51 protein-coding genes, 1 pseudogene and 1 riboswitch (2 of these 53 cut by a window edge) are annotated in these 57,101 nt (G+C 69.7%); of the genes and pseudogenes, 30 read left to right on the forward strand and 22 right to left on the reverse strand.

The genetic code is table 11. The annotated features are described in order from the left end of the window. Positions 1 to 608 carry the 3' portion of an alpha/beta hydrolase gene (locus ACPW96_RS06895; RefSeq protein ID WP_425882454.1) on the forward strand. 217 nt of this gene lie to the left of the window's left edge, so the window shows 608 of its 825 coding nt (coding positions 218–825); the start codon falls outside the window, past its left edge; the stop codon is at positions 606 to 608. Positions 609 to 708: 100 nt separating this feature from the next. Here ACPW96_RS06895 and ACPW96_RS06900 read toward each other — a convergent pair whose 3' ends face one another. From ACPW96_RS06900 to ACPW96_RS06935, 8 genes and pseudogenes are all read right to left on the reverse strand, one after another. Further along, positions 709 to 1,824 carry an adenosine deaminase gene (locus ACPW96_RS06900; protein ID WP_425817038.1) on the reverse strand — a complete coding sequence of 372 codons (1,116 nt, stop codon included), beginning with the start codon at positions 1,822 to 1,824 and terminating at the stop codon, positions 709 to 711. Between the two features lie 62 nt (positions 1,825 to 1,886). After that, positions 1,887 to 3,179 carry a thymidine phosphorylase gene (locus tag ACPW96_RS06905; protein WP_425882600.1) on the reverse strand — a complete coding sequence of 431 codons (1,293 nt, stop codon included), beginning with the start codon at positions 3,177 to 3,179 and terminating at the stop codon, positions 1,887 to 1,889. A 50-nt stretch (positions 3,180 to 3,229) separates the two neighbouring features. Beyond that, positions 3,230 to 3,616: pseudogene (locus ACPW96_RS06910) on the reverse strand (cytidine deaminase); the annotation flags it as partial. Between the two features lie 66 nt (positions 3,617 to 3,682). Then, positions 3,683 to 4,981, reverse strand: coding sequence for an ABC transporter permease (locus ACPW96_RS06915; protein ID WP_425817034.1), 1,299 nt, complete (start codon positions 4,979 to 4,981; stop codon positions 3,683 to 3,685). Continuing rightward, entirely contained in the window at positions 4,978 to 6,351 is a 1,374-nt protein-coding gene (locus ACPW96_RS06920) for an ABC transporter permease (protein ID WP_425882455.1), read from the reverse strand. Before ACPW96_RS06920 ends, ACPW96_RS06915 begins: the two co-directional genes overlap by 4 nt. After that, complete coding sequence (locus ACPW96_RS06925; RefSeq protein ID WP_425882456.1) at positions 6,348 to 7,868, reverse strand: ABC transporter ATP-binding protein; 1,521 nt, start codon at positions 7,866 to 7,868, stop codon at positions 6,348 to 6,350. Before ACPW96_RS06925 ends, ACPW96_RS06920 begins: the two co-directional genes overlap by 4 nt. 98 nt (positions 7,869 to 7,966) lie before the next feature. Then, positions 7,967 to 9,121 carry a BMP family lipoprotein gene (locus ACPW96_RS06930; protein WP_425882457.1) on the reverse strand — a complete coding sequence of 385 codons (1,155 nt, stop codon included), beginning with the start codon at positions 9,119 to 9,121 and terminating at the stop codon, positions 7,967 to 7,969. Between the two features lie 159 nt (positions 9,122 to 9,280). Next, complete coding sequence (locus tag ACPW96_RS06935; protein WP_425817027.1) at positions 9,281 to 10,396, reverse strand: mannose-1-phosphate guanylyltransferase; 1,116 nt, start codon at positions 10,394 to 10,396, stop codon at positions 9,281 to 9,283. A gap of 202 nt (positions 10,397 to 10,598) precedes the next feature. Between ACPW96_RS06935 and sdhC the strand changes: the two genes are divergently transcribed. From sdhC to trpS, 8 genes are read left to right on the forward strand one after another with little or no spacing between them, the layout of a single operon-like run. Further along, a complete protein-coding gene (gene sdhC, locus ACPW96_RS06940) occupies positions 10,599 to 11,009 on the forward strand; it encodes a succinate dehydrogenase, cytochrome b556 subunit (RefSeq protein WP_425882458.1) in 411 nt (136 codons plus the stop codon). Beyond that, positions 11,009 to 11,470, forward strand: coding sequence for a succinate dehydrogenase hydrophobic membrane anchor subunit (locus tag ACPW96_RS06945; RefSeq protein WP_425882459.1), 462 nt, complete (start codon positions 11,009 to 11,011; stop codon positions 11,468 to 11,470). Before sdhC ends, ACPW96_RS06945 begins: the two co-directional genes overlap by 1 nt. A gap of 34 nt (positions 11,471 to 11,504) precedes the next feature. Further along, on the forward strand, positions 11,505 to 13,307 hold the full coding sequence (sdhA, locus tag ACPW96_RS06950) for a succinate dehydrogenase flavoprotein subunit (protein WP_425817021.1): 1,803 nt from the start codon (positions 11,505 to 11,507) through the stop codon (positions 13,305 to 13,307). A 2-nt stretch (positions 13,308 to 13,309) separates the two neighbouring features. Then, on the forward strand, positions 13,310 to 14,107 hold the full coding sequence (locus tag ACPW96_RS06955; RefSeq protein ID WP_425817019.1) for a succinate dehydrogenase iron-sulfur subunit: 798 nt from the start codon (positions 13,310 to 13,312) through the stop codon (positions 14,105 to 14,107). Between the two features lie 57 nt (positions 14,108 to 14,164). Then, positions 14,165 to 15,364, forward strand: coding sequence for an MFS transporter (locus ACPW96_RS06960; protein WP_425882460.1), 1,200 nt, complete (start codon positions 14,165 to 14,167; stop codon positions 15,362 to 15,364). Positions 15,365 to 15,373: 9 nt separating this feature from the next. After that, complete coding sequence (locus ACPW96_RS06965; RefSeq protein ID WP_425882461.1) at positions 15,374 to 16,606, forward strand: YihY/virulence factor BrkB family protein; 1,233 nt, start codon at positions 15,374 to 15,376, stop codon at positions 16,604 to 16,606. Between the two features lie 36 nt (positions 16,607 to 16,642). Then, the gene (locus tag ACPW96_RS06970; RefSeq protein ID WP_425817013.1) at positions 16,643 to 17,491 is read left to right on the forward strand and encodes an exodeoxyribonuclease III; all 849 of its coding nucleotides are present in this window, start codon (positions 16,643 to 16,645) and stop codon (positions 17,489 to 17,491) included. A 55-nt stretch (positions 17,492 to 17,546) separates the two neighbouring features. Then, positions 17,547 to 18,551: a tryptophan--tRNA ligase gene (gene trpS / locus ACPW96_RS06975; RefSeq protein ID WP_425882462.1), complete on the forward strand. Its 1,005-nt coding sequence runs from the start codon at positions 17,547 to 17,549 to the stop codon at positions 18,549 to 18,551. Positions 18,552 to 18,776: 225 nt separating this feature from the next. On the opposite strand, the gene ACPW96_RS06980 is transcribed toward trpS, so the two are convergent. After that, on the reverse strand, positions 18,777 to 19,613 hold the full coding sequence (locus ACPW96_RS06980) for a DUF559 domain-containing protein (protein WP_425882463.1): 837 nt from the start codon (positions 19,611 to 19,613) through the stop codon (positions 18,777 to 18,779). Positions 19,614 to 20,166: 553 nt separating this feature from the next. Here ACPW96_RS06980 and ACPW96_RS06985 point away from each other — a divergent pair. Next, entirely contained in the window at positions 20,167 to 20,727 is a 561-nt protein-coding gene (locus ACPW96_RS06985; protein WP_425882464.1) for a GNAT family N-acetyltransferase, read from the forward strand. Between the two features lie 33 nt (positions 20,728 to 20,760). After that, on the forward strand, positions 20,761 to 21,633 hold the full coding sequence (locus ACPW96_RS06990; RefSeq protein WP_425882465.1) for an Fpg/Nei family DNA glycosylase: 873 nt from the start codon (positions 20,761 to 20,763) through the stop codon (positions 21,631 to 21,633). 176 nt (positions 21,634 to 21,809) lie between these two features. On the opposite strand, the gene glpK is transcribed toward ACPW96_RS06990, so the two are convergent. Next, on the reverse strand, positions 21,810 to 23,336 hold the full coding sequence (gene glpK, locus ACPW96_RS06995; RefSeq protein WP_425882466.1) for a glycerol kinase GlpK: 1,527 nt from the start codon (positions 23,334 to 23,336) through the stop codon (positions 21,810 to 21,812). A gap of 72 nt (positions 23,337 to 23,408) precedes the next feature. After that, positions 23,409 to 25,169 carry a glycerol-3-phosphate dehydrogenase/oxidase gene (locus ACPW96_RS07000; protein WP_425882467.1) on the reverse strand — a complete coding sequence of 587 codons (1,761 nt, stop codon included), beginning with the start codon at positions 25,167 to 25,169 and terminating at the stop codon, positions 23,409 to 23,411. Between the two features lie 123 nt (positions 25,170 to 25,292). Beyond that, positions 25,293 to 25,452, forward strand: a riboswitch (FMN riboswitch). 56 nt (positions 25,453 to 25,508) lie between these two features. On the opposite strand from ACPW96_RS07000, the gene ribD reads away from it, so the two are divergent. The 6 genes from ribD (at position 25,509) to ACPW96_RS07030 (ending at position 31,337) form a co-directional block, all read left to right on the forward strand. Continuing rightward, a complete protein-coding gene (gene ribD / locus ACPW96_RS07005; RefSeq protein WP_425882468.1) occupies positions 25,509 to 26,588 on the forward strand; it encodes a bifunctional diaminohydroxyphosphoribosylaminopyrimidine deaminase/5-amino-6-(5-phosphoribosylamino)uracil reductase RibD in 1,080 nt (359 codons plus the stop codon). A 1-nt stretch (position 26,589) separates the two neighbouring features. Then, entirely contained in the window at positions 26,590 to 27,246 is a 657-nt protein-coding gene (locus ACPW96_RS07010; protein ID WP_425882469.1) for a riboflavin synthase, read from the forward strand. Next, on the forward strand, positions 27,243 to 28,508 hold the full coding sequence (gene ribA / locus ACPW96_RS07015) for a GTP cyclohydrolase II (protein WP_425816995.1): 1,266 nt from the start codon (positions 27,243 to 27,245) through the stop codon (positions 28,506 to 28,508). The genes ACPW96_RS07010 and ribA overlap by 4 nt, the downstream gene beginning before the upstream one ends. After that, on the forward strand, positions 28,505 to 28,978 hold the full coding sequence (gene ribH, locus ACPW96_RS07020) for a 6,7-dimethyl-8-ribityllumazine synthase (protein ID WP_425882470.1): 474 nt from the start codon (positions 28,505 to 28,507) through the stop codon (positions 28,976 to 28,978). Before ribA ends, ribH begins: the two co-directional genes overlap by 4 nt. Positions 28,979 to 29,284: 306 nt before the next feature. Continuing rightward, positions 29,285 to 29,638, forward strand: a complete 354-nt coding sequence (locus tag ACPW96_RS07025; RefSeq protein ID WP_425882471.1) for a hypothetical protein — start codon at positions 29,285 to 29,287, stop codon at positions 29,636 to 29,638. A gap of 223 nt (positions 29,639 to 29,861) precedes the next feature. Then, positions 29,862 to 31,337: an MFS transporter gene (locus ACPW96_RS07030; protein WP_425882472.1), complete on the forward strand. Its 1,476-nt coding sequence runs from the start codon at positions 29,862 to 29,864 to the stop codon at positions 31,335 to 31,337. Positions 31,338 to 31,473: 136 nt separating this feature from the next. Here the strand turns inward: ACPW96_RS07030 and ACPW96_RS07035 are convergent, their stop codons facing one another. The 3 genes from ACPW96_RS07035 to ACPW96_RS07045 are packed head-to-tail and all read right to left on the reverse strand — an operon-like array spanning position 31,474 to position 34,126. Further along, positions 31,474 to 32,331, reverse strand: a complete 858-nt coding sequence (locus tag ACPW96_RS07035) for an ABC transporter permease (protein ID WP_425816987.1) — start codon at positions 32,329 to 32,331, stop codon at positions 31,474 to 31,476. Further along, positions 32,328 to 33,188: an ABC transporter permease gene (locus ACPW96_RS07040; RefSeq protein ID WP_425882473.1), complete on the reverse strand. Its 861-nt coding sequence runs from the start codon at positions 33,186 to 33,188 to the stop codon at positions 32,328 to 32,330. Before ACPW96_RS07040 ends, ACPW96_RS07035 begins: the two co-directional genes overlap by 4 nt. Beyond that, positions 33,185 to 34,126: an ABC transporter ATP-binding protein gene (locus ACPW96_RS07045; protein WP_425816983.1), complete on the reverse strand. Its 942-nt coding sequence runs from the start codon at positions 34,124 to 34,126 to the stop codon at positions 33,185 to 33,187. Before ACPW96_RS07045 ends, ACPW96_RS07040 begins: the two co-directional genes overlap by 4 nt. 104 nt (positions 34,127 to 34,230) lie before the next feature. Between ACPW96_RS07045 and ACPW96_RS07050 the strand changes: the two genes are divergently transcribed. Next, the gene (locus tag ACPW96_RS07050; RefSeq protein ID WP_425882474.1) at positions 34,231 to 35,346 is read left to right on the forward strand and encodes a 5-methyltetrahydropteroyltriglutamate--homocysteine S-methyltransferase; all 1,116 of its coding nucleotides are present in this window, start codon (positions 34,231 to 34,233) and stop codon (positions 35,344 to 35,346) included. Positions 35,347 to 35,869: 523 nt separating this feature from the next. Here the strand turns inward: ACPW96_RS07050 and ACPW96_RS07055 are convergent. The 4 genes from ACPW96_RS07055 to ACPW96_RS07070 form a co-directional block, all read right to left on the reverse strand. Further along, positions 35,870 to 36,835: a VOC family protein gene (locus tag ACPW96_RS07055; protein WP_425882475.1), complete on the reverse strand. Its 966-nt coding sequence runs from the start codon at positions 36,833 to 36,835 to the stop codon at positions 35,870 to 35,872. A 36-nt stretch (positions 36,836 to 36,871) separates the two neighbouring features. Continuing rightward, a complete protein-coding gene (locus ACPW96_RS07060) occupies positions 36,872 to 37,951 on the reverse strand; it encodes a 4-oxalomesaconate tautomerase (RefSeq protein ID WP_425882476.1) in 1,080 nt (359 codons plus the stop codon). After that, positions 37,938 to 38,648, reverse strand: coding sequence for a 4-carboxy-4-hydroxy-2-oxoadipate aldolase/oxaloacetate decarboxylase (locus ACPW96_RS07065; RefSeq protein ID WP_425816975.1), 711 nt, complete (start codon positions 38,646 to 38,648; stop codon positions 37,938 to 37,940). The genes ACPW96_RS07060 and ACPW96_RS07065 overlap by 14 nt, the downstream gene beginning before the upstream one ends. A 70-nt stretch (positions 38,649 to 38,718) precedes the next feature. Next, entirely contained in the window at positions 38,719 to 39,474 is a 756-nt protein-coding gene (locus ACPW96_RS07070) for a PIG-L deacetylase family protein (RefSeq protein WP_425882477.1), read from the reverse strand. A gap of 195 nt (positions 39,475 to 39,669) precedes the next feature. Between ACPW96_RS07070 and ACPW96_RS07075 the strand changes: the two genes are divergently transcribed. Next, entirely contained in the window at positions 39,670 to 41,082 is a 1,413-nt protein-coding gene (locus ACPW96_RS07075) for an aminomethyl transferase family protein (protein ID WP_425882478.1), read from the forward strand. Between the two features lie 45 nt (positions 41,083 to 41,127). Next, entirely contained in the window at positions 41,128 to 42,528 is a 1,401-nt protein-coding gene (gene ligM / locus ACPW96_RS07080) for a vanillate/3-O-methylgallate O-demethylase (RefSeq protein ID WP_425816969.1), read from the forward strand. 80 nt (positions 42,529 to 42,608) lie between these two features. Here ligM and ACPW96_RS07085 read toward each other — a convergent pair whose 3' ends face one another. Together ACPW96_RS07085 and ACPW96_RS07090 are read right to left on the reverse strand one after the other, a co-directional pair. Further along, on the reverse strand, positions 42,609 to 43,388 hold the full coding sequence (locus tag ACPW96_RS07085; RefSeq protein ID WP_425882479.1) for a DUF1932 domain-containing protein: 780 nt from the start codon (positions 43,386 to 43,388) through the stop codon (positions 42,609 to 42,611). A gap of 13 nt (positions 43,389 to 43,401) precedes the next feature. Then, on the reverse strand, positions 43,402 to 44,268 hold the full coding sequence (locus ACPW96_RS07090; RefSeq protein ID WP_425882480.1) for an IclR family transcriptional regulator: 867 nt from the start codon (positions 44,266 to 44,268) through the stop codon (positions 43,402 to 43,404). A 121-nt stretch (positions 44,269 to 44,389) separates the two neighbouring features. On the opposite strand from ACPW96_RS07090, the gene ACPW96_RS07095 reads away from it, so the two are divergent. From ACPW96_RS07095 to ACPW96_RS07125, 7 genes are all read left to right on the forward strand, one after another. Then, the gene (locus ACPW96_RS07095; RefSeq protein ID WP_425882481.1) at positions 44,390 to 45,373 is read left to right on the forward strand and encodes a PDR/VanB family oxidoreductase; all 984 of its coding nucleotides are present in this window, start codon (positions 44,390 to 44,392) and stop codon (positions 45,371 to 45,373) included. 24 nt (positions 45,374 to 45,397) lie between these two features. Beyond that, positions 45,398 to 46,606, forward strand: a complete 1,209-nt coding sequence (locus ACPW96_RS07100; RefSeq protein WP_425882482.1) for a cytochrome P450 — start codon at positions 45,398 to 45,400, stop codon at positions 46,604 to 46,606. Between the two features lie 159 nt (positions 46,607 to 46,765). Further along, a complete protein-coding gene (locus ACPW96_RS07105; RefSeq protein WP_425882483.1) occupies positions 46,766 to 47,548 on the forward strand; it encodes an ABC transporter ATP-binding protein in 783 nt (260 codons plus the stop codon). After that, entirely contained in the window at positions 47,535 to 48,242 is a 708-nt protein-coding gene (locus ACPW96_RS07110) for an ABC transporter ATP-binding protein (RefSeq protein ID WP_425816957.1), read from the forward strand. The genes ACPW96_RS07105 and ACPW96_RS07110 overlap by 14 nt, the downstream gene beginning before the upstream one ends. 2 nt (positions 48,243 to 48,244) lie before the next feature. Then, entirely contained in the window at positions 48,245 to 49,126 is an 882-nt protein-coding gene (locus ACPW96_RS07115) for a branched-chain amino acid ABC transporter permease (protein WP_425882484.1), read from the forward strand. After that, complete coding sequence (locus ACPW96_RS07120) at positions 49,126 to 50,226, forward strand: branched-chain amino acid ABC transporter permease (RefSeq protein ID WP_425882485.1); 1,101 nt, start codon at positions 49,126 to 49,128, stop codon at positions 50,224 to 50,226. Before ACPW96_RS07115 ends, ACPW96_RS07120 begins: the two co-directional genes overlap by 1 nt. Positions 50,227 to 50,228: 2 nt before the next feature. Beyond that, on the forward strand, positions 50,229 to 51,506 hold the full coding sequence (locus tag ACPW96_RS07125) for an ABC transporter substrate-binding protein (RefSeq protein WP_425882486.1): 1,278 nt from the start codon (positions 50,229 to 50,231) through the stop codon (positions 51,504 to 51,506). 67 nt (positions 51,507 to 51,573) lie between these two features. Here the strand turns inward: ACPW96_RS07125 and ACPW96_RS07130 are convergent, their stop codons facing one another. Then, positions 51,574 to 52,233: a GntR family transcriptional regulator gene (locus tag ACPW96_RS07130; protein ID WP_425816949.1), complete on the reverse strand. Its 660-nt coding sequence runs from the start codon at positions 52,231 to 52,233 to the stop codon at positions 51,574 to 51,576. 196 nt (positions 52,234 to 52,429) lie between these two features. Between ACPW96_RS07130 and ACPW96_RS07135 the strand changes: the two genes are divergently transcribed. From ACPW96_RS07135 to ACPW96_RS07145, 3 genes are all read left to right on the forward strand, one after another. Further along, positions 52,430 to 53,923, forward strand: a complete 1,494-nt coding sequence (locus ACPW96_RS07135) for an aldehyde dehydrogenase family protein (RefSeq protein ID WP_425816947.1) — start codon at positions 52,430 to 52,432, stop codon at positions 53,921 to 53,923. A gap of 145 nt (positions 53,924 to 54,068) precedes the next feature. Beyond that, positions 54,069 to 54,284: a hypothetical protein gene (locus tag ACPW96_RS07140; RefSeq protein WP_425882487.1), complete on the forward strand. Its 216-nt coding sequence runs from the start codon at positions 54,069 to 54,071 to the stop codon at positions 54,282 to 54,284. 26 nt (positions 54,285 to 54,310) lie between these two features. Further along, complete coding sequence (locus ACPW96_RS07145) at positions 54,311 to 56,260, forward strand: ABC transporter ATP-binding protein (RefSeq protein ID WP_425882488.1); 1,950 nt, start codon at positions 54,311 to 54,313, stop codon at positions 56,258 to 56,260. Positions 56,261 to 56,466: 206 nt separating this feature from the next. Here the strand turns inward: ACPW96_RS07145 and ACPW96_RS07150 are convergent, their stop codons facing one another. Continuing rightward, positions 56,467 to 57,101, reverse strand: the final stretch of a protein-coding gene (locus tag ACPW96_RS07150; RefSeq protein ID WP_425882601.1) for a phosphoenolpyruvate carboxykinase (GTP). It continues 1,150 nt past the right edge of the window; 635 of the gene's 1,785 nt are visible here — the last part of the coding sequence; its start codon lies off the right edge, out of view; the stop codon is at positions 56,467 to 56,469.

A 57,101-nucleotide genomic window follows, 5' to 3' on the forward strand; every position in this document is an offset into this window, starting at 1 on the left:
GAGAGGTGCAGGAGAACCCGGACGTGACGCTGACGGATGCGGGCCCCGCGTGGGTGCTGGCGCCGGCATCCGGAGAATCGGAGACCGGGCTGGTCTTCATCCCCGGCGCCAAGGTGGACGCCGTCGCCTATGCGTCGACGCTGGTCGGTGCGGTCGAAGAGGGCGCCACCGTCGTGATCACGAAGCCGACGCTCAACCTCGCCTTCTTCGACTTCCGCCCGCTGTCCACGTTCACCGAGCTCGCTCCAGAGGTCGACGAGTGGTTCGTCGGCGGGCACTCCCTCGGCGGCGTCCGAGCGTGCCAGCTCGCGGAGGGCACCGCGGGACTGGTGCTCTTCGCCAGCTACTGCGCGAACGACCTCTCCGACTCGGGGCTGGCCGCGCTCAGCATCTCGGCGACCGAGGACGGCCTGTCCACGACCGAGAAGGTGGATGCCGCCGCCGGCCTGCTGCCCGCCGACGTGATCTTCGTCGTGATCGAGGGCGGCAACCACGCGGGGTTCGGCGCCTACGGGCCGCAGCCCGGCGACGGCGAGGCGACGATCTCGGCCGAGGAGATGCGCGCGCAGATCACGGACGCGCTGGCGCCCTTCCTGCTGCAGCAGTGAAGGCGATCAGCCGTTGAGCCCCCTCTGCGCGGTGGCCTGGCTGACACCCGCCATGGCGGCGACGTCTGCCGCATTATGCGCGGGGCGCATCCGAATGCTGTCAGGCGTCGAAGCCGTCGACGATCAGGTCGATCAGCTCCTCGCGCTCCTCGACGGGGAGGAACGCACCCGCCGCGGCGTTGAGCTGGAAGGTCTCGATGTCATCGAGGTCGTACTCGAACGTGTCGACGAGAAGCCCCAGCTCCCTGGTCAGCGACGTGCGGCTCATCGTCCGGTTGTCGACGTTGACCGTCACGGCGAATCCGAGCTGGTAGAGCAGGTCGAAGGGGTGATCGCTGAGCTCCGTGCCCCACGCCGCGATCGCCCCGGTCTGCAGATTGGATGACGGCGACAGCTCGAGCGGGATCTCCCGGTCGCGCACCCACCGGGCGAGGTCGCCGAACTGCACCATGACCTCTTCTCCCGAGCGCGAGACCACCTCGAGGTCCTCGGCGATGCGCACGCCGTGCCCGAGGCGCAGCGCCCGTCCGTCGAGAAGGGCCGAACGGATCGAGTCGAGCCCCGCGGCCTCCCCCGCGTGCACGGTGACGGGGAAGAACTCGGACGCCAGATAATCGAATGCCTCGCGGTGCCGTGACGGCGGGAAGCCGTCCTCCGGCCCGGCGATATCGAAGCCGGCCGCACCACGGCCGCGGTACGCCACGGCGAGCCTCGCGATCTCGAGGGAGCGATCGGTGTGCCGCATCGCGGTGATGAGCTGGCCGACGCGGATGCCGCGACCGCCGCGCTCCGCGCCGTCCTCCGCCTCCTCGATCCCCGCCTGAACCGCTTCCACCGCTTCCTCCAGCGAGAGGCCGCCCGCGAGGTGCTGCTCGGGCGCCCAGCGCACCTCGCCGTAGATGACGCCGTCCTCGACGAGGTCCTGCACGAACTCCCGGGCGACGCGGGTCAGGCCCTCGCGGGTCTGCATGACCGCGGTCGTCAGGTCGAACGTCTTCAGGTACTCGACCAGCGACCCGGAATCGCTCTTCAGCGAGAACCAGTCGGCGAGGGCCGCGGGGTCGGTCTCCGGCACGTCGAGGCCGATGGCGTCGGCCAGCTCGATGATCGTCGCGGGCCGGACCGCACCGTCGAGGTGGTCGTGCAGCGAGATCTTGGGCAGTGAGCGGAGAGAGGTCCCCTGGACGCGCGGGTCCCCGGCCTGGTCGATCGACATGGTGTCTCCTTTGTTGGGGAAGCTTCGTGGAAGGGAAGTGCTCGGCGACGTGCGCGGGTCGATCAGACCGAGATGCGCTCGCGCACCAGCGGACCGCGGGCGAGCGTCGTCGTCTCCGCGTCGCCGATGCCCCATGCGCCGTCGAGGGCGCCGAGTGCCCGGCCGAACCGCGACGGGTCGTCGGCGAGCAGCGTGAACAGCGGCTGACCGGCGCTCACCGCATCGCCTGGCTTCACGTGCAGGTCTATGCCCGCGGCGTGGATGACGGGGTCCTGCGCGCGGGCGCGCCCGGCGCCGAGGCGCCAGGCCGCGATTCCGAAGGGCAGCGCCTCCATGCGATCGACCACTCCGTCGCGGTCGGCCACGACCGTCTGGGTCTCGCGGGGTGCGGGAAGCGCGGCATCCGGATCCCCGCCCTGGGCGCCGATGAGGGCCCGCCAGGAGTCCATCGCCCGCCCATCGGCCAGCGCGGCTTCGACGTCGGCATCGGGCTGACCGGCCAGGGCGAGCATCTCCCGCGCGAGGGCCACGGTCAGCTCGACCACATCCGCGGGTCCGCCGCCGGAGAGCACCTCGACCGACTCGCGCACCTCGTTGGCGTTGCCGATCGCAAGCCCGAGGGGCGTGTTCATATCGGTGAGCAGCGCCGTCGTCGCGACACCCGAGTCCGTGCCCAGCTCGACCATCGTGCGGGCGAGTTCGCGCGCCTTGTCGATGTCGCGCATGAACGCGCCGGAGCCGAACTTCACATCCAGCACCAGGGCGTCCGTTCCCTCCGCGATCTTCTTCGACATGATGCTCGAGGCGATGAGCGGGATCGCCTCCACGGTGCCGGTGACATCCCGCAGCGCGTAGAGCTTCTTGTCGGCAGGCGCGAGGCCCGAGCCCGCGGCGCAGATGACGGCTCCGACATCGCGAAGCTGGTCGAACAGCTCCTCATTCGAAAGCGCCGCCCGCCAGCCCGGGATGGACTCGAGTTTGTCGAGCGTTCCGCCCGTGTGGCCGAGGCCCCGGCCGGACAGCTGCGGCACGGCGACACCGAACGCGGCGACCAGCGGCGCGAGCGGGAGCGTGATCTTGTCGCCGACGCCCCCGGTGGAGTGCTTGTCGACCGTCTTCTTGCCGAGCCCTTCGAAGCTCATCCGCTCGCCGGAATCGATCATCGCGTCGGTGAGCACGCGGATCTCGTCGCGGGTCATCCCGTTGAGCAGCACGGCCATCGCGAAGGAGGACATCTGCGCGTCGGACACGTATCCACGGGTGTACGCGTCGATCATCCAGCGCAGCGCGTCTTCCGGCACCGGCGAAGCGTCGCGCTTCGCGCGGATCACATCGACCGCGTCGAACGGCTCCACCGTGCTGATCGACGCCGTGTCGAGGGATCCCGTGCTCACCGCGACGCCTCTTCGAGGTCGCGGGGTCCGAAGGCATCCGGGAGCACTTCGTCGATGGTCCGGATGCCGGACACCGTCTCGAGCAGCATGCCCGGGATCGCGTGCTCGAAGAGCAGCTGCCGGCACCGGCCGCACGGCATCAGGGTGGCCCCGCCGCCGTCGACGCACACGAATGCCACGAGCTGACCGCCACCGGACATGAAGAGGTCGCCGACGAGGGCACACTCCGCGCAGAGGGTGACCCCGTACGACGCGTTCTCGATGTTGCACCCCGAGACGATCCGCCCGTCGCTGACGAGGGCGGCCGCCCCGACCCTGAAGCGGGAATATGGCGCGTAGGCCTTCTCCATCGCCTCGGTCGCGACGGCACGCAGCTCGTCCCAGTCGATGTCGGTCACGGACGGCCTTCTTTCGGGTTGGTATCAAAAGAGTCGGTGATGCCACCACGCGATGAATTCACGACGTCAGCCCTTGACGTAGGGCTTGCCCGCCGCGGCGGGGCCGCGTATCTGCCCGGCGAAGCCGGCCACGGCGATGATCGTGACGAGGTAGGGGAGCATCAGCATGAACTCGCTGGGGATCGGGGTCCCGAGCACCGTCAGCAGGTTCTGCAGGTTGGTGGCGAAGCCGAACAGGAGGGCCGCCAGAGTGGCTCGGATCGGATCCCAGCGACCGAAGATCACCGCCGCCAGAGCGATGAAGCCGAGCCCGGCCGTCATCTCCTTCGAGAATTGGCCGACCGAGACCAGGGTGAAGTAGGCGCCGCCGATGCCGGCGATGGCGCCGGCGAGCGACACATTCCAGAACCGGGATGTGTTCACCTTGATGCCGACCGTGTCGGCGGCCTGCGGATGCTCGCCGACGGCGCGCAGGCGCAGTCCCCACCGGGTGCGGTACAGGCCCCATGCGACCAGAGCGACCGTGACGTACATCAGGTAGACGATGAAGGTCTGGTTGAACAGCACCGGGCCGATGATCGGGATGTCGCCGAGGACCGGGATCTCCCACCGCGTGAAGCGGACCGGACGATTGAGCGCGGCCTCATTCGGCACGAGCAGTGCACCGTAGAGGAAGCCGGTGAGACCCGTCACCAGCACGTTCAGGACGACACCGACGATCACCTGGTCGACGAGGTACCTGATCGAGAAGGCCGCGAGCACGAAGGCGACGAGGACGCCCCCGATCATCGCGCCCACGAGCCCCACGAAGGGGTTCCCGGTGATGCTCGCGAGAAGCGCGGCGCTGAAGGCGCCGAAGAGGAACTGGCCCTCGATCGCCACGTTGACCACGCCGACGCGCTCGCCGATGACGCCTCCCAGCGCACCGAAGATGAGCGGGATGGACAGCGACAGCGCCCCGAAGAGCAGGCCGGTGACCGGCACGAGCCCGCCCGCGGCCGCCCACACCAGGAAGCCGAACATGGCGAGCACGCCGTAGACGATGGACAGCCAGATGCCGCTGCGCCGGTAGGCCCATGCATCCCAGAAGGCCCAGGCCGTAAGCAGGACGAGCACGCCGAATACGATCCACGTCGTCGCCGCGGTCGGCACGCTGACGTTGGGCAGCGCGATCGATGACGTCGGGTCGCCGAGCCGGAACGTGCTGACGCCGTCTCTGGGAACGAGCAGGAACAGCAGCCCGAGAAGCACGGTGGCGATTGCCAGTGAGATGGCGAGCTTCCAGTGCCGCACCTGCACGGTTGCGAGCTGGATGACGTCATCCGGAGCGGGAACGGGGGCCGGGGTGGGGGCGAGCGCCGTCATGCCGACACCGCCTTCTTCGCGGCCTTGGCTCTGGCCTTGGCCGCCTTCTCGGCATCCGTCTTCGGCAGGAAGAAGATGGTCCGCACCAGCGGGGGCGCCGCGATGAAGAGCACGATCAGCGACTGCACGACCAGCACGATGTCGACGGGGATGCCCTGCGATGCCTGCATGGTGAAGCTTCCGGCTTTCAGTGCTCCGAAGAGCAGGCCGGCGACGAACACGCCCCACGCGCGGCTGCGGCCGAGGAGAGCGACCGTGATCGCGTCGAACCCGATTCCCGCGTCGATGTAGCCGTCGAATCCGGTGGTGACCGCCCCCTGGATCTGGTTCATTCCGGCGAGGCCCGCAAGCCCACCCGCGAAGAGCATCGCGTAGATGTACATGCGCTGCACCGAGATGCCCGATGCGCGGGCCGCGTGCGGATTCTCGCCCACCGCGCGCAGCCGGAAGCCGAGGCTGGAGCGCTCGATGAGCCACCACACGAACACCGTGGCCGCGATCGCCAGGATGAACCCCCAGTCCAGCAGCGGGAAGCGAGGACCGAACAGGTCCGGGAACTGGGCGTTCGGCGGCGTCGGAGAGGAGATCGGCTGGTCACCCGCGGGGCGCTGCAGCAGCGCCGGCGAGCGGACCATCCACGTCACGAGGTAGAACGCGACGTAGTTCAGCATGATGGTGAGGATGACCTCGTGCGCACCCGTGCGGGCCTTGAGCACACCGACGATGCCACCCCAGATCGCGCCGCCCGCGATACCGGCCGCAAGGGTGAGGGGCAGTTGGAGGATCATCGGCAGGTCGAGGTTGAACGTCACCAGCGCCGCGGTCGCGCAGGCGATCAGGATCTGACCGCGGCCGCCGATGTTGAAGAGGCCGACGCGGAACGCCAATGCGACTCCGAGGCCCGCGGCGATGAGCGGTGCGGCGAAGCCGAGGGTGTTCGTGAGGGGACGGATCTGCGCCGCGAAGTCGGCGACACGCGCGTTGAAGACGGCCCCCCGGAAGAGCGCCTCGTACCCTCCGTACACCGCGCTCCAGACGGCGGCGAACGTGTCGCCGGGGCGCGAGAAGAAGTAGACCGATGCGGCGCGCACCTCCTCGTCGGTGATGGCCATCAGGATGCCGCCGACGACCATCGCCGCCACGATGGCGAGGATCGTGGTGACGGCGCTGCCCCGGAGAAGGTCCTTGATGAACACGTTCTGGCGCGGGGGGCCGGGAACATCGGCTCCCGTGACCTCGGCGCCCGCCACATCGGCACGGACCTCGGGCGTGCCCGTCAGCGGCCCGGAGACCGGTGGCAGCTCGTCGGAGGGCAGCCCCTTCATCGGCTCGCCGGTTCCGGGCGTTCTGCCGCTCGTTCCGTCGTTCACGCGGCCACCACCTCCTCCGGCTTCTCGCCGGCCATCATGAGGCCGAGCGTCTCTCGCGGCGTGTCGCCCGGCACGATTCCGACGATCTGGCCGCGGTACATCACCGCGATCCGGTCGGCGAGCGCGACGACCTCGTCGAGCTCGGTCGAGACGACGACCACGGGGATGCCGGCATCCCGCGTCTCGATGATCCGCTTGTGGATGAACTCGATCGAGCCCACGTCCACGCCACGCGTCGGCTGGGCGGCGAGGAGAAGCTTCAGTTCTCGGCTCATCTCGCGCGCGATCACGACCTTCTGCTGGTTGCCTCCGGACAGCGCACCGGCGGGAGTCCCGGCGCCCTGTGTGCGGATGTCGTATTCGCGGATCCGCTCGTCGGCGAACTCGCTCAGCACGCCGCTGCGGATCGTCCCTCCGCGGACGAACGCGCGGTCGCCCGAGCGATCGAGGATCAGGTTCTCGGCCACCGTGAAGGTGCCGACCAGGCCGTCTTCTGTCCGGTCCTCGGGCACGAATCCGACGCCTTCGTCGAGGATGCCGCGCACGCTCCTGCCGACCAGTTCCACCCCGGCGAGTGCCACCGAGCCGGTCACCTTGTCGGCGAGGCCGACGATCGCCTCGACCAGCTCCGTCTGCCCGTTCCCCTGCACCCCGGCCACGGCCAGCACCTCCCCCGGCCGCACGTCGAAGCTGATGTCGTCGACGACGACCGCGCCAGTGGGCGTGAGGACGCGCAGGTTGCGCACCACGAGACCGCCTTCATCACGAATCCGAGGCGCGTTCTTGTGGACGGTCAGTTCGACGGCGCGGCCGACCATGAGCGACGCGAGCTCCGCGTTCGTCGCCGTCGGAGCGGCCTCGCCCACGACCTTGCCGAGCCGGATGACGGTGATGCGGTCTGCGACGGCACGCACCTCGCGGAGCTTGTGGGTGATGAAGACGATCGAGGTCCCCTCATCGCGCAGCTGGCGCATGATCGCCATCAGCTCGTCGGTCTCTTGCGGGGTGAGCACGGCCGTGGGCTCATCGAAGACGAGCACCTTCGCATCGCGGGACAGCGCCTTGATGATCTCCACCCGCTGCTGAACGCCGACCGGCAGATCGCCGACCAGGGCGTCCGGATCCACATGGAAGCCGAAGCGCTTGGCCACGTCACGCACATGCTGGCGCGCCTTCGGGAGGTCCAGCGAACCGAGGGCCTTGGTGTCCTCGTGCCCGAGCATGACGTTCTCGGCGACGCTGAAGACCGGGATCAGCATGAAGTGCTGGTGCACCATGCCGATGCCCGCCGCCATCGCATCGCCAGGTCCCCGGAACCGCTGCACGGCGTCGTCGAGGAGGATCTCACCCTCGTCCGCCTGATAGAGCCCGTACAGGACGTTCATCAGGGTCGACTTCCCGGCCCCGTTCTCGCCGAGGAGGGCGTGGATCTCGCCGGGCTGGACCACGAGATCGATGTGGTCGTTGGCGACGAGACTGCCGAACCGCTTGGTGATTCCGCGGAGCTCGAGCTTCATACTGTGCACCCTATCGAGTCGGGTCAGGGGCTGGAAGGAACCGCGGCCGGTCGGATGCGAAGCATCCGGACCGGCCGCGGTGATGGTGGTGCTGCCGACTACGGCGAGCTGGGCGAGGTCACCTCGAGCTCACCCGAGATGATCTGCTCCTGCAGCGCGGCGAGCTCCTCGACGAGACCATCGGGCAGCTGCGACTCGAACGCGCCGAAGCCGGAGAGTCCGACGCCCTCGTTCTCGAGCGTGCCGACGTACGGGGCGACGTCGAAGTCGCCGGTGGCGGCGGCCATGGTGGCCTCGTAGACGGCCTGGTCGATGCGCTTCATGATCGACACGAGCACGATGTCGGCGACGGTCGGGTCGACGACGGCGAGGTCGGAGTCGACACCGAGGATCACGGTGTCGGCGCCGCTGTCGGCGATCGCGTCGCGCGCGCTCTGGTAGATCGGGCCACCGACCGGCAGGAGCACGTCGGCACCCTGGTCGAGGACGCCCTGCATGGCCTGCTTCGCGGTGTCGTTGGCGGCGAAGCCACCGGTCATGGAGCCCTGCTGGGCTGCGACATCCCAGCCGACGGTCGCGACGTTGGCGCCCTTGTCCTCGTTGTACTTGGCGACGCCGTCGACGAAGCCGTCCATGAAGATCGTGACGGGCGGGATCGGGATGCCGCCGACGGTGCCCACCTTGTTGGCGCCCGACTGAGCCGACCACGCCGCGGCGGCGTAGCCGCCCAAGTAGGCCGCCTGAACGGTGTCGAACATCAGCGGCTTGATGTTGGGCGCGTCGGTCTCGCCGTCGAACGTCGGCTTCCCATCCGCGTCGGTGTCGCCCTCGTTGTCGGCCCAGTCGTCGATGATCGCGTAGCTGATCTCCGGGTTCGCCTTTGCGGAGGCGACCGTGTCGGCCGACAGCTTGAAGCCGACCGAGACGATGAGCGTGCAGCCCTCGGCCACGAGGTTCTCGAGGTTCGGCGCGTAGTCGTTGGCAGACGCGGACTCCACCTCGATCATCTCGACGCCGAGCTCATCGGCGGCGCGCTCCATGCCCTCCAGCGCGGACTGGTTGAACGACTTGTCGTTGAAGCCGCCGTCATCCGACACGAGGCAGGGCTTGTAGCCCTCGACCGCGGTGGCGCCGCCGCCGGGTTCCTCGGTCGCGTCGGTCTCGGGCGGGGGGGACGCGCAACCCGCCAGGGCTACGAAGACGCTTGCAGCAAGGAATCCGCCGAGCACTCTTTTACGGGTTGAAATGGTCAACTCAGCCTCCACAGGGATGCACCCGCGGACCTCGCGGGTGACTGTACGAAATTACCTACTGTGACGGCCCGTTTGCATATCGACGAGTCCCCCGGGGGGCAATGGTTACAAAGACGCAACAGTGCCGACATCCGATGCCGTGATCGGCGGCATCCAGGATCAGAGCACGTCGCCCCGGCCGTTCAGCTTCAAGGCATCCACCACGCCCTTCACCCGCTGAGCGTGCTCGCTGGTCGTGACCAGCAGAGCGTCCTCGGTGTCGACCACGACGATGTCCTTGACGCCGATGAGGCTGATCACGCGCCGCGTCTGGCTGACCACGATGCCGCTGGACGCGTCGGCGAGCACGCGCGCGTTCTCGCCCAGGATCGCCAGGTCGTTGCCGCGGCCGTGCGAGTTGAGCTTGGCGACGCTGGCGAAGTCGCCCACGTCGTCCCAGTCGAAGTGCCCCGGGATCACCGCGAGCCGGCCCTTGTCGGCGGCGGGCTCCGCCACCGCGTAGTCGATCGCGATCTTGGTCAGGTTCGGCCAGATGCGGTCGACCACCGGACCCCGCGCCTCCCGGTCGTCCCAGACCTCCGCCAGCTCCATGAGCCCGGCGTGCAGCTCGGGCTGGTTCTCGGCGATCTCCGCGAGCAGCACATCGGCACGGGAGATGAACATGCCGGCGTTCCACAGGTAGGCGCGATCGGTGACGTACTCGCGCGCCGTGTCGAGGTCGGGCTTCTCGACGAAGCGCTCGACGAACGCCGCCTCGGGGGCGCCGTCGATGACCAGCTCGCCGGCCTTCTTGATGTAGCCGAAACCGACCGCCGGCTCCGACGGCTGGATGCCGATCGTGCAGATGTAGCCCTCGCGGGCGACGGCCACCGCCTGCTGCACCGCCCAGTCGAACTGGCGCACCTGGCGGATGACGTGATCGGCGGCGAAGGAGCCGATGATGACGTCGGGCTCGCGCCGGGAGAGGATGGCCGCGGCCAGCCCGATCGCCGCGGCGGAGTCGCGCGGCTCGGATTCGAGGATGACGTTGTGGTCCGCGATGTCGGGCAGCTCCCGCTCGACGGCCGCGCGATGCGCGCGGCCGGTGACCACCGCGATGCGGTCCTCACCGGAGAGGGGGGCCAGCCGGTCCCAGGTGTCGCGGAGGAGGGTCTGTCCAGACCCCGTCAGGTCGTGCAGGAACTTCGGCGCGTCCGCTCGGGAGAGCGGCCACAGCCTGCTGCCGATGCCGCCTGCGGGGATGACGGCGTAGAAGCCGGGGATCGATTCAGCCATGCCTTCAGGGTAGTGCGGGCATGTTTCCGGCCTGCGACACGAGGGGAACGGGACATCTCGACGTCGAGACAGTTGGGCGGGGCTCAGTCGCCCGCCCTGCCGTGTCCGAATAGGATGGATGCGAGCGCCCGCGCGGGGTGCGGGGCAGCGAACGCCTCGCCGAGATGAAGCAGGGAGGACGACAGTGTCTGCAGGAATACGCGTGACACCGTCCATATCGGAGACCACGTCCAGGGTTCCCCGGGGGACGCTGTACCGGGGCCGCGAGGGCATGTGGTCGTGGGTGCTGCACCGCATCACGGGCGTCGCGATCTTCTTCTTCCTCCTCGTGCACGTGCTCGACACGGCGCTGATCCGGGTGTCCCCCGAGGCGTACGACGCCGTGCTCGGCACGTACAAGAACCCGATCATGGGTCTCGGCGAGGTCGTGCTCGTCGCGGCGATCGTCTTCCACGCCTACAACGGGCTGCGCATCATCGTCGTCGACTTCTGGTCGAAGGGCGCCCGCTACCACCGGCAGCTGTTCTGGGGAGTGCTGGGCCTCTGGGCCGTCACGATGGCCGGTTTCGCACCCAGACATCTGATGAACGTGTTCGCGGGAGGGGGAGAGTGATGACCACCGCCGTGCCACTGGATGCGCCTCGTTCGCCGCGCTCCACCGCCCCGCGCAACCGGGGCGTCAACCTCGAGAAGTGGGGCTGGATCTACATGCGCGTCTCGGGCGTGCTGCTGATCGTCCTGATCTTCGGGCACCTCTTCGTCAACCTGATGGTCGGCGAAGGCATCCATGCCCTCGATTTCGCCTTCGTCGCCGGAAAGTTCGCCAGTCCCTTCTGGCAGTGGTGGGACGTGCTGATGCTGTGGCTCGCACTCATCCACGGCGCCAACGGCATGCGCACGATCGTCAACGACTACGTCACCACCCCGAAGGTGCGCCGGGTGCTCGTCTGGGCGCTGGGACTCTCGGCCGCATTCCTCATCCTGCTCGGGACGCTCGTCGTGTTCACGTTCGACCCCTGCCTCGGTGTCACCGAAGACAGCGTGCTCTGGGCGACCTGCCAGGCCGCAGCATGAATCAGCGGATCGAAACGAAGAAGGCTCCCACCAAGTGACCCAGACCACCGACTCCGTCGTGCGCGACGGCGTGCACTACCACCAGTTCGACGTCGTCATCGTGGGAGCCGGCGGTGCCGGCATGCGCGCGGCCATCGAGGCGGGACCGGGCGCCAAGACGGCGGTCATCTCGAAGCTCTACCCGACCCGCTCGCACACGGGCGCGGCGCAGGGCGGGATGGCCGCGGCGCTCGCCAACGTCGAGGAGGACTCGTGGGAGTGGCACACCTTCGACACGGTCAAGGGCGGCGACTACCTCGTCGATCAGGACGCGGCCGAGATCCTGGCGAAGGAGGCGATCGACGCCGTCATCGACCTCGAGAACATGGGCCTTCCCTTCAACCGCACGCCCGAGGGCAAGATCGACCAGCGCCGCTTCGGCGGCCACACCGCCGACCACGGCAAGACCCCCGTCCGGCGGGCGTGCTACGCCGCCGACCGCACGGGGCACATGATCCTGCAGACGCTGTTCCAGAACTGCGTGAAGCTCGGCATCAACTTCTTCAACGAGTTCTACGTGCTCGACCTCATCACGGTGAAGGATGCCGCGGGCGGCACCAAGATCGCCGGCGTGGTGGCCTACGAGCTCTCGACCGGCGACCTGCACGTCTTCCAGTCCAAGGCCGTGATCTTCGCCACCGGCGGGTTCGGAAAGATCTACAAGACGACATCCAACGCGCACACCCTCACCGGTGACGGCGTCGGCATCGTCTGGCGCAAGGGCCTGCCCCTGGAGGATATGGAGTTCTTCCAGTTCCACCCCACCGGCCTGGCCGGCCTCGGCATCCTGCTCACCGAGGGTGCACGCGGCGAGGGCGCGATCCTGCGCAACGTCTCCGGCGAGCGGTTCATGGAGCGCTACGCCCCCACGATCAAGGACCTCGCGCCGCGCGACATCGTCAGCCGCTGCATGCAGCAGGAGGTCGCGGAGGGCCGGGGCGCCGGTCCGCATCGCGACTACGTCCTGCTGGACTGCACGCACCTGGGCGCGGAGGTGCTCGAGACGAAGCTGCCCGACATCACGGAGTTCGCCCGCACCTATCTCGGCGTCGACCCGGTCGTCGAGCCCGTCCCCGTCATGCCCACCGCGCATTACGCCATGGGCGGCATCCCGACGAACAACGACGCCGAGGTCCTCTCGAACAACACGACGGTCGTGCCCGGGCTCTACGCCGCCGGCGAGTGCGCGTGCGTGTCGGTGCACGGCTCGAATCGCCTCGGCACCAACTCGCTGCTCGACATCAACGTCTTCGGCAAGCGCGCCGGCAAGAACGCGGTGAAGTACTCGCAGACCGCCGAATTCGTGCCCCTCCCCGAGGACCCGGCCAAGGAGGTGCGCGAGCTCATCGAGGGCCTGCGCGCCAACAACGGCACGGAGCGCATCGCGGTGCTGCGCAAGACGCTGCAGGACGAGATGGACAAGAACGCCCAGGTCTTCCGCACCGAGGACTCGCTCAAGCACATGCTCGGGGTCATCGAGGATCTCCGAGGCCGCTTCCTGAACATCCACGTCGACGACAAGGGCAAGCGGTACAACACCGACCTGCTCGAGGCGGTCGAGCTCGGCTTCCTGCTCGACCTCGCCGAGGTCGTCGTCTACGCGGCCCGCAACCGCAAGGAGAGCCGCGGCGGTCACATGCGCGACGACTTCCCGAATCGCGAGGACGCCGAGTACATGAAGCACACGATGGCCTACCTCACCGGCGACCCCCACTCGTCGCAGGCCGATGACCACATCTCGCTCGACTGGAAGCCCGTGGTGATCACGCGCTACCAGCCCATGGAGAGGAAGTACTAGCCATGACGACCGCGACGGACATCATCGAGCGCACCGACGCCGACGCCGGGAACATCGCCAAGCAGGCGGAGGCCGGCGACACCGGCATCCAGTCGTTCCTGATCACCTTCATCATCCGGCGATTCGACCCGGAGGTCGACGCCGAGCCGCGCTGGGTCGACTACGACGTGGAGCTGTTCTCGACCGACCGCGTGCTCGATGCCCTGCACAAGATCAAGTGGGAGGTCGACGGCTCGCTGTCCTTCCGTCGGTCGTGCGCCCACGGCATCTGCGGCTCGGATGCCATGCGCATCAACGGCCGCAACCGCCTCGCGTGCAAGACGCTCATCAAGGACCTCGACATCTCGCAGCCGATCTACGTCGAGGCGATCAAGGGTCTGCCGCTCGAGAAGGACCTCATCGTCGACATGGAGCCGTTCTTCGCCTCGTACCGCGAGGTGCAGCCGTTCCTGATCGCCAACTCGGTGCCCGAGAAGGGCAAGGAGCGCGTGCAGTCCATCGTCGATCGCGAGATCTTCGACGACACGACCAAGTGCATCCTGTGCGCCGCGTGCACCTCGTCGTGCCCCGTGTTCTGGACCGACGGCCAGTACTTCGGACCCGCCGCGATCGTCAACGCGCACCGGTTCATCTTCGATTCCCGGGACGACGCGGGCGATGTGCGCCTCGACATCCTCAACGACAAGGAAGGCGTGTGGCGCTGCCGCACCACCTTCAACTGCACCGAGGCGTGCCCCCGCGGCATCGAGGTCACGAAGGCGATCGCGGAGGTCAAGCAGGCGGTCCTGCGAGGGCGGTAGTCGCCGGTATGCTCCCAGCGTGAGCAACGCCGCCCCCCAGTGCCCGAGCCCCACCCTGTGAGCGTCGGAGCGCCGGAAGTCCCCGTTCGATCTTCGCGTGTCGCCGTCACCGCGGCCTACGCCGCCCAGGGTCTGGGCTACGCCGTCGTCGTGACGTCGCTGCCGCTGCTCAAGCAGCGGTACGGCATCGACGACACCGCGGTGGCCCTGCTGGTGCTGCTCGTGTGCGTCACGGCGGCGTGCGGCTCGGTGCTGGCGGACGTGCTGGCGAAGTGGCGCGGAAGCCGCGTCGCCCTGGCCGTCGGGCTCGTCATCGAGGTCACCGGTCTCGTGCTCGTGGCCGCCGATTCTCCTTTCCCTCTCTTCGTCGCGGGATTCGGAATCTACGGCGTCGGGCTCGGCGCCGTCGACGCATCCGGCGCCATGCAGGGCGTGCTCATCCAGCGGCGGTACGGACGCGACATCATGGGCGGCTACTTCGCCGCGGCGACCGGGGCCGGGATCGTGGGCGCACTCGCGGTCGCCGGCGGCTCCGCACTCGGACTGCCCTCCGGAACGGTGCTCCTGTTCGCCGCGGTCGTGGCCGGGTCGGTGGCGCTGCTGGGTGTGGGACGCTTCGACCGCTCGCGGGCGGCCACGCCGGTCGGCAGCCACACCAAGGCGCCGCTGCCGCGTACCGGCATGTGGCTCTTCGGCTTCGTCATCCTGGCGGCCTTCACGCTCGATTCCGGAGTGAGCACCTGGAGCACCGTCTACCTGAACGACGACCTCCTGGCCGCCGCCGCGATCGCGCCCCTCGGCTACGCCGCCTATCAGGCCGCGGTGCTGGTCACGCGCCTGGCGGCCGACCGGGCCACCCGGCGCTGGGGCCGCCAGCGTGTGGTCGTGACCGCGACGTGCGTCTCCATCCTCGGATGCATCGTCGTTGCGTTCCTCCCCTTCGTCGGAGCCGCGATCGCCGGGTTCGCGCTGGCGGGCGTCGCCGTCGGTGCGCTGGTCCCCCTCGCGTTCACCTCGGCGGGGGCGCTGGAACCGGCCCGGGGCGACGAGGTGATCGCGCGCGTGAACCTCTTCAACTACGCGGGGGCGGTGCTCGGCGCGGTGCTGATCGGCCTTCTTGCGGATGGCCCGGGGCTCGCGATCGCCTTCCTGCTGCCCGCGGTCGCGCTCGTCGGGGTGCTCTTCGCGGCCCGGCGGTTCCGGGCGCCGGTGCCTGTGGGCGCAGACTCCGACGTCGAGGCCGCGGTGCCTCGCTAGTCTGTTGCTGTGTCCGACCAGCCCGTGCGCCCTGTGAAAGGCGGCCAGGCGGCATCCGTCGATCAGGATTCCGGCGCGACATCCGGCGCGGCATCCGGCCCTGCCTGGCGCGAGCGGTTCGAAGAGCCGGTGGAACGGGCGACCGAGCTCACGCGGCGCACGCTCGCATGGTTCCCCGTGCGGGTGTGGCGGCATTTCCTGGCGCACAACGGCTTCCTCCTCGCGGCGGGCGTGAGCTACCAGGCGCTGTTCGCGATCTTCGCAGCCATCTATGTGGCCTTCGCCGTCGCGGGGCTCCTGGTCATCGGAAGCGACAACCTGACCGAGTCCCTCATCAGGGTCATCAACACCTACATCCCGGGCCTCATCGACGCGAACGGGCCGATCACCCCGGAATCCATCGACTCCATCGCCACGGCGAGCACGAGCCTCTTCGGACTCACGGGAAGCGTCGCCCTCATCGCGTTGATCTGGACGGCGATCGGCTGGGTCACCTACTCGCGTTACGCCGTGCGGGACATCTTCGGGCTGCCGAAGGAACCGCGACCGTACGTGCTGATGAAGGCGCGCGATCTGCTGGCCGCGGTCGTCTTCGGGGTGGCGCTGCTCCTCGGCGCAGCCATCGGAGGATTCGCCACGTGGGCGCTGAACACCGTGTTCTCGCTTTTCGGCTGGACCATGGATTCGCTCTGGTACGAATCGACCGCCCGGGCGGCCGCGCTTCTGGTCGCGTTCGCCATCGACGCGTTGGCGCTCGCGTCGCTCTTCCGGTTCCTTTCGGGCACGTCGTTGCGGTGGCGGCTGATCTGGCCCGGGTCCCTGCTCGGCGGCGCCGCGGTCGTCATCGTGCAGATCGGTGCCGGGTGGCTGTTCTCCCGCGGACCCACCAATCCTCTGCTCGCCACGTTCGCCGTCTTCATCGGGATGCTGCTGTGGTTCCGTCTCGTCGGCATCATCACGCTCGTCGCGGCTGCGTGGATCGCCGTGGCCGCGGAGGACGCCGATGTCCCGCTCATCCCGGAGACCGAGTACGACCGCCGGGTCAAGGAGTATCAGGCGATGCTGCTCACCGCCGAAGTGGCCCTGCGCGAGGCACGCCGCGAACGGGAGGCGGCGCCGTGGGTCAGATCGTGGCAGGCGGACCGCGCGGTGCGCAAGGCGGAGGCGGAGCTGGAGCGGGTGAAGGGCCTCGAGCCGAAGCCGCAGCCGCGTGGCCTCCTGGGTGCGTCGCTCCGATCATGACGGCCGGTGTCCGCGGCGCTGATTAGGCTGGAACGTATGCCCCGCCGCGTACGCATCGCCTCCGTCAACGTCAACGGCATCCGCGCCGCAGCGCGCAAGGGCATGCACCCCTGGCTGGAAACGGCGGATGTCGACATCCTGACCCTTCAGGAGGTCCGTGCGAGCGCGGAGGACCTCGCGAGCGCGCTGCCCGGGTGGACGATCGTCGGCGACGAAGCGGTGGCCAAGGGCCGCGCCGGGGTCGCCATCGCGAGTCGCGCGGGATCCCTCGAGTCCCGAACGACACTGGGCGTCGACGCCGGCGACACCTCCGGTCGCTGGATCGAGGCCGACTTCGACATCGACGGCGAGCGCCTCGCGGTGATCAGCGCCTACGTCCCGACCGGCGAAGCGGACACGCCGAAGCAGGACGCGAAGTGGCTGTTCCTCGACGCGATGACGGCGCGGATGTCGCAGCTGAGCGCCCAGACGCCCCTCGGCGTCCTGACGGGCGACCTGAACGTCGGGCACCGGGAGTTCGACATCCGCAACTGGAAGGGCAACGTGAAGAAGGCGGGGTTCCTGCCCCGCGAGCGGGCCTACTTCGACCGGTTCGTCGGGCCTGCGGGCGAAGCCGTGGTCGGAGCCGACGGATCGAAGGGGACGGGGCTGGGGTGGGTCGACATCGGCCGCTCCTTCCACGGCGAGGTCGACGGCCCGTACACCTGGTGGTCGAGCCGCGGCAAGGCATTCGACACCGACACGGGATGGCGCATCGACTACCACCTCGCGACCGCGGCCCTTGCCCAGCGGCTCACGGACTACCGCGTCGTGCGGGCACCGTCGTGGGACACGCGGTGGAGCGATCATGCCCCCGTGGTGGCCGACTACACCCTGGGTGGCTGAGGGGCGGCGGGTTCGGCGGGCCGGGTGCCCGGGAGGCCGCCCGTAGGATAGGGAGGTGACACGACCTCGCCTCTATTCCGGCATGCAGCCCTCGGCCGACTCCCTGCAGATCGGGAACTACATCGGGGCCCTCATGCAGTGGCGCGAGCTGCAGCAGTCGTACGACGCGTACTTCTCCGTCGTCGATCTGCACGCCCTGACCCAGCCGAACGACCCGGCCGAACTGCGCGAGAAGACGCGGCGCACCGCTGCCCAGTACATCGCCGCCGGCATCGAGCCGTCGAAGTCGACGCTGTACGTGCAGTCCCACGTGCCGCAGCACGCCGAGCTCGCCTGGGTGCTCTCGACGATCACCGGCTTCGGCGAGGCAGGGCGAATGACGCAGTTCAAGGACAAGTCCGCCCGGTACGGCACCGACGCCACGAACGTCGGCCTCTTCACCTACCCGGTGCTCATGGCCGCCGACATCCTGCTCTACCAGACCGACGTCGTCCCCGTCGGCGACGACCAGAAGCAGCACGTTGAGCTCACGCGCGACCTCGCCGAACGGTTCAACAACCGGTATGGCGCGACCTTCGCGGTCCCCAGGCCCGTCATCCAGAAGGACACGGCCCGAATCTTCGACCTGCAGAATCCGACGGCGAAGATGTCCAAGTCCGCGGAGTCGGATGCCGGTGTGCTGTGGATGCTCGACGACCCGTCGGTGAGCGCCAAGAAGATCATGCGCGCCGTGACGGACAGCGACGGCTCGGTGCGTTTCGACCGCGAGGCGAAGCCGGGCGTGTCGAACCTTCTCGTCATCTACGCCGCCCTGACCGGGCGACAGATCCCGGCGATCGAGGACGAATACGCGGGTCGCGGCTATGGGGACTTCAAGAAGGGTCTCGCGGAGGTCGTGGTGGGCGAGTTCGGTCCGGTGCGCGACCGCGCCCTGGCGCTGCTCGATGACCGCGCCGAACTCGACCGGGTGCTCGCGGCGAACGCGGCGAAGGCGTCCGAGGTGGCGGGCGCCACCCTGAACGACGTCTACGACCGGATCGGGCTGCTCCGCCGGGTGTAGCCGGTGCCCGGGCGGCCGGGCGCCCAGGCGCCCAGGCGCCCGCCGAGCGCGGGCCGCCGTGCCGCGCCCGTCGCCGGAGCCGCCGGCGCGCCGAGCACCGGGGCGGTGCGAGCACTCGGGCGCAGTTTGGGCCGAGGACGGCTCCGGCGTGCCCCAAAGGCGGCCGTGCGGCCCTGATCTGCGCCTGAGTGCTCGGCGAACTACTCCGGTGGCTTGGCGCGCGGGTCAAGCTCTGGTGCTGAGCAAGCCACGGATCGCATCGACGACGGTCTCCGGCTGCCACATGATTGCGGATGCCCAGGGTCGCAGGGTCACGTAGCCCATAGCGGCCAGGGCGAGGTCCCGGGACCTGTCGCGCTGTTGAGACTTCCAGCCCTGATGGAACTCCTGGCTGTCGCACTCGATCACCAACCAGCCGTCGAGCACGAGGTCCACTCGTCCGACCCCCGGCATGCTTACCTGCACCTCGACATCGCACCCCAGCGCTCGGGCCATCAGCCGCACGAGTGTCTCGGGTCCGGATTCGCTGCGGCGGTCGAGGTGGCTGCGAAGCACACGGAAGCGCCGCGGCAGCAGCCTGAACACCGCGGCTATGCCTTCCTCGTCAACCCATCCCGCGTGCCACGCGCTGTCGAGGGTGGCGATCGCCGACCGAGGGTTCTGACACCGGCACGCCTGGGCGAGTGCCTCGATGATGTCTGTCGTGGTGCTTCGGGCGTCCGCGGCCGTGTGCCGCCAGTGTCGGACGATTCCGTGCCGGACTCCTGGCCCGTGACCGGTGCCGGGCGTCAACTGCACGTGGAGCATCGGCTTCTCCTGGACGAACACGCCCAACTCGCCGAGCAGGCTCAGGCAATCGAGTCGACCTCCGCAAGCGACCGCGGCGGCAACGTGCGCCGGGGCATCACCGTGCAGATACCGGTCCCGCCGAGCCCTGAGCAGTGAGCCGGAACGGAGAGCCCGGTCGATCGAACGCCTCGACAGACCTTCGGCGCGCAACTCCGCGTAGGACCAGCCGACCGTCCAGATCGGCGTGGCGGGCTGGGTTGCGGGTGGGGTCATGCCCCAAAGTGTGGAAGCCGGCCGCTCGAGTCGGGGGCGGGGTTCGCAGCCTGGGGAATCCGCCGCCGGCCGGCGACCTGTGCAGGAATCACCGCGCACTCGGGCGCAGATCGGCGTGTGCGGGGGCCAATCCGCTGCCTTAGTGGGGATCGGGCTAGAAGATCTGCTCCCGAGTGCACGCCGGCGGCGGTTGGGTTGCGGAATCACGGCCTCCGGCCGCCGCTTGGCCGGGATTGACGCGGTCGGACTCGCGAGCCGGAGGTCGGGGGTTGTCGGGGTCCGGTGGGCCGGGGTCGGCGCCGTGTGGGCGCCTTGGGTTGCGACGGAAGACGCCGTGCACTCGGGCGCAGAATCGCGTCCGAACGGCCTGTCGGGGCCGCAACGGTGCCCTGCGGCGACGGATCTGCTCCGAGGTGCACGCCGGCGGTGGCGACGAACCCACTTCCGAGTCCGCACCGGCGGTGGCGAGCGGACCTGCTCCCGTGTGCACGACCGGCGGTGGCAGATGAACGACGCTGGAGCGCGCGGCTGCGGGTTGGGTATCGTGGGCCCGATGGAACCGGTGACCCTGACCACGGCGCGCCTCGTGCTTTCGGCGCCTGCGGAGGACGACATCGACCCGATCACGGCCGGGTGCCAGGATCCCGAGGTCTGGCGGTATACGCCCGTGCCCTTCCCCTACGAGCGGCACCACGCCGAGGAATTCGTCGCCAACACCGCACGGTGGTGGGACACAGGCAGCGACTACGTCTGGTCGATCCACTCCCCCGAGGCGTTCGCCGGCATGGTTGGGCTGCACCGGGTCAAGGGCGGTGAGGCCGAGATCGGCTACTGGATGTCGCCCGGGGCGCGCGGCCGCGGATACCTCACCGAGGCGGCGCGGGCGGTCATCGACTTCGCCTTTGCGGAGCCGCTGAAGCTCGAGCGTGTCGAGTGGCGCGCCGTCGTGGGGAACGTCCCGTCGGCGCGCAGCGCCCGCAGCCTCGGGTTCCGGTACGAGGGACTGCTCCGAGCCGGCCTGGCCAGCCCGCGTGGACGGGACGACGGCTGGATCGCCGGGCTGCTCGCGGGAGACGATCGCTCGCCGCAATCCTGGCCGGTGCTCGAGAGCTGACCGCGCGGCGGCGGCCCGTGACAGGATAGGCGCATGCCGGAGATGCCCGAGGTTCAGGGGCTCGTCGACTTCCTGAACGGCCGGACGACGGGGCTCGAGGTCTCGCGCGTCACGGTCGCGTCGTTCTCCGCGCTCAAGACCTACGACCCGCCCGTGCACGCCCTGCAGGGCGCCGCGATACGCGGGGTATCGCGCCGCGGCAAATTCCTCGATGTGGATGCCGGCGCGGAAGGGGCGCCACTTCACCTCGTGTTCCACCTGGCCAAGGCCGGCTGGCTGCGTTGGTATGACGCGCTCCCCGGCACGCTGATCAGGCCGGGCAAGACGCCGATCGCGTTGCGGGTCGGACTCGGCGACGGCTCCGGGTTCGATCTCACCGAGGCGGGAACCAAGAAGTCGCTCGCCGTCTACGTGGTACGCGACCCGGATGAGGTGCCGGGCGTGGCTCGGCTCGGGCCGGATCCCCTCGACTCGGGCTTCACGCTCGACGTCTTCGCCGGTCTCCTGAACGGCCGTCGGACGCAGATCAAGGGGGTGCTCAGAGACCAGGCCACGATCGCGGGCATCGGCAACGCCTATTCCGACGAGATCCTGCACGCGGCGCGCATGTCGCCCTATGCGCTGGCCGCGAACCTGTCTGAGGACGACGTCGCGCACCTCTACGCCGCGATGAAGGAGACACTGACGGATGCCGTCGCCGAGGCATCCGGCAAGCCACCGGCCGACCTGAAGGACGCGAAGCGCCGAGGCATGCGGGTGCACGGGCGCGCGGGGCAGACCTGTCCGGTGTGCGGCGACACCGTGCGCAGTGTGTTCTTCGCCGACAACTCGCTCGAGTACTGCGCCACCTGTCAGACGGGCGGCAAGCCGCTGGCCGACCGCCGCTTGTCACGGCTGCTCAAGTAGCGGGTCCGCGGGACGGGGCGCGGGGGCCCTTCGTCTCGCTGCGCTCGCTCAGGGACCGGGTGACGAGGGCGACCCCCTTCGTCCCGCTGCGCTCGCTCAGGGACCGCAGGGAGAAGAGGGCTGCCCCTCCTCCCTGCGCTCGCTCAGGGACCGGGGTAGCGGAGCGTCGGCGCGCGTCAGGCGCCGGTCGAGACGTCGTCGTCGACCCAGTCGAGGGACTTCGAGACGGCCTTCTTCCAGATGCGGTAGCGGCGCTCGCGCTCGTCCTCCGACATCCGGGGCTCCCAGCGCTTGTCCTCGCGCCAGTGCGCCCGCAGGTCGTCGTGCGTCGCCCATACCCCCGTCGCGAGCCCCGCTGCGTAGGCGGCGCCGAGCGCCGTCGTCTCGACGATGTGCGGGCGCACCACCGGGATCCCGAGGATGTCCGCCTGGAACTGCATGAGCAGGTCGTCCCGCGTCATCCCGCCGTCGACGCGGATCTCGGTCAGCGCCACACCGGTGTCGGCGACGACCGCATCCACGACGTCGCGGGTCTGGAAGGCCGTCGACTCCAGCGCTGCGCGGGCGATGTGCGCCTTGTTCACGAACCGGGTCAGGCCAACGAGTGCTCCGCGCGCATCCGGACGCCAGTACGGGGCGAACAGCCCCGAGAACGCCGGCACGAAGTGCGCCCCGCCGTTGTCATCGACGGTGCGGGCCAGGCGCTCCACATCCTCCGACCGGGAGATGATGCCGAGGTTGTCGCGAAGCCACTGCACCAGCGAGCCTGTCACCGCGATGGACCCCTCGAGGGCGTAGCAGGCCGGGTCATCGCCGCACCGGTAGGCGACCGTCGTGATGAGGCCGTGCTCCGAGCGCACGATCTCCGGTCCCGTGCTCACGAGCAGGAAGTTGCCGGTGCCATAGGTGTTCTTGGTCTCGCCCGACTCGAACGCGGCCTGCCCGAACGTCGCCGCCTGCTGGTCGCCGAGGATCCCCGCGATCGGGACGCCTCGCAGCACGCCGGGCACCAGGACATCGCCCATCACCTCGGACGAAGAGCGCACCTCGGGCATCATCGAACGCGGGATGCCGAACACGGCGAGGAGCTCGTCGGACCAGTCCAGGGTGGCGAGGTCGAAGAGCTGCGTGCGGCTCGCGTTCGTGACATCCGTCACGTGGATGCCGCCCCCGCTGCCGCCCGTGAGGTTCCAGGCGAGCCAGGTGTCCGGGGTGCCGAACAGCGCGTACCCTGCTTCGGCGGCGGCACGCGCGCCCGGTACGCTCTCGAGGATCCAGGCGACCTTGGATGCCGAGAAGTAGGTCGCGAGCGGCAGGCCGGTCTGCTCGGCGAAGCGGTCGGTGCCGGAGCCTTCGGCGGCGAGCGCATCGACCAGCGGCTGGGTGCGGGTGTCCTGCCACACGATGGCGTTGTAGATCGGGCGCCCGCTGCGGCGGTCCCACACGATCGCCGTCTCCCGCTGATTCGTGATGCCGACGCCGGCGATGTCGCCGGCGCCCAGGTGCGCGTTCTGCAGCGCGGCCGCGATCACCCACTCGGTGTTGGTCCAGATCTCGACCGGGTCGTGCTCGACCCACCCGGCGCGCGGCATGATCTGGGCGTGCTCCCGTTGAGCGACCGCGGTGATCTCCCCCGCCGAATCGAAGACGATCGCCCTCGTCGACGTGGTTCCCTGGTCGAGCGCCAGCACGTGATCGGCCACAGCGCCTCCTCGCGCGTCGGGCGCCGCGGCGCCGGTGTCAGGGTGCCGCGGGCGGCACTGTCGGGCGCCAGGCTATCGCGCGGTGCGCGTGTCGGGGATGCCCGCGGGGCGGGTTTCGGCATCCGACCCGAGCGCGGGCCCGACGGGATCCGCCGCGTGCACGGCCTCGACCCCCCGCTGCACCTCGGCATCGACGCGAGCGGCATCCCACCCGAGGACTCCGGCGATCGCCTCGGCCACCTCGCGCGCCGTCTCGAGCGTCGCCGCACCCGTGAACGCCAGGCTCGTGCGGCGCAGCAGCACGTCGTCGAGGTGCACGACACCCTCGGTCTCGGCCAGGTGGCGCAGCTCGGCGGTGCTGTACGACGGAGCGCCGGCGAGCGCCGTGTCGGCGGCATCCTGTTCGATCGTCCGCATGACCTCTCCGGCGACGGTGCCATACCGCTCGAGCAGCACCGCGGCGCGATCGCGGCCGACCACGGCGTCGTGCGCGGCGAGCCACGTCTCGCGCGCGCGATCGTTCGAGGGGAAGCCACGCCCGCCGCCGATCGCCACGCCCTTGGTGGTGCGGCGACGAGGGCGGGCCATGACGGCGAGGGCGCGATCGGCGAGGGTCTCGGCGGAGGCCCGGAATGTGGTCCACTTGCCGCCGACCAGGCTCAGGACGGTCGCGTCTCCCCCGCGGAGCGGCGCGGCCTCGATGCGGTAGTCCCGGGAGACGAATCCGGGCGCGAGGTCGCCGTGCCCGGGCAGCGGCCGCACACCCGAGAAGCGGAAGACGATGCGGTCGCGCTCAACGGGGATGTCGGGGAAGACGCTGCGGACGAGGTCGATGAAGTAGTCCACCTCGTCTTCGGTGCAGACGATCGGATCGCCCATGTCGTGCTCGATGTCGGTCGTGCCGACGAGCACCCGGCCCTTGATCGGGTAGATCAGCACGATGCGGCCGTCGCTGTTCTCGAAGAAGAGCTCACGGCCCCGCGTGGCCTCGAGCAGTTCGGGCTGGTCGAGCACGATGTGGGACCCCTTGGTGCCGCCCATGTAGCGGGTGCGGTCGCCGAGCGCCTCGTTCGTGAGGTCGGTCCACGGCCCGGAGGCGTTGATGACGACGGATGCCGCGAACGGAATCTCGTCGCCCGTCAGCTCGTCGCGCAGCACGACGCGACCGCCGTCGGCCCCCACGGCCGCCGCGTAGTTGGCCGCGCGCGCTCGGTCGCCGCCGGCGGCGATGCCGTCGCGCAGCACGTCGATCGCCAGGCGTTCCGGGTCGTGCACCGAGGCGTCCCAGTAGGTCGCCGTGTACTTGACCGCGGGGTTCAGCGCCGGCAGCGCGGCAAGCGATCGCCTGCGCCCGTGGAAGGTGTGGCGGGGGACGCGGCCGCCGCTGCGCGAGAACGAGTCGTAGATCACGAGCCCGACCTTGATCAGCACCGCCCCACGTTCGCGGGCCTTTCCGCCGCCGTGGAAGAGGAAGCGGAAGGGAGCGCTCAGGATTCCGGAGAAAGCGGAGTAGATCGGGATGGTGGTCTGCAGCGGTCGCACGTAGTGCGGGGCGATGCGCAGCAGCCCGTTGCGCTCGGTGACGGCCTCGTGGACGAGGCGGAACTCGCCGTTCTCGAGATAGCGGATGCCGCCGTGGATCATGTGCGACGAGGCCGCGGATGCGCCGCTGACGTAGTCGCGGCGCTCGACGAGGGCGACATCGACTCCCTGCATCGCCAGGTCGCGGAACGTGGCGGCCCCGTTGATGCCGCCGCCCACCACGAGCACGTCCGCGTACGGCCGCGCCGCGAGGCCCGCAAACCCGTGCGTCTGCCTGTTCCCGAAAGTCATTCTGCCCCCTCCCCCCCAGGCTATGTCCTCCCGGAGGGAGGCGGCCGGAGGCGGGGGCGGAGCCGTCGTCATATGAGGAAGGGAATGATGTGCGCCGAGCGGCGTTGACTACACTCAGAGCAGTACGTGCTCCGGGGTCGGTGAGAATCCGAACCGGCGGTGACAGTCCGCGAGCTTCGGCACCAGCATCCACCTGGATGCCGCCGAGGTTGATCCGGTGGAATTCCGGAACCGACGGTGATGCGGGGATCTCCCCGCGAGTCCGGATGGGAGGCAGCACGGGCGTCGCGCATGCGCGCCGCCGCGCGCACACCCCGGAGACCTCAGCGGAGGATCGGGATGGCAGTGAGCGGAGCGGAACGCAGTGCGATGCGGCGCGCCCTCGAACTGGCGGCCCGCGGACCCGTCGGCGTGAACCCGCAGGTGGGCGCCGTCCTGCTGGCCCCTGACGGCACCACGCTGGCCGAGGGCTGGCACCGCGGGGCCGGCACCGCGCACGCCGAGGTCGACGCCCTGTCACACCTCTCCCCGGGTGCAGCGCGCGGCGCGACCGCGATCGTCACGCTGGAGCCCTGCAACCACACGGGGCGCACCGGCCCCTGCGCCGTCGCGCTCATCGAGGCGGGCGTCTCGCGCGTCGTGTATGCGCTCGATGACCCGGTGGCGGTCTCGCACGGCGGCGCCGACCGCCTGCGCGCGGCGGGCGTCGGCGTGGAGGCAGGTGTCGAGGCCGAGGCAGCGCTCGCCCTGATCGGGCCATGGGTGACCGCCGCCCAGCTGGGGAGACCGCACGTCACCGTGAAATGGGCGCAGAGCCTGGACGGCCGGGCCGCGGCCGATGACGGCACCAGTCAGTGGATCACGGGCCCGGAAGCACGCGCGGACGTTCATCGCCGCCGCTCGGAGGCCGATGCGATCTTGGTCGGCACCGGCACGGTGCTCGCCGACGATCCCGCGCTCACCGCCCGGGGGCCGCATGGTCCGTTCGCCGCGCAGCCGGTGCCCGTGGTGATCGGTGCTCGGGATGTGCCCGAAGACGCCGCGATCCGCCGGCATCCGCGGCACCCGCTGTTCTTCCCCACCCATGACGTCGCCGCCGTGCTGGAGGATCTTCACGCACGCGGGATCCAGCGGGTCTTCGTCGAGGGCGGGCCCACCCTGGCGAGCGCCTTCGTCGCCGCTGGCCTCGCCGACGAGGTGCTGGCCTACATCGCCCCGGTGCTGCTCGGGGGCGGTCGCCTCGCACTGACGGACGTCGGCGTGCCGACGATCGCCGCGGCCCGGCGGCTCGCGGTGACCGCGGTGAAGCGCCTCGGCGACGACCTGCTCGTGATCGCGACGCCACAGCGCACCGACGACGCCGAGGATTTCGTCCCGGCCCGCGACCACAGATTCAGCACACAGACAAGAGGAGCCTGACATGTTCACCGGAATCATCGAGGAGCTCGGCGAGATCACGGCCATCGAACCCTCGGGCGACGGCGTTCGTCTGACGGTGCGCGCGCCGAAGGCCGTCTCGGATGCCGGGCACGGCGACTCCATCGCCGTCAGCGGCGTGTGTCTGACGGTGATCGCTCAGGATGCCGAATCCTTCACCGCCGATGTGATGAAGCAGACGCTCGACATGTCGACCCTCGGCGGATTCGGAGTCGGCACTCCGGTGAACCTCGAGCGCGCCACCGCGACCGGCGGACGGCTCGGCGGCCACATCGTGCAGGGCCACGTCGATGGCACCGGCTCCGTGCTGGAGGTGCGCCCCGGCGCGCAGTGGAGCGTCGTCCGGGTGTCGCTGCCCGCCGACCTGGCACCGCTCGTGGTCGACAAGGGATCCATCTCGGTGGATGGCGTCTCGCTCACCGTCAGTGCCGTGAGCGACCCGCCGGCCGGCTCGGAGACCGGGGACGCCGGTCAGTGGTTCGAGGTCTCGCTGATTCCCGAGACGCTCGCGGCGACGACACTCGGCGGCCGCTCCCCGGGCGACCGCGTCAACCTCGAGACCGACATCCTGGCGCGCCACGTGCAGCGCCTCCTCGCTTTCACCCCGCAGTACACATCGAACGAAGGAGGCTCACGATGAGCCTTGCAACCATCCCGGAGGCGATCGAGGCCCTGAAGGCCGGTCGCCCCATCATCGTCGCGGACGATGAGAACAGAGAGAACGAGGGCGATGCGGTCATCTCGGCCGAGCTCGCGAGCCCCGAGTGGATCGCGTGGATCGTGCGGTGGTCATCCGGGTTCATCTGCGCCCCCATGACGGCCGAGATCGCCGACCGCCTCGACCTGCCGCCGATGGTCGCGGTGAACGAGGACGCCCGTGGCACCGCCTATACGGTGAGCGTCGACGCCGCCGACAGCCTCTCGACCGGCATCAGCGCCACCGACCGCGCCCACACCCTCAACGTGCTCGCCGACCCGGACTCGCAGCCGACGAGCGTCAAGCGGCCCGGTCACATCCTCCCCCTGCGGGCCGTCGACGGCGGCGTGCGGGAGCGCGGCGGCCACACCGAGGCCTCGGTGGAGCTGATGCGCCTGGCCGGCCTTCGCCCCGTCGCCGCGATCGCCGAGATCGTCGCGGAGGACGGCAGCATGCTGCGCCTGCCGGGGCTCAAGGAGCTCGGCGAGCGCGACGGCGTGCCCGTCGTCACGATCGAGCAGCTCGTCGCCTACCTCGACGAGCACGAGCCGATCCCCGAGGGAGAGCACGCGCACCGCCGCCGGGTCAGCCTGCGTGCGGACGCCAAGGTGCCCACCGCGCACGGCTCCTTCCGCTTCCTCGCGTACAAGGACCGGGTGACCGGCACCGACCACATGGCGGTCGTCTCGGGCGAGCTCAGCGACGCTCCGCTCGTGCGCGTGCACTCCGAGTGCCTGACCGGTGAGGCGTTCGGCTCGCTCAAGTGCGAGTGCGGCCCGCAGCTGGATGCCGCGCTCGACGCGATCGAGCAGGAGGGCGGCGTGGTCATCTACATGCGCGGCCACGAGGGCCGGGGTATCGGCCTGATCAACAAGCTGCGCGCCTACAGCCTGCAGGAACGCGGTCTCGACACGGTCGACGCGAACCTCGCGCTCGGGCTGCCGGCCGATGCCCGCGATTACGCGGCGGCAGCCGGCATCCTCGCCGACCTGGGCGTCGAGCGCATCCGCCTGCTCACCAACAACACCGACAAGGTGACGCAGCTGCGGGAGCTCGGACTCGACGTCGTCGAGCAGGTGCCCCTCATCGTCGGCATCGGCCCCAACAACCACCAGTACCTCGAGACCAAGCGCGACAGGATGGGACACGTGATCGGACAGGAAGAGATCGCAGAAGCACTCGAGCGCCTCGGGAGCGACCGGTGAGCCGCGAGGGGGCGCCCACCTCCGGCGGGATCGACGGCGCGGGGCTGGATGTCGTCGTGATCGCGGGCACCTGGCACGACGTCATCAGCGACGGACTCATCGCCGGCGCGGAGCGGGTGCTGGATGCCGCGGGCGCGAACCATCGCCTCGTGCGGGTGCCCGGGTCGTTCGAGCTGGCGATCGCCGCGCAGGCGGCCTTCGCCGGCGGCGCCGACGCCGTCGTCGCCCTCGGCGTCATCATCCGCGGCGGGACGCCGCACTTCGAGTACGTCTCCGCCGCGACCACCGATGGACTCACACGCGTCGCCCTCGACGCGGGCAAGCCCGTCGGCTTCGGGGTGCTGACCCTGGACGACGAGCAGCAGGGGCTCGCTCGCGCCGGCCTCCCGGGGTCTCTCGAGGATAAGGGCGCCGAGGCGGCGGACGCCGCTCTGCGCACGGCCCTGGTGCTGCGCGACCTCCGGGGCTGAGGGCGCCTGCGTCGCCTGCGCGCCGGCGGCCGGCGCGCGGGACCTGGGCGCGCGGACGCCGCCCCCGCCCGCACGAACTTCGGAGATTGTCGCCTGGTTCGGAGCTTTCGCCTGAATCGTCCGAGTTTCGCCACATTTTCCGAAGTTCGTGCCGGGCCGGGTGGGTGGGGTGCGCCTGTGCCGGCGCCCGGCGTGCCGGGCTGCGGGCGGATGGAGAGCGCCTCTGTGCCGGCGCCGAGCGCCGGGCGGGGCGGGTGAGGCGCGCCTGGGTGGCGGCGCGGCGCCGATCGGCCTACCGTGGCGAGCATGGAGTTCCTGCGCCACCTGGTCCTGCTCTTCCACCTCGTCGGCTTCGCCGTCCTCTTCGGCGCGTGGGTCGTCGAGGCCGTCAACGGCCATCGCGGCATCATCCGGCTGATGAACTGGGGCCTCGGCATCGCAGGCCTCGCGGGCATCATCCTCGCGGCGCCGTTCGGCCGGGACTACGAGCTGAATCCCGTCAAGCTCGGCGTGAAGCTCGGCATCCTGATCATCATCGGGGCGCTGCTGGGCGTCGGCGCCGGGCGCCAGCGCAAGTCCGGATCGGTGCCGCCGGCGATCTTCTGGTCGATCGGGGCCCTGACGCTGGCCAACGCCGCCATCGCCGTGCTCTGGCGCTGAACCCGGCCCGAACGGTGCCTGCGCCCGCGCCCGCGCCGCGGCGGCATCCGCTGCGGTTTCCGGGCTCCCCCGGCGAGCGCACGGTAAACTTGTCCCTCGTGCCCGGCAACCACCCGGCCACGCGGTGACCCAGCGCAGAGCCGCCTGACGCGTCACCCTGCGTCACGCGCTCGCTCACCACCCGTCCCACGAGGATGCTCCGCCACGCGTGAACAGGTAATCCATGTCATCCCCCACTGCCCCAACTTCGACGGCACCCGCCAATCCCCGCTCGCGCGTCATCACCGCGAGCCTGGTCGGCACGACGATCGAGTTCTACGACTTCTACGTCTACGCGACCGCCGCCGTCCTCGTCTTCCCCATCCTCTTCTTCCCCACCGGCAACGACACCACCGCGCTGCTGGCCTCGTTCGCGGTGTTCGGCGCCGCCATGATCGCCCGGCCCCTCGGCGCGGTCGTGTTCGGCCACTTCGGCGATCGCTTCGGCCGCAAGGCGACACTCGTCGCGTCGCTGCTGACCATGGGCATCGCGACCTTCCTGATCGGATGCCTTCCCACCTACAACGACATCGGCTGGTGGGCGGCCTTCCTGCTGCTGTTGCTCCGGCTCGCCCAGGGCTTCGCGCTCGGCGGCGAGTGGTCGGGCGCGGCGCTGGTCGCGACCGAGAACGCCCCCGCCGGCAAGCGAGCCTGGTACGGCACCTTCCCGCAGCTCGGCGCACCGCTCGGCTTCATCATCGCGAACTCCGTCTTCCTCGCGATCAACTTCCTGCTGCCTCACCCGGAGGGCGCCGGCCAGCGGTCCGCCGACTTCCTGGCGTGGGGCTGGCGCGTGCCGTTCCTCTTCTCGGCCGTCATGGTGATCATCGGGCTGTGGGTGCGCCTGCGGCTGGTCGAGTCAGAGACCTTCGTGAAGGCAGAGCAGAAGGGCGCGATCCGCAGGTTCCCGCTCGGCGCCGTGCTACGCCGGCACTGGTGGCACCTCATCCTCGGCACGTTCATCATGCTGGCGACGTACGTGCTGTTCTATCTGATGACGAACTTCACGCTGTCCTACGGCACGAAGGCGGCGAACCTCGAGACCGCCTCCGCCGCGGCGCAGGCGGCAGCGGACGCTTCCGGCCAGCCGTTCGATGCGACGGCGTTCGCCGCGCAGTTCTACCCTGGTCTCGGCTTCGGCTACACCGACTTCGTGATCATGCAGATCATCGGCGTGGTCTTCTTCGGCATCTTCACCCTGCTCTCAGGACCCATCGCCGACACGATCGGGCGGCGCAAGCTGCTGCTGTGGGTCACCGGACTGATCATCGTGTTCGGCCTGACCTTCAACCTGTTCCTCCTGCCTCAGGCCGACCCGAAGTTCACGGGAGCGCTGGTGCAGGCGTTCCTGATCTTCGGATTTATGCTGATGGGAACGACGTTCGGGCCGATGGGCGCGGTGCTGCCGGAGCTCTTCCCGACGAACGTCCGGTACACCGGTTCGGCGGTCGCCTACAACGTGTCATCGATCCTCGGGGCGGCACTCGCACCGATCGTCGCGGTGGCCCTGTGGTCGGCCACGGGCGGCAGCCCGTGGCTCGTGGGGCTCTACCTGTCGGCGATGGGCGTGCTCACCTTCATCGCCGTGCTGCTCGCGCCCGAGACCAAGGACGTCGACTACGACGCCGATCTCGGCGTCGGCGTGACCGGGTCGCTCTGACCGTCGCGGTCCACGCTGAGTGAGACAAGTGGATGCCGCGGGCCGCGCCGGCCCGCGGCATCCGCCATTCTCGCGGCATCCGTCGCGTTCTCGCGGTGCAGCCGCCGTTTTCGCGGTGCAGCTGCGATTGGCGAATTCAGTCCAGGAAGAGCGCGCGCAGGCGCTTCGTCGTGAAGACGACGCCGACCGCGATCATGACCACGTAGTAAAGGATGCTCCAGAGCATGCCCCAGTAGAGCGCGCCCGTCGTCAGCCCTCGTACGAGCTCGACGCCGTGGTACAGGGGGAAGACCTTGACGATCACCTGGACCCACTCCGGGTAGACCGTGATCGGGTAGAGCGTGGCCGAGAACAGGAACATCGGCAGCAGAACGAGGTTGATGAGATCCATCTGCTGGAACGCCTTCATGTAGCTCGTCACCGCCATGCCGACGCTGGCGAATCCGAAGGCGATGAGCAACACAGCCGGCAGCGCGAGCACGGCCGTCCACGCCAGGTTCAGCCCGGCGAACTGCATGATGATCATGAAGCCCGTCGCGTAGAGCAGGCCGCGCAGCAGCGCGTACAGGATCTCGCCCAGTGCGACGTCGAGCGGTCCCAGCGACGTCGAGAGCATGCCCTCGTAGAGCTTGCCGTAGTTGAGCTTGAAGAAGACGTTCCAGGTCGAGTCGTAGATGGCGCCGTTCATGGCGGATACGGCGAGCAGCGCGGGCGCGATGAACGCGGCGTACGGCACCTCGAGACCGGTGGATGTCTGCACGTCTCCGATCAGCACCCCGAGGCCGAGACCCATGGACAGCAGGAAGAAGACGGGTTCGAAGAACCCGGAGAAGACGACGACCCAGCTCGAGGAGCGCGCGGCGATCAGGCCCCGCTGGACGACGGCCTGGGGATTACCGGCCCAGAGCGCCCGCACGCCGCCCGCGCGTCGGGGCACGTCGTCGGCGGGGCCCCGGGGTTCGGCCGGCTCGCCGACCGGTCGCAGCAGCGTCATTTCGCGAGCCTCCGCTCGAAGACGCCGCGGGCCAGGATGTAGCCGACCGTGCTCAGACCGACGAGATAGGCGACGTGGACGAAGAGCATCGCCGGGGCGATCGGCGGGCCGTAGGTCAGGTAGCGGCCGAGCTCCGACGCGTGCCACAGCGGCGACACCCACCCGATCCACTGCAGCCACAGCGGAAGGGTCGCGAGGGGATAGAACGTGCCCGAGAAGAGGAACATCGGCATGAAGAGGAACCGCTGCACGAGCGCGAACTGCCCCCTGTCGTCTTCGATCGACCCCGCGTACGCCATCAGCGGAGTGCCGAACGCCAGCCCGGCGAGGAGGGCGACGAAGATCGTCAGCCACCCGCGCGACAGGTCCGGAATCGCGCCGAAGAGGTAGAGGAACCCGGCGTAGGCCACCGCCACGACGGCCATCCGCGCGGTGGCGCCGAAGACCACACCGGTCGCGATCTGCGGGGACGAGAGGGGCGACGCGTTGAAGCCGAAGAAATACCGCCGCCACTTGAATCCCGACATGACGGGATACGTGAACTCCTCGCTCGCGATGGCGATCGCCGACGTCATCAGCAGCGCCGGCGCCACGAACACGAGGTAGGACACCTCCTGGCCGGCGACCTGGATCGGCGCCTGGATGAGCGCGGCGAGACCCACGGCGACGCCCAGGAGGTACACGATCGGCTGCCCCAGGCCGCTGACGACGATCGTCCAGCCGTAGGCGCGCATCGCGCGCACCATGTGCTCCGTCACGTACCAGGCCCCGCGCCGTCGCGGCTTCTGAGCCCACTCCATCGCCTCGGCGCGGAGCTGCTCGAGCGAGGGCTGGGCGACGACGGCCGGCTCGGTCATTCGATCAGCGACCTTCCCGTCAGGCGGAGGAAGACGTCCTCCAGGCTCGAGCGGCGCACGAGCGAGGTGATCGGCTCGAGCCCCTGCTGGGTGACCCGTTCGAGCGCCCGCTCGCCGTTCTCGGTGTAGATCAGCACACGGTCGGGCAGCACCTCGACGCGGTCGCCCAAGCCCTCGAGCTGTGGGGCGATCTGCTGGTTGCGCTCCGACCCGAACCGCACCTCGAGCACCTCGCGGGAGGAGTGCTCGCGGATGAGCGAGAGCGGGGTGCCCTCCGCCATGATCCGGCCCTTGTCCACGACGATGAGGCGATCGCAGAGCTGCTCGGCCTCGTCCATGTAGTGGGTGGTCAGCACAAGGGTCGTGCCGCGTTCCTTGAGGCGGAACAGGCGATCCCACAGCACGTGCCGGGCCTGCGGGTCCAGGCCGGTGGTCGGCTCGTCGAGGAGCAGGATGCGCGGGTCGTTGATGAGTCCGCGGGCGATCGTAAGGCGTCGCTTCATGCCGCCGGAGAGCGCGTCGACCTTGCTCTTGGCCTTGTCTTCGAGCGCCGCGAAGGCGAGCAGCTCGTCGGCCTTCTGGTGGCAGACCTTGGCGGGGAGTCCGAAGTAGCGGCCGTAGATGAACAGGTTCTCGCGGGCGTTGAGCTCGCCGTCGAGGTTGTCCTGCTGCGGCACGACGCCGAGGCGCGAACGGATCTCCGGCCCGTACTGGTCGGGGTCGAGTCCGAGGATGCTCAGGTCGCCGCGCGTGCGGGTGGACACCGCGCCGATCATCTTCATCGTGGTCGACTTTCCTGCGCCGTTGGGACCGAGCAGGCCGAACGACTCCCCCGGCGCGACCTCGAACGAGAGCCCGTCGACGGCGAGGAAGTCGGGCTTTGCCTTCACCTTGTAGGACTTCACGAGCTGGTGCGCGCGGATGACTGCTTCTGGCACCCGAGAAGCCTAGCGCCGGGCCCCGACACGTGGATCGTGCAGGCAATGTGACGATCGGTATCGGTGATCTGTGCCCGCAGGCCCGGCGGGCATAGCCTGGAAGGATGAGCACCGATCCGCCGTTCCGCGCCGACATCGTCGGCAGTTTCCTCCGCCCTCCGGCCCTGAAAGCCGCGCGCGAGCAGCACGCACACGGCGTCATCGACGACGAGGCCCTTCAGGTCGCCGAGGACACGGCGATCACCGAGCTCGTCCAGAAGGAGTCCGACGCGGGGCTCAGGCTCGCCACGGACGGCGAGTTCCGCCGCTCGTGGTGGCACTTCGACTTCTTCGGCGGTCTCGACGGGGTCGACATCGTCGAGCTCGACCACGGCATCCAGTTCCAGGGTGTGCAGACCAAGCCGCGCGGCGTCGAGATCAACGGTCCGATCGGCTTCAGCCGCAACCACCCGTTCCTCGGGCACTTCCGCACCCTCAAGGACCTGCTCGAGCGGACGACCGGCGCGACGCCGAAGTTCACCATCCCGTCTCCCACCGTGCTCGATTTCCGCCTCGAGCCGGGGCACATCGACTCGCAGACCTACTCCGGTCGCGACGCGATCGTCGATGACCTCGTCACCGCATATCGGAATGCCATCGCGGCGTTCTACGACGCGGGTGCCCGGTACCTGCAGTTCGACGACACGGCCTGGGCCTATCTCTGTTCCGACGTGGAGCTCGAGAAGGCCCGCGACCGCGGCATCCAGACCGACGGCATCGCCGAGCGTTACGCGTCGCTGCTGAACCGCATCCTCGACGGCAAGCCGGACGATCTCGTCGTCACGACGCACGTCTGTCGTGGCAACTTCCGCTCGACCTGGATCTCGTCCGGCGGTTACGAGCCCATCGCCGAGCAGCTGCTCGGGGTCGTGGACTACGACGGGTACTTCCTCGAGTACGACAGCGACCGCGCCGGCGGGTTCGAGCCGCTGCGCTTCCTCCCCCAGGGCGAGAAGACCGTCGTGCTCGGACTCATCACGACCAAGAGCGGCGAGCTCGAGAACATCGAGGCGACGAAGAAGCGCATCGACGAGGCATCCGCATTCGCCCCGCTCGAGCAGCTCGCGCTCAGCCCCCAGTGCGGCTTCGCCTCAACCGAGGAGGGCAACGTCCTCACCGAGGACGAGCAGTGGGCGAAGATCCGCGAGGTCGTCGCCATCGCGGACGACGTCTGGCGCTGACCCGCCGGGCCGCTCGCGGGCTCACGGGGCACCAGCTCACGCGCTCACGGGAGCACGAGCTTCGGAGAATGTCGCGTAGTTCGGATGCTTCCAGGCGATTTGGACGATTGAGGCGCGATTCTCCGAAGCTGATGCGAGCAAATGCCGCGGGCGGGGCGTGCCGTCTGACTGCGTTGGCTCATCCACCGGACAGCGCCCAGTCTCGCCGCGGGAGCATGAACTTCGGAAAATGTCGCGTGATTCGGGTGATTCCGGGCGATCCGGCCGATCGAGACGCGATTCTCCGAAGCTGATGCGAGCGGATGCCGCGGGCTCGCGCGTGCCGCCTGGCTGCGCTGGCTCAACCACCGGACAGCGCCTCGCCCGCCGCGGGAGCACGAACTTCGGAAAATGTCGCGTAATTCGGGTGATTCCGGGCGATTTGGACGACTGAGGCGCGATTCTCCGAAGCTGATGCGAGCGGATGCCGCAGCTGCGGGTTGCGCCGCACACTCGTACGTGCGTCCGGCGCCGGCCGCCGCGCTCAGTGCGGCGGGGGGACGTCCACGACCGGCGTGCCGTGGGTGTGGAACGTCTCGATCGTCTTCATGCCCCAGGCCTGGCCCTTCTTGCGCTCCTCCTGGCTCCACTCGACCACCGGCTGATCGGGGTCGAGCAGCAGGCGCGCGCCGGCGTTGGCGAACTCGATGCGGTTGCCGCCCGGTTCGTAGACGTAGAGGAAGAACGTCTGGTTGATCGCGTGCTTGTGCGGGCCCGACTCGATGTGGATGCCGTTCTCGAGGAAGATGTCGGCGGCCTTCAGGATGTCCTCGCGGGTGTCGGGGGCGAACGCGACGTGGTGGAGACGGTTGCCGTGCTTGGTCCAGTCGTCCGAGTACACGACGTCGTAGGACTTGAGGCTGAAGTGGAACCACCACGCGGCGAAGCGGCCGTCGTCGTTGCGGATGCGCTCGCTCTCGCGGCCCCCGAGAGCCTCCTGGACGAACCGGCCGTTGGCCTCCACGTCCTTGGCGAGGTAGTTGATGTGATCGAGCCTGCGCGCGTTGACGCCGCGGCCCGGAAACGCGGACGCCTGGTTCTTGAGCGCCGGCTTGTCGTCGGTCGCGACATAGCGCTGCGTCTCGTAGTAGATGCCCATCGAGTGCCCGTCCGGGTCGCGAAACATGTACGTCGGCCCGGTGCCGACTTCGCCGTCCACCCACCCCTCGCCGAGTCCGGTCGCCTCGATCGCCGCCACGCGCCGATCGAGCGCCTCGGCGCTGGTCGTCCGAAAGGTCGTGCGACCGACGCCCGCAGCATCCGACGCCGTCAGCTTGATCGTGTAGAGCTCATACTCGTCCCAGGTGCGCAAGAACACCGACCCCTCGCTTTCGGCGACCACCCGCATCGCGAGCAGGTCCCGGAAGAACCACAGGCTCTTCTCGAAATCCGGGGTGAGCAGCTCCACGCTGCCGATGTGCGCGGTGTCGAACGACGTGAAGTCCGTCATGACGTCCTCTCTGACATGCGGTGTTGCCGGTGCCGGCTACAGGCGGGGCCGCGCGAACACGACCCCGTCGAAGATCTTGCGAGCGGTGCGGAGGGCGGCCGAGCGGGTAACGGTCCAGCCGTCGCCTGATGTCGCCACCGCGACATCCACGTCGAAATGGCCGGTCGGGTGCTCGAGCACGAACGGCGAGCCCCCCGAGGGAAGATCGGCGACGTCGTGGCCGACGCTTTCCTCCACGAGTACGCCGGCCGCGACCGTCAGCGCGCCGAGCACCCCGATGGACGTGTGCACCCGCACGGGCAGGAAGCTGCGCGTCGAAATCGTCCCATCCCGAGAGGGCTGCGAAACCAGCACCACCTTCGGCACGGTCGTCTCGGAGACATCGCCCATGCCCATCAGCCGGGCGGCGGCCCGGCGGATCGAGGCGAGCCGCGCGTTGAGTTCGGCATCCGCTTCCAGCTCCTCGGGCAACTCCACGCCCGTCGCACCGACGTCGTCGGCGCGCACGAGCACGCTCGGCATCCCGTTGTCGACGCATGTCACGCGCACCCCGTCGACCTCGTCGGCGACGCTTCCCGTGGGGAACAGCGCGCCCGTCGAGGACCCCGCCGTCCCCTCGAAGTCCAGGGTGATCGCCGCCGCCGTGCCCGGGACGCCGTCGATCGCCAGGTCGCCGTCGTAGTGCACGCGCCCGCCGGGGGTCGCGAAGGCGGCCGTGGCGACCGATCCCGTGTTGAGCATGCGGATGCGCACGCTGGTGCGGTCGCCCTGCGCCTCGACGAGGCCGCGCTCGAGGGCGAAGGGCCCGATTCCCGCGAGGATGTTGCCGCAGTTCTGCTTGTCGGTGACGAACGCCTCGTCGACCCCGACCTGCAGGAAGAGGTAGTCGACGTCCGTGTCGCCCGTCGCCGACCGCGAGACCACCGCGACCTTGCTGGTGAGGGGGTGTGCGCCCCCCAGTCCGTCGATCTGACGGGGGTCGGGCGTCCCCATGATGCGCATCAGGAGGTCATCGCGCTCGGCTTCGTCGCGCGGCAGGTCATCCGCGAGGAAGTAGGCGCCCTTGGAGGTGCCGCCGCGCATGAGAAGACACGGGATGCCGTCAGCTTCGGCCACTCTGCGCCTCGTATTCCGTCTGCGTCATGTACTGCACACCGAGGTCGCGGAGCACCGAGCGGAGGTCGTTGCGGTCGAGACTCAGCTCCCCGCGCTCGTAGGCGGCCCGCGATGCGGCCTCCTTCTGCACACGCGCGTCGGCCGCGGCGAGCGCCTCACCGGCCGATTCCCGAGCAACGCAGAGCACCCCGTCATCGTCGGCGACGATCACATCTCCTGGCCGCACCGTCGCACCCCCGACGACGATGGGCACGTTCACCGCTCCCGGCGTCGCCTTCACCGTTCCCTGCGCATTCACCGCCCCGGACCAGACCGGGAATCCCACCGCCCGCAGGTCCGCGACATCCCGCACACCGCCGGTCGTGACGAACCCCCGCACGCCTCGATAGCGCAGCGCCGTCGCGAACAGCTCGCCGAACGAGCCGTCGAGGGAGGGCGAGGTGGTGGTGACGACCAGGATGTCGCCTGTGCGGCACTGCTCGACCGCGGCGTGGATCATGAGGTTGTCGCCGGGCCAGCAGAGCGCCGTCACAGCCGAGCCGGCGATGCGCGCGCCGTCCTGGCGAGGGTGCAGCGTCGCGCCCGCCAGTCCGACTCGGCCGAGCGCCTCATGCACCGTGGCGACGCCGTGCGCACCGAGCGCGTCGATCGTGGCGGCATCCGCCCTCTCGATGTCGGTGACGACCACGTTCCTCATCGCGAACCTCCGGCGCGGCCCGCCCGAACCAGTGCCCCGTTCGCGTGAGCACCGCTCACTTCAGCACGATTCACTGCAGCACGTCCGTGACCTGGGGGTAGTAGCGCATGTAGGCCTCGCCCATCGTGTCGTGCGGCAGCCCCAGGTTGGGTCCGGCGTTGCGCTTGACCTGCACCCCCCGCCGGATCGCGAGGTCGGTGTAGTACGACCACATGTGCTTCTGGGCCGGCATGCACTCCATCGCCGCGCGCTTCTGCGGGAACGCGGCAGTGATATCGAGCAGGAGGTTCGGTTTGAACTCGCTCTGCTCGCTCTGGTGGGGTTCGAAGAAGAACACGGGTGGGGCGCCGATGATCTCGTCCTTCGCCGGGTAGGTGCCGTCCGAGTTCGCCACGCCGATGGCCTGCGCGAGCACACGAGCCTCGAGCGCCATCCTCGCCGCAGCCGGGTGATCGCCGTTGTAGGGATCGAGCAGCGGGTGGGTCAGCACGACCGTCGGCTGCGCGCGACGATACACGTCGATGAGGCGCTCGAGCGTCTGCTGGGACTCGCGCAGCGGGTAGTCCCCGGCATCCAGGAACTCGATCTCCGCCCCGAGTGCGGCGGCCGCGGCCGCGGCCTCATCCCGGCGGATCGTCTTGATCTCCTCGAGCGACCTGCCCTCCAGCCATTGGCTGGCCGATTCGCCGCGCTCTCCATAGGAGAGGCACACGACCACGGCGCGCTCCCCGCGCATCGTCGCGGACGCGATGGCGCCGCCCGCGCGCCACACGAAGTCGCCGGCGTGCGCACTCACGACGAGCAGGCTCGGCGTGGTCTCTGCCATGGGGGCTCCGATCTGCGCGGCGATCAGCGTGCGCGGAGATGCACCGAACGCCGGAACGTCCGCCCCGCGAGCAAAGCGAACCACACCCTGGTGCGCTGGTCAAGATTCTGTCTACAATCTTGGCGACGAAGTGCAACGGATGCCGGGGATTTCTCCGCGCGACGACACAGCCTGACGAGAGACGAGGGAGTCTTCATGTCGAACGTCGCAGCCGCCGCCGCAAGGACGCCGGAACCGGCCGGAGACGGCGCCGGTGCAGGAGAGTCGCTTCAGGCCGCCATCGACCGGGTCGGCTCTCCGGTGAGCCTGCTGCGCGATGCGCAGGCCCGGCCGACGGTCTTCCCCGTCGCACCCGAGTTCAGCAACTGGCGTTCGGAGCAGCACGCGTGGCGGGAGTCGTGCGCGCTGCTGGACCAGTCGCATCACATGACCGATCTGTTCCTCCGAGGGCCGGAGGCCGCTCAGCTCCTCGAGCGCCTCGCGGTGAACAGCTTCGCGAACTTCCCCGTCGACCGCGCCAAGCAGTTCGTCGCCGTCAACGACGACGGTCACCTGATCGGCGACGCGATCCTCACCCACATCGACGACGACTACTACGTTCTCGTCGGCCACCAGATGGTGATCGACTGGACGCAGTTCCACGCCGAGACCGGCGACTGGGACGTCGAGGTGACGCGCGACGGCAACTCCATCGTGCGGGCGGGCGCGCCCGCGCTGTTCCGCTACGAGCTGCAGGGGCCGACGGCGCTGCCGATCATGGAGCGCCTGATCGGCGGCGAAGTGCCGCGCATCGGCTTCTTCCACATGGCGCGCTTCACGATCGCGGGACTGCAGGTGCGCGGCATCCGGCACGGCATGGCCGGGCAGCCCGGTTTCGAGCTCTTCGGCGCCTGGGGAGACGCCGACCGGGTGCTCGAGGCCATCCTCGAGGCCGGCTCGGGGCACGGCCTCGTGCGAGTGGGGGCGAAGGGGTACTCGACGGCCAACCTCGAGTCCGGATGGGTCCCCTCGCCCCTGCCCGCGATCTTCTCGGGGGACAGCACGGCGGACTACCGCCGGTGGCTGCCCGCCACGAGCGCCGGCTCGCTCGGGGGCAGCTTCGCATCGGAGCGCATCGAGGACTACTACCTCACGCCGTGGGACCTCGACTACGGCCGCACGATCTCGTTCGACCACGACTTCGTGGGCCGGGATGCGCTCCAGCGCGTCGCGGAGGGACCGCACCGCCGCAAGGTGACTCTGGAATGGAACGCCGACGACGTGCGCGGGGTCTGGGGCTCGCTGCTCGAGGACGGGCTGGCGGCGAAGTACATGGATCTGCCGAAATCGCGCTACGCGCTGTACCAGGTGGACCGGGTGCGGGTCGGCGATACGATCGTCGGCCAGTCGTTCGACTGCGGCTACATCGCGAACGAGCAGGCCTACGTGTCGCTCGCGACGCTCGACGCCGCGCACGCCGATGTCGGCGCCGAGGTGACGGTGACATGGGGCGAGGAGCCGAACTCGCACAAGCCGCAGGTCGAGCCACACCGCCAGGTGGAGGTGCGGGCGACCGTCGCACCGTGGCCCTACGTGCGCGAGGCGCGCGAGCACTACCGAACGTCCTGAAGATCACTCGCCCGACCACGCAACCGCAACAGAAGGAAGTCAGACATGCCGGAGAACCTGCAGCAGCTGCTGGATGAGAGGGGCGACACCGTCCGGATGCTGCGCGACTCGCAGCTCGGAACGTACATCTACCCCGTGGTGCCGGCGGAGTTCACGAACTGGCGGCGCGAGCAGAAGGCCTGGCGCGAGACGGCGGTGCTCTATGACCAGTCGCATCACATGGTCAACTTCTTCATCTCGGGCCCGGACGCTCTGAAGCTCGTCTCCGATACTGGGATCAACAGCTTCGCCAACTTCCCGGTCGACACGGCGAAGCAGTTCGTGCCGACGGCGTCGAACGGCGGTGTGATCGGCGACGGCATCCTCTTCCATGAGGCGGAGCACGACTTGGTCTACGTCGGGCGGGCGCCGGCGGCGAACTGGCTGCAGTTCCACGCCGAGACGGGCGGCTACGACGTGGAGGTGCGCTACGACGACCGGTCCCCGTCGAGGCCCTACGGCGCCGCAGTGACACGCGAATACTACCGCTTCCAGATCCAGGGCCCCAACGCGTGGCAGATCATCGAGCGCTTCGCCGGCCGAGCGGTAGAGCAGGTGAAGTTCTTCCATATGGGCCACCTGCAGGTCGGCGGCGTGGAGGTGCGCACGCTGCGCCACGGCATGGCGGGCGCGCCCGGGCTGGAGATCTGGGGACCGTACGAGGACCACGGCCGCATCCGCGACGCCGTGCTCGACGCCGGTGCGGAGTTCGGCATCGAGCCCTGCGGGTCGCGGGCGTACTCGTCCAACACCCTGGAGTCCGGGTGGATCCCCTCGCCGCTGCCGGCGATCTACTCGAGCGAGCCGGAGCGCGCCTACCGCGAATGGCTGCCCGCCGACAGCTATGAGGCCATCAATGCCCTGGCCGGATCGTTCGTCTCGGAGAACATCGAGGACTACTACCTGAACCCGTGGGAGCTCGGCTACGGCTCATTCGTGAAGTTCGACCACGACTTCATCGGCCGCCAGGCGCTGGAGGGGATCGACCGCGATGCCCAGCGCAAGAAGGTCACGCTCGCCTGGAACGACGAGGACCTCGCGAAGATCCTCGCCTCCCCGATCGATCGCAGCGGGCCGGGATACCAGTTCTTCGACCTGCCGAACGCGAACTACGGATCATCGAACTACGACTCGGTGATCGACGCCGACGGCGACATCGTGGGCCTCTCGCTGTTCACCGGCATCACCGCGAACGAGCGGCGCGGCCTTTCGCTGGCGACCGTGGATCCTGATGTGCCGATCGGCACGGAGGTGCGCGTCATCTGGGGCGAGCCCGACGGCGGATCGAGGAAGACCACGGTCGAGCCGCACGAGCAGATCGCCGTGCGAGCCGTCGTCAGCCCAGCCCCCTACGCCGAAACGGTGCGGACGGAGTATCACGGCGGCTGGCGCTCGACCAAGGCCTGAGCCCCTCGCCCACCCCGTGCGAAGGGACGCAGCACGTCGGTTCGCTGGCTCCTGAGCCGCAGATTGCGTCCCTTCGCGGATCAGGGGGTTCGGCGCTCGGAGTTGATGCGCTCGAGCCAGGCGAGAGTCGCCTTCGTCATGTCGGCGGGCCGGCCGAGCTGCTCCAGGCTCGCGAGGGCGTCGCGCATCTCGTGCTCACGGCGCGCCGAGTGACGGTAGGTGCCGTCGACCAGGCGATCCACGACGGCGTGGCCGTCGGGACCGAGTTCGCCGGCGATCTGGTCGCGCAGCCAGTCCTCGGCTCCCAGGGCGCTGGCCGCGCCCACGCCCTCGAGGACGAGCGCGGCGAGCCCCTTCATGAAGATGCTCCGCAGCAGCCGGAGCCGGGCGGCCTCGCCGGGCCCGCCCTCGACCACGGTGACCGGGACTCCGAAGGGGCCGACCCTCTTCGCGAACGCTGGGGCGCCGGTTCCGCTGGCCAGCAGCTCGGTGCGTATCCCCGCGCGCGGCACGGGTGCGAGCACCGCGACATCCGCCATGGGTACGCCGTGCCGGTCGGCCACTTCGGCGATCTCGACCTCCACCTCCGGCGACACGGTGTTGAGGTCCGCATAGACGGCGCCCTCCGACGCGAACGGCAGCGCATCCACCGCGGCGGTGAGCGCGGCCGTGCCGCCCACCAGGCTCAGCACGACATCCGCGCCGCGAACGGCGTCCTTCAGGGTCTCGACCTGACCCAGCCCCGGGTCATCGACCCGGTGGAACGGGTCGTGGCTGCGCACGTCGGCGCCCGCGGAGCGCAGACCTCGCGCGTACACCCGGCCGGCCTCGCCGAGGCCGAGGATCGCGATCGTGCTCATGGCGTCCCTCACCCTAGCCGCCCTCGCCGGGTGTCCGGAGCAACGGCATCCCCGACTCGGCGAAGTACTCGAGCGATCGGACCGAGGTGGTCATCAGCGGCAGGCCCGGCCGCTCCCCGCCGGGCAGATAGACCTCCTCGAGCGCCCGCGTGATGCCGGCCGCGGCGACCGTCAGCAATTCGATCGCGGCCTGCGGAGACGTGTCGTCGTTGGGGACGACGACACCCATCGCGGCGTACACGACCCCGTGCGGCCCGAGCACCGGCACCGCGATCCCCCGCGACTCCGGATGGATGTGTCCATCGGTCACCGCGAAGCCGTCGGCCCGGACGCGCCGCAGCCGGGGCCTCAGCTCGGCTTCACCCCGGATGGTGTTCGATGTCGGCAGCGGCCACCCGGCGGCGACGACCTCGTCGATGACATGCTCGCCGGCATGGGCCAGCAGCACGAGCCCGCTCGAGCTGATCGGCAGCGGGATGCGGCCCCCGATGAGCGTCGCGTTCACCACGGCGTCGCGGGTCGACATCCGCTCGATGAACAGCACGTCGGTGCCCGCAAGCACGCCCAGCTGGGTGTGCTGACGGATGCGGGCGTGCACCGCGCCGAGCCACGGCCGCGCGAGTTCGCGGAGCCCCAGAGCGCCGGGCGTGCGGGAGGCGAACTCCCAGAGGCGCACCCCGAGGCGGTACGAGCGATCCGGCATCCGCTCGAGCATGCCCTCGCGCTCCAGCTCGGCCACGAGCCGGTGCGTGGTCGACGGGGCGAGCCCCGCGGCATCCGCGATCTCGGCCAGCGTCAGGAAGGGACGCAGCGGCTCGAAGGACTCCAGCACGCGCAGGTGCTTGTGCAGCACCGATTCGCCGGCAGACCCACGCGCCATCGCTTCCTCCGCGCTCTACCCTACGCGGTGATTCCGTTCAATGGAATGTTCGGAGCCGCCACGCGCGGCCGGGTCTAGCGTGGGGCTCGATCACCGCCGATCCACCTGGCAAGGGAGCCTCGTGACACCGCACGCCATTCCCGCAGCGCCCCCCGTGGCCGCGCCCGCGGCCCGCCGGACGCTGGTCGTGGTCGGACGCCGGACGGTCGCGGAGGGGGTCGTGGAACTCGCCCTCGCGCGGCCGGACGGGTCCCGGCTGCCGGACTGGGCACCCGGCGCGCACATCGACGTGGTGCTGCCGGACGGCAGAACCCGGCAGTACTCGCTGTGCGGCGATCGCTGGGATGCTGCGACCTACCGCATCGCGGTGCAGCGCGAGCTCGACGGCCGCGGCGGCTCCGCGTTCCTGCACGACCACGCCGCCGAGGGTTTCGCGCTGGGCTTCGGCGGTCCTCGCAACAACTTCCGGCTGGCACCGGCCGCCGACCACCTCTTCATCGCCGGCGGGATCGGCATCACGCCGCTGCTGCCGATGATCCGCCAGGCGGAGCTGCTCGACCTCCCGTGGCGACTTCTGTACCTCGGCAGGTCGCGCGCCCGGCTGGCCTACCTCGATGAGCTCGCTTCCCACGGCGAGCGGGTGACGGTGCACTGCGCCGACGAGATCGGACGGGCCGACCTGGAAGCATGGCGACCGACCGACTCCCGCGTGCGCGTGTACGCGTGCGGGCCGACCCGGCTGCTGGATGCGGTGCAGGCATGGCCGGCGCCGCCCGGCGGCTTTCCGGCCAAGGTGGAGCGGTTCACCGCGGCCTCGACCGACGGCTCGCACGTGGCCCGCGCATTCGAGGTGGTGGCCGCACGCTCGCGCTCGACGGTCACGGTGGCTCCCGACGAGACGGTCGTCGCCGCGCTCGCCCGTGCGGGCGTGGACGTCATCACGTCCTGCGCCCAGGGGGTCTGCGGCACCTGCGAGACCGAGGTGCTGGACGGCCGCCCCGACCATCGGGATTCGCTGCTCGACGACGCCGAGCGGGCGGCATCCCTCTGCATGTTCCCCTGCGTCTCGCGCAGCCTCGGCCCGCGTCTCGTGCTCGATGTCTGACGCGCTTCTCGAAAGGTCCGCCTGATGGCCGTCGCCCTCTCCCCCACACCGGTCAGCTCGATCGACCCGTTCTCGACCGAGTTCCTCGCCGACCCACTGCCGTTCCACGAGCGGCTGCGGGAGCTCGGCCCCGTCGTCTCCCTCGACGCCTACGGCGTATATGCGGTCGCCCGATACGCGGAGGTGCACCGCTGCCTCACCGACTGGCAGGCGCTGCAGTCCGGCGCCGGCGTGGGGCTCAGCAACTTCACCACGGAGAAGCCGTGGCGACCGCCCAGCCTGCTGCTGGAGGCCGATCCGCCCCGGCACGACGCTCCCCGCGCGGTGCTCTCGCAGCTGCTGTCCCAGCGGCGGCTCCGGCGGCTGGAGGAGGAGTGGAAGGCGGATGCCGCGCAGCTCGTCGACGAGCTGCTCGGCCGCGGCACGGAGTTCGACGCCGTCACGGACCTCGCCGAGGTGCTCCCCCTGCGCGTCTTCCCGGACGCCGTCGGGATCGGCCCGACCGGCCGTGAGCACCTGCTGCCGTACGGCGACTTCGCGTTCAACGCCTTCGGTCCGCAGAACGAACTGGTGACGGTTCCGGCGGCCACCATCGGGCCGACCGTCGAATGGATCAACACGCAGTGCCTGCGCGAGAACCTGACCGACGACGGCTTCGGCGCGCAGATCTGGGCCGCGGCCGACCGCGGGGAGATCACGCCGCAGCAGGCGCCGCTGATCGTGCGCTCGATGCTCACCGCGGGGGTGGACACCACCGTCACCGGCATCGCGGCGGTCGTGCACGCGATCGCCGCGAATCCGGACCAGTGGGAGCGCCTGCGGGCCGATCGATCGCTTCTGCCGCGGGCGTTCGAGGAGGCCGTGCGCCTCGAATCGCCCGTGCAGACCTTCTTCCGCACCACCACCGTCGAGACCGTCGTCTCCGGAACGCCGATCCCGCCGGGCGAGAAGGTGCTGATGTTCCTGGGCGCGGCCAACCGCGACCCGCGGAGATGGGCGGACCCCGACCGCTTCGACCTCTCGCGCGATCCCTCGGGGCACGTGGCCTTCGGGATGGGGCTGCATCAGTGCGTCGGGCAGCACATCGCGCGCCTCGAGGCGACGGCCGTGCTCGGGGCGCTGCTGGACCGCGTCTCGGCGATCGAGCTCTCCGGAACGCCCGCGCGGCATCTCAACAACACCCTGCGGGGCTGGGAGCACATGCCGGTACGGGTCACCCCGACGGCGGGGTGAGACACGGTTGCATAAAGATCGCGGCGCTCACGCCAAAATCGTTGACAATCCGGCTGGGGGTCCGTACCGTCCCATCACAGGGAGGCGCGCGCATCCACCCGAGGGCACGCGCGCTCTCACGGTCGACAGCAGCGAGGCGACGACGGGGAAAGGGAGGCGATGGCCGCTCGACTCACCCTGGAGCACGTGAACCTCCGCTTCGGCGGCGTCAAGGTGCTCGAAGACGTCGGCTTCGAGGTGCAGCCGGGCGAGGTCTTCGGGCTGGTCGGACCCAACGGCGCCGGCAAGACCTCGCTCTTCAACTGCATCAGCGGCCACTACCGCCCGTCATCCGGTTCGATTCGCATCGACGAGCAGGAGGTGCTCGCCAAGGCCCCGTGGCGCCTCTCCCGGCTCGGGCTCGCCCGCACCTTCCAGCACCCCGCGCTGCAGCTGCACGCCACGGTGCTCGAGAACGTGATGCTCGGCGCGCACCCGCGGCTGCGCGGGGGGCCGGTCTCGTGGTCGCTGCGCGTGCCCCCGACGGGGAAGGACGAGCGCAGCCTGCGCGCCGACGCGCTCGAGCTGCTCGATCGATTCGGGCTCGGCTGGGCCGCGATGCGCACCCCGGACGAGATGTCGCACGGGCTGCACAAGGGCATCGAGCTGTGCCGGGCGATGCTGCTTCAGCCGCGGCTGCTGCTGCTCGACGAGCCGGCCGCGGGCCTCCCCCACTCGGAGGTCGACGGCTTCATCGACCAGGTGCGCCGCATGCGCTCCGATTTCGACATCACCATCGTCATCGTCGAGCACCACATGGGGCTGATCTCGGCGCTCACCGACCGCGTGGTGGTGCTCGACCACGGCCGCAAGCTCATGGAGGGGACGGCATCGCAGGCGCAGGCGGACGCCCGGGTCATCGAGGCGTACATCGGGAAGGACGCGGCGGATGACGCTGCTTGAGCTCACCGATGTGACGGCCTTCTACGGACCGGTGCAGGTGCTCGACACGGTGTCGCTCAGCGTTCCGGACGGCGGAGCCGTCGGCATCCTGGGTGCAAACGGAGCCGGCAAGACCACGACGCTTCGCGCCATCAGCGGTTCGGTCCGCTCCGGTGGGCGCATCACCTTCGACGGGAAGAGCCTCCGGGGCCTGCGGCCGGAGCAGGTCGCGGCGCGGGGCATCGCGCACGTGCCGGAGGGGCGGGGCACACTGGGTCAGCTCACCGTGCGGGAGAATCTTCGCGTCGGCGCGTACCGCCGCAAGGACAAGGGCGTCGCTGCCGACGTCGACTACTGCCTCGACCTCTTCCCGCAGCTGAAGGAGCGCATCACCTCCACGGCATCCACCCTCTCCGGCGGCGAGCAGCAGATGCTCGCCATCGCCCGTGCCTTCATGGCGAAGCCCCGGCTGCTCATGCTCGACGAGGCATCACTCGGCCTGGCCCCCAGCACGGGCAAGTCGGTGTACGAGGCGATCCGGCGGCTGCGGCTGGACTCGGGCATCGCGATGCTCGTGGTCGAGCAGAACGCCAACCTCGCGTTCACCCTCGTCGACACCGCCACCGTGCTCGAGACCGGGCGCAACGCGCTCACCGGAACCTCGGCCGAGCTCAAGGGCATGGACGAGATCCGTCGCGCCTACCTGGGAGGCTGAGCGTGGACACCTTCATCCAGCTCGTCGTCGACGGTCTCTCCACCGGCTCGATCTATGCGGCGCTCGCGCTGGCGATCGTGCTCGTGAACCAGTCCACCGGGCTGATCAACTTCGCTCAGGGCGGGATGGCCGTGCTGTCGGCGTACATCGCCTTCGCCTTCACCCAGCTGGGCGCCCCGGTGCTTCTCGCCATCGTGATCGCCGTGGTCATCTCCTTCGTCTACGGAGGGCTGATCGAGCGCTTCCTCATCCGGAGGTTCGAGGGCGGCGACCCCGACACGGCCGTTGTGGTGACGATCGGGCTGCTGACCCTCATCACCGGAATCTGCGGCTGGGTCTGGGGATTCAACAACCGGCAGTTCCCCTCGCTCTTCCCCCTCGACACGGTGAACATCCTGGGAGCGGTGGTGAGCGTCCGCTCGCTCGGCACGTTTCTGGCCATCGTGGCGATCATGATCGTGATGCAGCTGCTGTTCCGGGGCACCAAGCTCGGCCTGGCGCTGCGGGCCGTTGCCGTGAACCCGAACTCGGCGGCTCTCTCCGGGCTCCCGGTCGGCCGGCTGCTGATGGTCGGCTGGGGCCTGGCCGCCGCGCTCGGGGCGGTCGCCGGCTCACTCGTCGCCCCCCAGCTGACCCTCACGCCCGGGATGCTCGACAGCGCGCTCGTGTATGCCCTCGCGGCCGTCATCATCGGCGGTCTGAACAGCCCGGCCGGTGCCGTCGTCGCCGCGTGGGCCATCGGCATCCTCGAGAATCTCGCCGCGGTCTACGTGCCCTTCATCGGCTACGACCTGAAGATCGCCGTGCCCTTCATCCTCGTGTTCGTCGTGCTCTTCCTGCGCCCCCAGGGACTCTTCGGCCGGAAAGTCGTGGTGCGCGTCTGATGTCCACGCTGACCGATCGGCTGCGCAACCCCTGGGTCGTGGGGGCACTCGTCGTCCTGGTCGCCGCCCTGCTGGTGGCGGCGCCGCTCATGCTCCCGGTCTTCGCCAACCAGACGCTCGTGCGCATCGGGGTCTACGCCGTCGCGGTGCTGGGGCTGAACATCGTCATGGGCTACACGGGCCAGGTGTCGCTCGGGCAGATCTTCTTCGTCGGCCTCGGGGCGTACGTCACCGCATACGGGGTCAACGCCGGCTGGAACATCACGATCGTCTTCGTGCTCGCGTGCCTGGTCCCCGGCGTCGCCGGCCTCATCGTGGCCCTCGCCGCTGCGCGCCTCGGCGGTCTCGCCATCGCGATGGTCACGATCGCCCTGCCGATCGTCGGCCTGCCCCTGGCCAAGCGGCTCGACGAGTTCACCGGAGGATCACAGGGCACATCGGCCCGCTTCTCGGGCGCTCCCGACTGGAGCGGCCTCGATGACGACCAGTGGCAGTACTACATCGTGCTCGCGATCACCGTCGTCGCGTTCCTTCTGGCCCGCAACCTCGTGCGCGGCAAGTTCGGACGCGCGATGGCCATCGTGCGCGACAACGAGGCGGTCGCGACCTCGATGGGCATCTCCCCATATCGCTACAAGGTGCTCGCGTTCACCATCGCGTCGCTGTTCGGCGGCGCCAGCGGCTTCCTCTACATGGTGGCCGTGCAGTACACCTCACCCGAGACCATGAGCTTCGCCCACTCGATCAGCCTCGTCGCCGCGATGGTGATCGGCGGCGCCGCCAGCATCGCCGGATCCCTGATCGGCGGCGCGTACTACGTGCTCGCCCCGCAGCTCACCAACAGCATCGACGCGAGCCTCACCCTCGTCCTGCAGGGGATCATCCTCCTCGCGGTGCTCTTCCTCCTGCCAGGCGGTCTCGTCTCGCTCCCGCGAACGCTGCGCCGGCTCACCCGGCGACGCGGAGGAGGCTCGGGCTCGCCGCCGGCCAGCCGCTCGGGACCGATCCCGCAGACCGCTCCCGTGCCCGCGGCCCCGGCCGGTCCCGTGCGGAAGACACCCGAAAACCCTGAACCGTACGACACAGAGAGGCAAGGTTGATCATGAACATCAGCAAGCGGAGGCGGGGTGTCATCGGATGCGTCGCCCTGGCATCCGTCCTCGCCCTCGCCGTGAGCGGCTGCGCCCGCGGCGGCGACACCGACGGGGGAGGTGGCGACAGCGGCGACGGTGCCGCAGAAGCCAGCCCCGGCATCACCGACACGAGCATCACGCTCGGCATCACGAGCCCCCTCTCCGGTCCCACAGCCGGCCCCGGAAACTGCACGGTCGACGGGGCCAAGGCGTACTTCGGCGAGAAGAACGCCGATGGGGGGATCGAGTTCGGCGACGGCAAGACCCGTACCGTCGAGATCAAGGCGTACGACGACACGTACGACCCCCAGAAGGCGCTGGCCAACTTCCAGCAGATGGTGTCCGACGGCGTCTTCGCCGCCGGCATCGGGCTCGGCACCCCCACCAACCGCGCGTGGCGCGAGGCGGCGATCGACGAGGGCGTCCCGCAGGTGCTGGTGATGACGGGCGACCCGCTGTTCAGCGACCGCAACGAGAGCCCCATGCAGCTCGGTCTCGTCCCGATCTACCAGCAGGAGGGTGCGGCGTTCGGTGAACTCCTCGCGTCATCCGGGGAGGATCACAAGGTCGCGATCCTGTCGCAGAACGACGACTACGGCGACGGCTACGTCGAGGGCTTCAAGGATGCGATCGACGGGGCCGACAACATCGAGGTCGTGAGCGAGCTGACCTACGAGGCCACCGACACGAGCGTCGACGCGCAGCTGACCGAGCTCGCGGCCAGCGGCGCCGACGTCTTCTTCAACGCGATGTCGATCACACCGCTGGTGATCTCCTCGCTGCAGAAGGCGCAGCAGGTCGGCTGGCTGCCCAGCTGGTTCCTGCCGTCGAACACGTCGAGCCCAGTAGCCATCCTCGAACCAGGTGGCGGCTCGGCCTTCCCGGGGATCTACTCCGTGGCGTTCTCGCAGTCCGCGGCGAGCCCGCCGTTCCAGGAGAGCGAAGAGGGCAAGGCGTTCCTCGCGGCGATCGACGAGTACACCGACCAGGACGGCGTCCCCGCCTTCCCGCACTGCGTCTGGAGCTGGATCGCGGCGGCGACGCTCGAGCAGGCCTTCGCGGCCATGGAGGAGCCGACCCGGGACAGCTTCATGGAGGCGCTCATGAGCATCCAGGGCTACGAGGCGCCGTTCATGCTCGAAGGGTCGGTCATCGACACGACGGTCGACGGCAAGCCGGCCGTGTCCGACGTGCAGGTGCAGAAGTACAACGGCAAGGGGTACGCGACGGCGGAGCAGTTCGGATAAGCGGCGTCCGGCCAGAGGGAGCGGCTCGGCCGATCGGCCGGGCCGCTCTTCTGTTCTGGGAGCCGGCTCAGTCCAAGCCGCGCAGCACGCCCACGATGCCCTCGAGGTGCGAGCGGGTCGCCGCCTCGGCGGCATCCGGATCGCGCGCGAGCAGAGCGTCGATGATGGCGATGTGCTCCGGGGCGGACTGCGCCGCCCGACCGGGGTGGAACGCGAGCCGGAACTGGTGCCTGGCGGACTGCGCACGCAGCCGCTCGAGCAGCCGGGTGGCCGTGGCGTGCCGGCTGAGGTCCCGGATGCGGCGATCCATCTCCTGATTGAGCCGCGAGTACTCCACGAGGTTGCCCGCCGCCACCGCGCCGGCGATCTCCTCGCGCAGCCTCCGCAGCTCCTCGGCATCCGCGTCGGTGAGGTTCTCGGCCGCCTTGCGGGCGCAAAGCGTCTCGAGGCCGATGCGCACCTCGACGATCTCGACCGCTTCGTCGATGCTGATGGCGCGGACCCGCGCTCCCCGGTTCGGCAGGCGCTCCACGAGTCCCTCGCTGGCGAGATTCAGCAGGGCGGTGCGCACAGCGGCGCGGGAGGCGTCGTAGCGCTCGCTGATGTCCGCTTCGATGAGCCGCTGATGAGGGGCGAACTCGCCGCCGAGGATCGCGTCCCGGATCTGCTGGGTGAGGTCCGCACGGGCCGGCTCATCACCCGATTCGACCACCGCGGCATCCGACATGGCAGCTCTGTGACCTCTCGTGATGACATCCCGGAGCGCATGTGCGCCCTGTCTCAAGAGAGTAGTGGCCGCGCGCGCAGGATTGCAGACGAAATGCGCGCAGATCTTGTCGGCAATCTTGCGCTCCGCGACCGGCGAGCGCACGCTAGATGCGGGCGTCGCACCCGAGCACGCCGTCAGAGAGGTGGATCGATCGATGTCGGACACAGTCACGCAAGCGCCTGTTCGAACCGGGCTGTACATCGGGGGCGAGGAGCGCCACACGCAGGACACACTGGAGATTCCCGACCCCGCCAGACCTGGCGTCGTCGTCGGCCACGCGGCATCCGCGTCACCGAGAGATGTCGAGGATGCCGTCGCCGCCGCCAAGGCGGCCTTCCCTGCATGGTCGGCTCTGAGCGCGCAGGAGCGCGCCGCCAAGATGGCGGAGGCGATCGCCGGGATCGCCGATGATCGCGACGAGGACGCCGCCATCCTGTCGCAGGAGAACGGCAAGGTCCGCCTCGAGGGCTGGATCGATGCCCTGGTGTTCGACATCCGCTGGCAGCTCGCGCTCATGCTGGCCGACGAGGTCGACACCGGCAAGGTGCTCGAGCCTGCCCCCGGCATCCCGGTGCGCACCGAGGTCGCCTACCAGCCCCTCGGCGTGGTTACGGTGATCGTGCCGTTCAACTGGCCGATCGCGATCCTCGGCGCGTCGCTGCCGCACGCCCTTCTCGCCGGCAACACGGCGATCGTCAAGCCGCCGCCGTCGGCGCCCCTCGCCACCACCCGCGTGGTGCAGCGCGTCGCCGAGAAGCTTCCGCCCGGCGTGCTGAACGTCGTGACGGGCAAGGACGAGAACATGACCGGGCTCATCCAGAACACTGACATCGCGAAGGTGTGCTTCACGGGCAGCGTCAACGGCGGCAAGCGCATCATGGAGATGGCGTCGAAGACGCTCACCCGCGTCACGCTCGAGCTGGGTGGCAACGACGCGGCGGTCTTCCTCGACGACGCGATCCTCGACGACACGCATCTGGACCGGCTGTTCGCGGCGGTCTACGACACGACGGGCCAGATCTGCATGAACGCCAAGCGCGTGTTCGTGCACCGCTCGCGGCTCGACGAACTCGTGGCGGGGCTCACCGCGCGGCTCGAGCGGGCGAAGCTCGGGCACGGCCTCGACGCGGAGACCACCATGGGCCCCTTGCACTCGCCCGCGCAGAAGGCGTTCGTCGAGGAGATCATCCAGGAGGCGAAGGATGCGGGAGCCGACGTCCGCGAGTTCGGCGAGCTGCCGGCCGGCGACCTCGCCGGCGGCAACTTCCTGCGGCCCGCGATCGTCGTGGACCCGGACCCTGCGCTCCGCGTCGTGACGCAGGAGCAGTTCGGGCCGGTCATCCCGATCCTCCCGTTCGACTCCGAGGAGGAAGCGGTGCGTCTCGCGAACGACACGTGGGGCGGGCTCTGCGGGTCCGTCTGGACCGCCGACCCCGGTTCCGCGTCGCGCGTGGGATCGCAGCTCGTGTGCGGCTACGTGTGGGTCAACGACCACGGAGCGACCCGGCTGGACCTCCGCGCCCCGTTCGGCGGCATGAAGCAGTCGGGTATCGGGCGCGAGCAGGGCATCGAGGGCATCCGGGCGTTCCAGGACACGCGCTCCATCGCGACGATCGACCCCGAGGCGCTGGCGGCCATGGCGCACTGATCCGGTCGCGTGTGCGGAGATGCCCGGTCCCCCTCGAGGACCGGGCATCTCCACGTTCTGTCAACAAGAGTTGACATCGGCGCAAGGCGTCAACTAACGTTGACACCCGGATGTCTCGAGCGAGGCACCCGGGAAGGAGCCCCGCGTGAGCGGCGACGACATCCGCACCCTGATCGGGGCGGCCCCGGAGGACGCTCCGATCGCGGAACTGCACCGCCTCGCCGCCGTCCGGCGGGAGCTGGCCCAGGCCGAAGAGGTTCAGATTCGTCGCGCGCGCCTCCAGGGCTACTCCTGGCAGGCCATCGCCGCGGCGCTGGGCGTGACCCGGCAGGCCGTCCACAAGAAGTACGGTCGAAGATGACCCCCGAACAACCCCGAGGTGCAACCGTGTCCGTCGACGCCCCCGCCAAGCCCGAAGCAACGCCGCGCCGCCGCGGCCGCAAAGCGCCGGAGGGGCCACGCGCCACCTTCCGGCAGCTGCTGCCGTTCCTCTTCGAGCACAAGCGCGTGCTCGTGGTCATCGGCGTGCTGAGCGTGCTGGGCGCGATCGCGACCCTCGCGCAGCCGCTCGTCGTCGGCATGGTGATCGATCGGGTGCAGCGCGAGCAGGCCCTCGGTTCGCTGGTGGCCGTCCTGATAGCCCTGGTCATCGCGTCGTCACTGCTCTCCGGCTACCAGCACTACCTGCTGCAGCGCACGGGCACGGCCGTCGTCTACTCCTCCCGGCGCAAGCTCATCGCCCGCATCCTGCACCTTCCGATCAGCGAATTCGATGCGCGCCGCACCGGGGATCTCGTGTCGCGCGTCGGGACCGACACGACGCTCCTCTACGCCGTTCTGACCCAGGGGCTCGCGGACTCGGTCGGGAACGCGCTCATCCTGGTCGGCGCCCTCATCGCGATGGCGATCATCGACCCCGTGCTGCTCGGGCTGATCATCGTCGTCATCGGCGTTTCCGTCGCCGTGGTCTCGCTGCTGAGCGGCCGCATCCGCACGGCCTCGACCGAGCAGCAGGAGAAGGTGGGCGAGCTCGCGTCGGGCGTCGAACGGGCCGTCGGATCGATCCGCACGGTGCGCGCCGCCGGTGCGACGGACCGCGAGGTCGCGTCGGTCAGCGGGCTCGCGACCCAGGCCTACGACGTCGGGGTGCGCATCGCCAAGGTGTCGGCCCTCGTCGTGCCCATCGCCGGCGTGGCGCTGCAGCTCTCCCTGCTGGTCGTGCTGGGCGTCGGCGGGTTCCGCGTCGCGTCGGGTGCCATCACGATCGCCGCTCTCGTGACCTTCATCATGTTCCTGTTCATGCTGATCGCGCCGCTCGGGTCGACCTTCGGTGCGATCACCTCCGTGAACCAGGCGCTGGGTGCGCTCGGCCGCATCCAGGAGATGCTCGATCTGCCCACCGAGACCGAAGGAGATGCGGTGTCGGTCTCGCGCCTTCGCCGGGGTGAAGGACCGGATGCGGATCAGGCGCCTTCCGCGAGTGAGTTGTCGGATGCCGCGGCGCCGGCGATCGCGTTCCGCGACGTGCGCTTCCGCTACCCGGAGGCGGTGGTGGCCGCCCGCGAGGCGGCGGCCGCAGAGGCTCGCACCGTCCTCGAGCAGGTTCATCTCGACCGCGCCGTCGAGGAGGTGGACGGCGAATCGAACTTCACCGATCGGGACGTGCTGCGCGGGGTGTCCTTCGAAGTCCCGCGGGGCACCCGGGTCGCGCTCGTCGGGCCGAGCGGTGCCGGCAAGAGCACGATCCTGTCCCTCATCGAGCGGTTCTACGACCCGACCGGCGGGCAGGTGCTGCTCGGCGGCCGCGACATCCGCTCTCTGGATCGCGAAGAGCTGCGTGCGCAGTTCGGCTACGTCGAACAGGATGCCCCGACTCTGGCCGGGACGATCGGCGACAACCTGCGGCTGGGGTCACCGGATGCGACCGACTTCGAGTGCGAGCGCGTGCTGCACGCGGTGAACCTCACCGAGGTGCTCGAGCGCAATCCCCTCGGGCTCGACGCTCCGGTCGGCGAGGCCGGCGTGATGCTCTCGGGCGGAGAGCGCCAGCGCCTCGCCATCGCCCGGGCCCTGCTCGCCGCTCCCCCGATCCTGCTGCTCGACGAGTCGACCTCGTCGCTGGATGGCGTCAACGAGCAGCGGATGCGCGACGCCATCGACGCCGTCGCCGCAGGGCGGACGCTGATCGTGATCGCCCACCGCCTCTCGACCGTCGTGGACAGCGACCGCATCGTCGTGCTCGACCGCGGCCGGGTGGTCGGCCAGGGAACGCACTCGGAGCTGGTGGAGTCGACGCCGCTCTACCGCGACCTCGCGAGGCACCAGCTGCTGGTCTGACGCGCGCGCCAACCCGACGGTCGCGAAAGGACGCGATCTGCTGCTGCGCCTCCCGCGCTGCAGCAGGTTGCGTCCCCTCGGCATGGCCGGGCGAGGCACCAGGTGCTGGTGCAGCCGGAGCCTTCGGAGCGCGAAAGGACGCGATCTGCTGCTGAGCCGGAGGCGAAGCAGCAGATTGCGTCCCCTCGGCAGGGCCGGGCGAGGAGTCAGTGCTGCGCGGCCTTGAGGCGGTAGCGGAGCGCCGAGAGCTCAGACTGCAGCGCCGCGGGGACCCGACCGCCGAAGGAGTCGTAGAACTCCTGGGTCAGGTCGGCCTCGTGCAGCCACGACTCGGGGTCGACGGCGAACAGCTCGTCGAGGTCCTCCTGCGGCACCTCGATGCCGTCCAGGTTGAGGTCCTCGGGCTTCGGCAGCCGGCCGATGGGGCTGTCGATCGTGCCCACCTCGCCCTTGATGCGGCGGATGATCCAGTCGACCACGCGGGCGTTGTCGCCGAACCCGGGCCACAGGAACCGGCCGTCCGATCCCTTGCGGAACCAATTGACCTGGAAGATGCGAGGCGCACGATCGAACCGCAGACCGCCGCCGACCTTCAGCCAGTGCCCGAAGTAGTCCGCCATGTTGTAGCCGCAGAAGGGCAGCATCGCGAACGGGTCGCGGCGCAGTTCGCCGACGAGACCCTCGGCGGCTGCCGTGCGCTCCGACGAGATGGTCGAGCCGAGGAAGACGCCGTGCGTCCAGTCGGTCGCCTCGACCACGAGAGGCACGTTGGTCGCCCGGCGTCCGCCGAAGAGGATCACGTCGAGGGGAACGCCCTGCGGCGCATCCCAGTCCGCCGCGA

Origin of the sequence: Micromonospora sp. DT81.3 (assembly GCF_049847225.1) — a bacterium.
Lineage (GTDB): Bacteria > Actinomycetota > Actinomycetes > Actinomycetales > Microbacteriaceae > Microbacterium.

What these genes read in the sequence shown, in the direction of transcription:
- ACPW96_RS07000 (WP_425882467.1), bottom strand. Translation starts at nt 25,169, where the DNA reads ATGACTTTCGGGAACAGGCAGACGCACGGGTTTGCGGGCCTCGCGGCG.
- ACPW96_RS06925 (WP_425882456.1), bottom strand. Translation starts at nt 7,868, where the DNA reads ATGAAGCTCGAGCTCCGCGGAATCACCAAGCGGTTCGGCAGTCTCGTC.
- ACPW96_RS06970 (WP_425817013.1), top strand. Translation starts at nt 16,643, where the DNA reads ATGCCCCGCCGCGTACGCATCGCCTCCGTCAACGTCAACGGCATCCGC.
- ACPW96_RS07135 (WP_425816947.1), top strand. Translation starts at nt 52,430, where the DNA reads ATGTCGGACACAGTCACGCAAGCGCCTGTTCGAACCGGGCTGTACATC.
- ACPW96_RS07075 (WP_425882478.1), top strand. Translation starts at nt 39,670, where the DNA reads ATGTCGAACGTCGCAGCCGCCGCCGCAAGGACGCCGGAACCGGCCGGA.
- ACPW96_RS06915 (WP_425817034.1), bottom strand. Translation starts at nt 4,981, where the DNA reads ATGACGGCGCTCGCCCCCACCCCGGCCCCCGTTCCCGCTCCGGATGAC.
- ACPW96_RS06990 (WP_425882465.1), top strand. Translation starts at nt 20,761, where the DNA reads ATGCCGGAGATGCCCGAGGTTCAGGGGCTCGTCGACTTCCTGAACGGC.
- ACPW96_RS06980 (WP_425882463.1), bottom strand. Translation starts at nt 19,613, where the DNA reads ATGACCCCACCCGCAACCCAGCCCGCCACGCCGATCTGGACGGTCGGC.
- ACPW96_RS07120 (WP_425882485.1), top strand. Translation starts at nt 49,126, where the DNA reads ATGTCCACGCTGACCGATCGGCTGCGCAACCCCTGGGTCGTGGGGGCA.
- ribD (WP_425882468.1), top strand. Translation starts at nt 25,509, where the DNA reads ATGGCAGTGAGCGGAGCGGAACGCAGTGCGATGCGGCGCGCCCTCGAA.
- ACPW96_RS06955 (WP_425817019.1), top strand. Translation starts at nt 13,310, where the DNA reads ATGACGACCGCGACGGACATCATCGAGCGCACCGACGCCGACGCCGGG.
- ACPW96_RS07030 (WP_425882472.1), top strand. Translation starts at nt 29,862, where the DNA reads ATGTCATCCCCCACTGCCCCAACTTCGACGGCACCCGCCAATCCCCGC.
- ACPW96_RS07070 (WP_425882477.1), bottom strand. Translation starts at nt 39,474, where the DNA reads ATGGCAGAGACCACGCCGAGCCTGCTCGTCGTGAGTGCGCACGCCGGC.
- ACPW96_RS07125 (WP_425882486.1), top strand. Translation starts at nt 50,229, where the DNA reads ATGAACATCAGCAAGCGGAGGCGGGGTGTCATCGGATGCGTCGCCCTG.
- ACPW96_RS07065 (WP_425816975.1), bottom strand. Translation starts at nt 38,648, where the DNA reads ATGAGGAACGTGGTCGTCACCGACATCGAGAGGGCGGATGCCGCCACG.
- ACPW96_RS07055 (WP_425882475.1), bottom strand. Translation starts at nt 36,835, where the DNA reads ATGACGGACTTCACGTCGTTCGACACCGCGCACATCGGCAGCGTGGAG.
- ACPW96_RS07010 (WP_425882469.1), top strand. Translation starts at nt 26,590, where the DNA reads ATGTTCACCGGAATCATCGAGGAGCTCGGCGAGATCACGGCCATCGAA.
- ACPW96_RS07085 (WP_425882479.1), bottom strand. Translation starts at nt 43,388, where the DNA reads ATGAGCACGATCGCGATCCTCGGCCTCGGCGAGGCCGGCCGGGTGTAC.
- ribA (WP_425816995.1), top strand. Translation starts at nt 27,243, where the DNA reads ATGAGCCTTGCAACCATCCCGGAGGCGATCGAGGCCCTGAAGGCCGGT.
- ACPW96_RS07110 (WP_425816957.1), top strand. Translation starts at nt 47,535, where the DNA reads ATGACGCTGCTTGAGCTCACCGATGTGACGGCCTTCTACGGACCGGTG.
- ACPW96_RS07035 (WP_425816987.1), bottom strand. Translation starts at nt 32,331, where the DNA reads ATGACGCTGCTGCGACCGGTCGGCGAGCCGGCCGAACCCCGGGGCCCC.
- ACPW96_RS06935 (WP_425817027.1), bottom strand. Translation starts at nt 10,396, where the DNA reads ATGGCTGAATCGATCCCCGGCTTCTACGCCGTCATCCCCGCAGGCGGC.
- ACPW96_RS07100 (WP_425882482.1), top strand. Translation starts at nt 45,398, where the DNA reads ATGGCCGTCGCCCTCTCCCCCACACCGGTCAGCTCGATCGACCCGTTC.
- ACPW96_RS07105 (WP_425882483.1), top strand. Translation starts at nt 46,766, where the DNA reads ATGGCCGCTCGACTCACCCTGGAGCACGTGAACCTCCGCTTCGGCGGC.
- ACPW96_RS07040 (WP_425882473.1), bottom strand. Translation starts at nt 33,188, where the DNA reads ATGACCGAGCCGGCCGTCGTCGCCCAGCCCTCGCTCGAGCAGCTCCGC.
- ligM (WP_425816969.1), top strand. Translation starts at nt 41,128, where the DNA reads ATGCCGGAGAACCTGCAGCAGCTGCTGGATGAGAGGGGCGACACCGTC.
- ACPW96_RS06945 (WP_425882459.1), top strand. Translation starts at nt 11,009, where the DNA reads ATGACCACCGCCGTGCCACTGGATGCGCCTCGTTCGCCGCGCTCCACC.
- ACPW96_RS07090 (WP_425882480.1), bottom strand. Translation starts at nt 44,268, where the DNA reads ATGGCGCGTGGGTCTGCCGGCGAATCGGTGCTGCACAAGCACCTGCGC.
- ACPW96_RS07050 (WP_425882474.1), top strand. Translation starts at nt 34,231, where the DNA reads ATGAGCACCGATCCGCCGTTCCGCGCCGACATCGTCGGCAGTTTCCTC.
- ACPW96_RS07025 (WP_425882471.1), top strand. Translation starts at nt 29,285, where the DNA reads ATGGAGTTCCTGCGCCACCTGGTCCTGCTCTTCCACCTCGTCGGCTTC.
- ACPW96_RS06985 (WP_425882464.1), top strand. Translation starts at nt 20,167, where the DNA reads ATGGAACCGGTGACCCTGACCACGGCGCGCCTCGTGCTTTCGGCGCCT.
- ACPW96_RS07130 (WP_425816949.1), bottom strand. Translation starts at nt 52,233, where the DNA reads ATGTCGGATGCCGCGGTGGTCGAATCGGGTGATGAGCCGGCCCGTGCG.
- ACPW96_RS06900 (WP_425817038.1), bottom strand. Translation starts at nt 1,824, where the DNA reads ATGTCGATCGACCAGGCCGGGGACCCGCGCGTCCAGGGGACCTCTCTC.